This window comes from Thalassospira sp. TSL5-1, assembly GCF_001907695.1.
Classification (GTDB): Bacteria; Pseudomonadota; Alphaproteobacteria; order Rhodospirillales; family Thalassospiraceae; genus Thalassospira.
This window is the reverse complement of record NZ_KV880638.1, coordinates 1,149,169-1,206,839: the sequence shown is the minus strand read 5'-3', so window position 1 is coordinate 1,206,839 and position 57,671 is coordinate 1,149,169. Positions and strand designations below refer to the sequence as shown.

Below are 57,671 nucleotides of genomic sequence, written 5' to 3'. Positions count from 1 at the left end.
ATTGGAAAACATCTCAGGTCCTCGTTTTGTTTACAGCATCGCCCTGATCCGCCGATAGTGCCGCTTCGGGATGCCAATAAAGCGGAAATCCCGGATCAAATACCGTTAGCGAACCTTCGTCCGTATCGATTTTAGCCGATACCTCAAAGGGCGTTTGCCTTTTAACCAGCCTGATGCGCGCCTCGTTGGGCACCAGACGATAAAAGGCTGGGCCATTCAATGACGCAAAAGCCTCCAGATGGTCAAGCGCGCCTTCTTCTTCAAACACATGTGCCAGGCAGGAAAGGGTGTTTGGCGCGGTAAACATCCCCGCACAGCCACAGGCACTTTCCTTGCGCGCATCGAGATGCGGGGCGGAATCCGTGCCCAGGAAAAACTTTCCATTGCCCGATGTTGCAGCACGGCGCAGGGCCAAGCGGTGCTTTTCGCGTTTTGCCACCGGCAAACAGTAATAATGCGGGCGAATACCGCCCACCAGCATGGCATTGCGGTTAATGATCAAATGGTGCGTGGTGATGGTTGCCGCAATATTGGCCCCACTTTCCCACACATATTGCACACCTTCTTCGGTAGTGATGTGCTCCATGATGATGCGCAGTTCAGGCACCCGGTCAACAATGCGGCGCAGCACCTTGTCGATAAAAACCGCCTCGCGGTCAAAAATATCAATCGCCGGGTCGGTGACTTCACCATGTACACATAACGGAATTCCCAGCAGGGCCATGCGTTCCAAAACCGGCATGACGTGGTCAATATCGCGCACACCGGAATCGGAATTGGTGGTCGCCCCTGCCGGATAAAGTTTAAGGGCCGAAATCAACCCCGCCTCATAGGATGCTGCCACCTCATCGGCATTGGTGGTTTCGGTCAGATACAGCGTCATCAGCGGGGTAAAATCATGCCCGGCGGGCACGGCGGCCAAAATGCGGTCGCGATAGGCCCGGGCATCATCCCCGCTCACCACGGGCGGCACCAGATTGGGCATAATAATCGCACGGGCAAAGTTTGCACTGCTATAGGGCAGCACCGCCCGCATCGTCGTCCCATCGCGCAAGTGCAAATGCCAGTCATCCGGGCGGCGCAACGTCAATTCTGTTGCGGTCATGCGGCCTCCGAATGGATCAGATATTCATACAAAACCGAGCTTGCCGCCATGAAGTCATCAATCTCCATTGCTTCGCGCGGGTTGTGTGATCCGTTCCGGTTACGAATAAAGATCATGCCGGTCGGAACCCCGTTATTGGCAAAAACGGCGGCATCATGCCCCGCCCCGCTGGGCATGACATAATCCTCAAACCCAAGGCGGCGCATGGCAGCCGAAATACCCGCCACCACATCGCCATCGCACAGGGCCGGGGCCACGCCCAGTTCGTCGTCCAGTTCAAACCGGACTTTGCGGTTGCGTTCAACAATGCGCATATGGGCACGCAGCAAATCGCGCATCGCGTCCAGCGTTGAAGCATCCTGGCTGCGCACATCCAGACTAAAGGATATGCTATCGGGAATACGGGCAATGGCGTGCTTTTGCGGATCGGTACCGACAACACCACTGGTTAAAACCAGGTCATCGCCCTTTTGCAAAATGGTGTCCCAGTCGTCATCCAGGCGGGTGAACAGGTCCGCTGCGGCCAGCACCGGGTCCCGGCGATAGGCACGCGGCACCGCACCGGAATGGCCCGCTTCGCCAATGCACGTAATCGCCTTGTGGCGGAAATTACCGCGAATGCCCGACACATTGGCGACTGGCAAATCCTTGTTCACCAGCAGCGGACCCTGTTCGATATGCAGTTCGACATAGGCCAGCAGGCGCGACGGATCAAACAGCTTTTCCCCTGCCTTCACCGGGGCCATATCAATGCCAATCTCGGCCATATGATCGGCCAGCGGGCGATTATCACCCTTGTGGCGAGCCGAAAGCTCCGTTGAACCCAAAAGGCCAAACAGCGCCTTGGAGCCAATATAACACGGGCCGTACCAAGCACTTTCCTCGCCGCGCAGGGCAATCACCTTGACCGGGCGGGAAAAGCGGCGGCCTTCGTTTTTGGCACGCACCAGGCACATCAACCCGGCGAGAATACCGGCCAACCCATCAAAATTGCCGCCATTGGGCACGCTATCGGCGTGTGACCCAACCAGCACAAATTTCTCCGCCGCCTTGTCTTCGGGCAGGGAAAACAGCGCATTGCAGGCGGCATCAAATTCAACTTCAAGCCCGTGTTTGCGGGCGAATTCCACCAGATAATCAATCGTGGCCGTTTCAATGGCCGAATAAGCCGGGCGGCTAACCCCTTCGGTATCGGCGGTTTGTGCACCAATATCGGCAAACAGGCTGGCAACAAGGTCACGGTCCTGCTGCGAAAAGGTTGATCGCGGAACGATAGTGTTCATGGTGCGGCCTCCATAAAGACAACGGTGTCGGCGGCTTCCTCGTCACGGACGCTGCCAATCAGATCCCGGACCGAAGCGATATTGTGCGTGCGCAGATAGGCTTCCAATTCGCCAATCATTTGCACCATCACAGTCGGATGAATGAAGGTCGCCGTCCCCACCTGCACGGCAGATGCCCCGGCAATCAAATATTCCAGCACATCATCAATGGTGGAAATGCCGCCACAGCCAATAACGGGAATATCCACCGCCTTGGCGCACTGATAGGCCATGCGCAGGCTGATCGGTTTTAGCGACGGGCCAGAAAGCCCGCCCATCAAATTCCCCAAACGCGGTTTGCGCGAGTGCACGTCAATCGACATGGACAGCATGGTGTTTGAAACCACCAGGGCATCGGCCCCGCCTTCCTCGGCGGCACGGGCGACGTCCGATGTTTCGCCGGTATTGGGGGTTAATTTCGCCCATAACGGCAAGTCGGTCGCAGCACGCAATTTGCGCATCACATCCAGCGTCGATGCCGGGCGCATGGCAAAGGCCTTGCCGTCTTCCTCGATATTGGGGCAGGAAATATTGACCTCGATCGCCGCCACACCCGGCACACTGATTTCTTCGCACAGGCGAGCAAATTCATCGGCGGTGTTGCCAGAAATGCTAACCACCAGCGGGCTGTTATAGGCCTGATAAAACGGCACCATATTGGCAATAAACTGCCCAACACCCTTGCTGGGAATGCCAATGGAATTCAGCATCGATCCCGACACTTCGCACACACGCGGCGTTGGGTTGCCCTGACGAATGCCGCGCGTGATGGTTTTTGTTACCAGCGCGCCCAGCAAATTCAGGTCAAACACCGTCACCAGATCCTCGGAGAATGTCCCCGAGGCGGGCATAATCGGATTTTTCAGGCACAAATCGCCGATTTGAACGGAAAGATCTACCATCCCATTGCCTCCTGAAGGTCAAATACAGGGCCTTCCTTGCACACCCGTTTATGCACAATGCCGCTTTCCGCCCGGAAAGAGCGCACACAGCACTGGCACATGCCCAGCCCGCAGGCCATTTGCTGTTCCAGGGCAATTTCGCCAGGAATGCCATGTTTGGCGCCGATTTCCTGAAGCAGCTTCAACAATCGGTTGGACCCACAGGTATAAAAGGCGTCAATCCCCTGATCGGCAATCAGGCCTTCAATCACGCCCTGCAAATGGGCCAGATCAGACGTCCCTTCGCTATCGGTGACGGTAATAATCTCCGCGCCCAAATCACGGAAATAATCAATCGACATCAGCAATTCAGGCGAACGGGCACTACAAATCGCGGTTAGTTTTTTGCCCAGGCGCTGTGCTTCCAACGCCAGCGGTGCCAGCGTTGCCAGCCCCACACCACGGGCTAACAACAACAGGTTTTGCCAGTTATCAGCAATATGAAAGCCCTGGCCTAACGGCCCCACAACATTCAGGCTTTCGCCGGTTTTAAGCTCCGCTAACGCAGCGGTCCCCTCGCCTGCGATTTTATAGAGAAACTGCAATTCGCCCTTTTCCGGGAAATAGCCATAGATGCTCATGGGGCGGCGCAGATAGGGATGATGGCCCCCGCGCACCGGGCACTGGATGTGGAAAAACTGGCCCGGCGTGCAGTTCAGGATCTCGGCCGGGGCATCGAGGATCAGCAGCCGATAGTCGTTATTTACCGGCGTATTGCTTTTGACCAGGCATTCACTTTCAAATACCCGTTCGTTCGCCGGAATGGAATCCGGCGTTACATGTAGGACAGCGGCAGTCATTGGACGTTTCCTTACCTAAATAACAGGTTGGGAATAAACAGCGAAATCTGCGGAATGTAGGTGACGATCAGCAACGCAATCAGGTTCGCCACCACAAAGGGCCAAACCCCGGCAATGATCTTGGTCACGGGCTTATCCAGCGTCGATGACGCCACAAACAGATCGAGACCAAAGGGCGGTGTGATCATGCCCAGGCTGATATTGAGCGTGACAATCATGCCCAGATGTACCGGATCAATGCCTAGGCTGGTCGCAACCGGAAACAGTGGCGGCACCAAAATCAGCAGGGCTGAATTGGGATCAATGAACATGCCGGCAATCAAGAAGCAGACATTCAGGATCAGCAAAAACAGGATCGGTCCGGCATCAATTGCGGCCAGAAAAGACGAAATGGCGGTCGGAACATGCGCCAGGGTCACAAAGAACGACAGCACACCACCAAAAGCCAGCAGGATAAAAATCACAGCTGTCGAGATGGCACTGGCTTCGCAAGTATCAACCAGCTTGCGAAAGCCAAGTTCGCGATACACCGCCGCCTCAACAAAAATGGCGTAAACCACGCTGACGGCGGCGGCTTCGGTCGGGGTGAATGTCCCCGAATAAATACCACCCAGAATAATCAACGGCATGCCCAGCGCCCAGCCAGCCGCGACCAGAGCATCAATGCGCTGTTTCCAGGGCACACGCGGGCGGGCAGTTACATTTTGGCGGGAGGCATGAAACATTACCAGGGCGGCAAAAATCAGCGCCAGCACAACCCCAATGGCAAGGCCACCGGCAAATAGCTGTGCGACCGACGTGCCCGTCATCCAGCCATACACAATGAAGGTGATCGAGGGCGGAATCAAAAGCGCGGTTTCGGCACTTGAAACAATCAGGCCCAGGCTGAATTTTTCCGAATAGCCGCTTTTGCGCAATTCCGGGTAAACCATACCACCAAGGGCCGCCACCGTTGCCGGAGCCGAACCGGACACCGACCCAAATGCCATCGACCCGCCAATAACAGTGTGGCCGATACCACCGCGTGTATGCCCCAGCATCGCGCTGACCAACCCCATCAAACGACGGGTGATCTGGCCCGATGCCATCAACTGGGCGGCAAACAGGAAAAATGGAATGGCAAGCAGGGTTGAATGGTTAATACCGCCCAGCAGTTTTTGAACAAACACCACATCGGGAAGGCGCCCGTAAAAAACTTCCTTGATGGCCAGCGTGGGCAGGCCAAGCACCAGCAGCATTTCAAAGCCAAGCGCCATCAGAACGACAGTCGCGGCAATAATCGCAATCAGCATCATGCGGCTCCTTTTTCGGGCGTGGCGGAGCTACTGGCATTATCCGGGGTGAAACGGTCGATCACGCCAAACAGGCTCAGGGCATAACGCAGGCCCAAAAGGGCAAACCCGATGGTTGGTGCCAGATAAATCCAGCCCATTGGAATATTCAATGTCGGGCTGTGCTGGCCGGATGCAAACACAAACTGCACCATTTCGATGCCAAGACGGGTGGTATAAATCGAAAATAAAACACCGGTCAGATCGATCAGGGCAAAAACGACTTTGCGTTTGCCAGGGGAAAGGGAATCGCGAAACGTGGTGACACCCACATGCCGTTTGCGTTCAAGCGCCAAACCCAGCGCACAGAAAACCAGAAACAGATTAAGCATCTGTACAGCTTCGTCGATCCAGGAAAAATCGCTGGAATATTGCGGGGCAACCTCGCGCACCACAACGCCAAGGGTAAAAAGCCCGACCATCAACAAAAAGATGGTAACAAGAAAAATACGCTCGGTCGTTCTAAGAACCTTTAAAAGCGTCGTCATGTGCTGTCTCCCCGGCATCGTTTATGATTATTGCTAGTGCCGATGATTGGAAAATTTAAAAACAAAAATGGCGGCACAATGCGAAAAACCGCACCATGCCGCCACGGGATGATTACTTACCAACGACGTCGGCGTAAGCCTTCTCGTAAAGGTCGATCAGCTTTTTGCCTTCATCACCGGCACGCTCGACATAAGCAGCCTTGGTCGCGGGATAAACTTCCTCACGCAGGGCTTTACGCTCTTCCGGGGTCGCAACACGCACATTCATGCCGTTCTGTTTAACCACTTCCAAGGCGGCTGCGACCTTGTCAGCCTTGTCCTTGACCAGGTCAGGGATCACTTCGTGGAAGGTCTCAACAATGACCTTGCGATAGTTTTCCGGCAGCGAATTCCAGAAAGCGTCGTTAAACAGGATCACGTCTTCCATTGCACCGTGGTCGGAAACAACAAGGTTCTTCTGAACTTCGTAATATTTCATGCGTTCGATGGTATCGAGCGGGTTTTCTTCCCCATCGACAACACCCATCTGAAGCGAGGTGTAAAGTTCACCAAACGGCAGGGCAATTGCCGAAGCATCCATTGCCTTGAACTGTTCGATCAGGATGTTGGAATCCATCACGCGGAATTTCTGACCGGCAAATTCTTTCCAGTTTTCAATCGGCTTGTTCGAGGTGAACTGCTTAAAGCCGTTCGGCCACAGGCCAATGGCAACCACACCCTTTGACGAGAAAGAGGCCAGCAGTTCCTTGCCAAACGCGCTGTCACGAATCGCCTGTGCCTGCTTGAAATCCTGCGGCATCAGATAGGGAATATCGAGAACCGAAACCGCCGGGTTAAACCCGCCCAGGAAAGCCGCCGGGGAAACCGTCGCCTCAAGCACGCCAAGCTGGGTGCCTTCGGTCATCTGGCGCTGATTGCCAAGCTGACCCTGCGGGTAGATTTCAAACTCAACATTGCCGTCGGTGCGTTCATTCACCAGCTTGGCAACTTTTTCCAAATAGATGTTACGGCTTTGCTGCGCCGATTCCAGATGGCCGATCTTTGCAACAAACTCTGCGGCCTGCGCGGAAAACGCGGTCAGCCCCGAAATGCACAACGCGGCAGCAAAAACTTTTGCCGGTGTTGAAAACGTCATTCTTAGATGCCCCCTGATTAGGTTATCGACAGATCGAAAAGGAATGACCATCTTCCCAGCTTCATCAAACAAGTCAATAATTTTCTCAAAAAAGAGATTTATGAAAAAAATCTTAATAATTGAGACTTTTTGAGATTTTGCGCTATAGTCGGATATTCTGATTTACCAAAACAACATGCGACACAAAGACATGAGTGCAGAAATCGCGGGAGAAGATATCGGCCAGCGGATCAAGGCGTTTCGCATGGGCAAAGGCATGTCGCCCGAGGAACTGGCAGAACGGATCGGCGTTTCGCGTGCTGCCATTTACCGCTATGAAGGCGGCCATCCTCCCAAGCTTGATACCCTGGGCAAAATTGCAGACGGCCTGAATGTCACCCTGCCCAACCTGTTGGGTGTCGGGGTGGAATATATTGGGTCTGCCGTCAGTTTTTTTGAACGAATGCGTCAGCTTGAAGAACAGGCCGACCAGATCAGCATGTTGTTTGACCCGGTATCCTATCTTTTGACCACGGACCGGTTTGACGAAATATTACCCACCGTTCTGACCGAAAGCATCCCCGAGGACGCATCGGACCGGGCGACGGCACTGCGCGATGTCGATGCACTGATGAAGATCCTGAAACAGCGCAAAAAATCGTTTCGCGAACGCACGCCCAATACCGTCAGCCTGGTGTGCGCGGCCGAACTGTCGCAATTCCTGCGCACCGGCTTTGTCGGCACCTTTGAGCCCAGCCGCGCCGATCTGGAATTTCGCCGCGACATTGCGCGCAATGAAATCAAAAACATCGCCCGCCTGTTGCGCGATCAGCCGATTGGCACCCAGGTTGGCGTCATTGTCGATTCCATGCCCGGTGCCACCTTCCAGCTTTTTAAACAGGGCACGGAAACCCGCGTGGTGGTCAGCCCATTCCGTTTGGGCACCTTCGCCAATATCCGCCTGGGTGTCGCCACCGTCAGTGCCGCGCCCGAAGCCATCGAGCTTTATACCGAAATGACCAACCGCCTGTGGCGGCGCAGCCTAAAGGGCGAAGAAGGGGCCGATTACATCGAACGCGAAATTCTGGGCTGCGACCTTTAAAGGCATAAGGTTTTAGGGACCTGTTTCCAATTCGCGGAAACAAGCCCCATCAGAAAACCAGCATTCTTCGTTGCAATCACAAATTTGCAACCATCGGCTGCCTGTCGGTTTTGCCAACACGAGCCGGATTTACATAGCCTTTAGGCCAGGCCGGAAGAATGGCGTCCTGCAACTGTTTGCTTGCAGGATGTTCTAAACGTACCCGCCCATAAACAGCCGTTTCCTCAACAATCCTGCCACCGTCCATCACCATGACACGCGAACAGAACCGTTCCACAAGGCGCAAATCATGGGTAATAAACAGAAATGACACGCCGGATTTTTCCTGTAGCCCGCGCAACAGATCCAGGGTTTGTATCTGCAACAAAAGATCAAGGTTGGACACGGCCTCGTCCAAAATAACAAGCGACGGTTTCGGGGCCAGCGCACGGGCAATACAAACACGCTGGAGCTGCCCGCCGCTCATCGCGGCGGGGTGTTTTTGTGCATCCCCGGCCGATAACTCAACCGATTCCAGTAACGCCGCAACCCGCCTGTTTTGCTGTTCCGCCGTCATATCGGTTAAATGGCGCAGCGGTTCGGCAATAATTTCGCCCACTGTTTTTCGCGGGTTTACGGCCGAAATGGAATCCTGAAACACCATTTGCACGGCACAACGCAGTGCCCGTTGGTCGGCCTGCGACAGGCTGTTTAACGGTTTCCCCTCAAACCGGACCTCGCCACGGGTTGGGTTTTCCAGGCCAATCAACAACCGGGCGAGCGTGCTTTTGCCGCATCCGCTGCGCCCCAAAAGGGCAAGGGTTTCACCCCTTTCAATGTTCATCGACACATCATTCAACACCGGTTGATAATGCGACGGCCCCAGCAATGAAAAACGGCGATAACCATGCGAAACAGTGTGGGCAGATAACAGGGACATCAGGAAACCTCCAGCCCGTAGAGTGACAAATGGGCCGCAACCAGATTGCGCGTGACCCGATGGGATGGCCGTTCAAACACCTGATGGACCGGTGCCTGTTCAACGATTTTTCCGGCATCAATCACGGCCACGTCATCGGCCAGCCGCGCAACCACGCCCATATCGTGGGTCACAAGCAAAATGCCCGTCCCGCGACGCGTCACCACCCGTTCCAGCAAATCAAGGATATGTTTTTGCACCACAAGGTCGAGGTCGGTTGTCGGTTCATCGGCGAACAGAAACGGCGGGTCCCCCAAAAGCGCCATTGCGATCATCACCCGTTGCAACATGCCGCCGCTCATCTCGAAGGGATGCAGGTTAAGGATACGTTCGGGCTCTTCCAGCCCCACATCGCGGAAGGCCTCAATAATACGTGCATTCCCGGCTTCCCGAGGCAGGCCAAGTGCCTTTAGGGTTTCGCGCGCATGGGCCTTCATGGTCATGACCGGGTTAAAGGCGCTGCGCGGATTTTGCATGATCGAACTGACGATCCTTCCACGCAGGGCGGCGAAATCAATGCCCTGGCCATCCAGCCTCACCTGGCCTGATTGCCGCGTCACCCCTGCTGGCAACACATCCAGACATGCTGCACAGCTTAGCGATTTTCCCGACCCGCTGGCCCCCACCAGCGCCAAAACCCGGCCCGATGTAATATCCAGTGACAGGTCATCAACCAGTTTGCAGGTTGTGCCATGCTTTTGTGTTGTGACCGTTAAATCCGAAATCGAAAGAATTGTCGGCGCCATCAATGGATATGCTCCTCGCGCAGGTGGGGATCAAGCCGGTCCCGCACCGCATCACCAATAACGTTAAACGCCATGACGCTTGCAAACAGGGCCAGGCCGGGCCAGAGCATCAAAAGCGGCTGGGTCCAGATGAATTGCCGGGCATCGTTGATCATCACCCCCCATTCCGGCGTGGGGGGCATCACGCCCAGCCCCAAAAACGACAGCCCCGCCACATGCAACATAATATGCCCGATATCCAGCGTTGCCAGCACCAGCAACTGCGACAGGGTGGCGGGCAAAAGATGTTCGATGAAAATCCGAACCCGCCCCGCGCCGGCCAGCCGGGAGGCCAGAATATATTCCCGATGCCGCAGCGACATGACGATGCTGCGCACGATGCGCGCATACCAGGCCCAGTGCGACAGGGCGATTGCGACAATCACATTGACAAGCCCGGTTCCCAACATGCCAATCATGAACAGGGACAGCACCAGGGTGGGAAAAGTCATAAAAATGTCGGTCACACGCATGATCAACTGATCCGCACGCCCACCCAGAAAACCCGCGGCCCCACCCACCAGAATGCCCAGCGTCATGATCACGACAAGAGAGATTGCGACCGAGCCCAGCGATACCCGCGTTCCAGCCATCAGGCGTGATAAAATATCGCGGCCAAGATGATCCGTACCCAGCCAATGCGCCGCATCCGGTGCCAGCAAGCGATTGGTTAAATCAACCTCGTTGGGATCAAACGGCATGATCCAGGGACCAAATACCGCCAGCACCGCCAGGGCCAGCACCAGAAAAGCCGAAACCTTGACCAGCCCGCTTGCATTGCCCAAAAAGGTGAATGTTGCCGCCAGCGTGCGGTTACGTTGTTGTGCGATGCTGATCATGCCTTTTCCTCCACACCCAGACGGATCCGGGGATCAAGCCACGCATACACAATATCAACCATCAGGTTGCATAGAACGAACACCAGCAGCATCATCAGGGTAAAGCACTGAATCACCGGATAATCGCGATTGAAAATCGCCGAAACAGCATAACGGCCCACACCCGGCCAGCCAAAAATGCTTTCAATAATCAGGGTGCCACCAATCAATTCGCCTACATGCATGCCGGTTGCCGTCACAATCGGCAAAAGGGCGTTGCGCAATATGTGCGACCGTTCAACACGTCCCGCGCCCAGCCCGCGCAGGCGCGCATAATAAACATGCCGCTGCCCCGCCACTTCGAGCATGCTGGCCCGCAACAGCCGGGCATTGATGGACAGGGACATAAAGGCAATCGCAAGGGCAGGCATGATCAATTGGCTGGCGCTACCGCGCCCCATTGGCGGCAACCAGCCCAGTTCGATGGACAGTAACCATACCAGCAGGAAGCCAAGCCAGAAATTTGGCATCGATACCCCCAAAAACGCCACCAGCCGCACAAACTGATCGGGCAGACCATCGCGATGGCGCGCCGCCCACATGCCAAGCGGGATCGACACCGCCAGCGTTAACAGCAGCGCGACACCGGCAAGCTCCAGGGTTGCGGGCAGGTAATGCAGAATATCAGCCAAAACCGGGCGCTGAAGTGCATAGGATACGCCGAAATCAAGATGCAGGGCATTACCCAGCCAGGTAAAATACTGAACCGTAATTGGCAAATCGAGGCCCAGCATCTGCCGCGCATTTTCCAGCGCCTGGGGCGTTGGCGGCACGCGGGATAAGCGCAGATAATCCATCGCCGGGTCGCTTGGTCCCAAACGCAACATCAAAAAGATCGCCACCGAAGCCACAAACAGCATCGGAATCAAAAACAAAAGGCGCTTGAGGGTAAAACGAATCATTGTCATGGCGCGGCGGGAACCAGTTTTTCAAAGGGAATTTCGCTGGCCATCGCCCCGAAAGGGATGTGGCCCAGTTCCGGTTTGGCAACAGCCACCGCCGTCACATAGGTCAGTGGCAAATAAACCGCTTCGTCATGCAGGCGCGTTAAAATATCGCGATACAGCGCACGGCGTTTTTGCGCGTCCGTCTCGATCAAAACCTGCGAAATTTCGGCATCAATCTTTGCCTTGTCCGGCAGGCCAAGCTGGGCCTGATAATCGGCATGGGAAGGCACACGCATGGAACTGACAAAGGCATGTGGATCATAGGGTGCGCCCCATGTGCGGTTAAAGATCATGCCAAACCGGCCATCACGCTGGCGGGCATAGATGCTGCTTTCTTCCTCGCCAATCAAGGCAACATCAATGCCGACCTTGCGCAAATCCGCCTGCACAATTTCGGCAATGGATTTGGCAACCGCATCGGTACCGACAAAGGACAGATCAATCTGAAGCGGCTTGCCATCCTTGATCCGGATTTTCCCACCTTCAGGCAGGACCCAGCCGCCCTGGTCCAGCAACGCCGAAGCCTGCTTGGGATCGAATTCATAAGGTTTCAAGCCAATATCGGCATAAGGCACATTGGGGGCAAACAGGGTATCGGCCCGTTTCTGCGTGCCATACAGAACCTTGTCGATGATCAAATCCTTGTTCACCGCATGATTAATGGCAAGGCGCACCGCCCGGTCGCGGGTTGGTCCACGGTTGGTGTTTAGTGCCAGCATCTGGCTTTCAAACGGGGCGGATAATTCGGCAAAGTAGCGCCCTGATGTGCGAAACCGTTCAAAGGTATCGGGCGAAATCGGGCCATCCGTACCGTAAATCAGGTCGATCTGACCGGTTTCAAAGGCAACCGCCCGGCTATTTGGATCAGGAATAACCTTGACCGTGATTTGTTGATACGATGGCTTTGGGCCCCAATAATGGTCATTACGGACAAAAACATCGTCCTCCCCCAAACGGGTTTCGTGCAATATCCACGGCCCGGTACCTATCGGCTGTTTGATACCGTTCTTCGTGCCACCATCAATGAATTGCGACGGGGCAATGAAGCGAAACGGACGCGGCAAGGCCAGTTCCTGCAAGACCGGATAATACGGGTCCTTTAAAGTCAGGGTAACGTCATATGCGTCACTAGCGGTGACATCGACAATCTGGTTGGCCAGCTCCAGCCACGCATGGCGCGCGCGATTGGCCAGCACAGCGTCAAAATTAGCAACCACGGCTACCGCATCAAACGCCTCCCCATTCGAGAAGGTGACATCCTGGCGCAGCCTGAAATGATAGGAACGGCCATCATCCGATACCTGCCAGCTTTGCGCCAGCCACGGGCCCACCGTTCCATCGGCACGATATTTTACCAATGGTTCGTAGACCATGTTTTGGGCGAACATCTGATTGGGCGAATAAAGATGCGGGTTCAGCGGCCCCACATTTTGCGGCCAGGAAAAATTCAGGACTGGCCCGGCAAAACCCGGCTGTACCCCCACCATCGAAACGGCAAGCACCGAACAGAACAGACAGACCCGTCTTGCGATACGATCCCACATTAATCACGCGCCCCAATCGTATAAAATTGTATGAAACTTTACGCAAAGTTCATACAATCGCAACTGGGACAAAGTCAAGCAACTGAACCGAAATCTTTTTTCAGGAAAACCGGCAAGGCCGCGCCATAAAGTCAGGTTAAAACCAGCGGTGTGATAAAGCCATTTTCCGTCATTTTGACCAGCCATAAGTACGGGTAGGCAGCTATCAAAATCGTCTTGCCGATACAAAAAATCCCTCCGGCTGCATCAAACAGACCGGAGGGATTTAGAACATGCTGTCTGACGCACAGATCGAGACACGCCGAAATCAAGCCCTCGAACCATGATCAGGCACGGACTATTATTTGGCAATCAGATTAATCGGCACCTGCCCTTGGGCAATCAGGTTGATATTGTTTGCCATCGCCTTTTTACGGCGTTCAATCGTGCCGTGCGTCCAGCCCGACATATGCGGCGTCATGGTAATATTCGCGAGATCCGAAAAAGGATGTTTCGACGGCTGGGTAACAGCCGTTGGCGCATTGGGGTAGATATACCAGGTATCGATAAAAGCATGTGCGATCTGGTTATTTTTCAGGGCCGTATACAGGGCATCTTCGTCAACAACGCCGCCCCGGCCAACATTCATGAAAACAGCATGTGCCTGCATATGTGCAAAGGCACCGGCGTCAATCAGCCCAACCGTACCTGTTGCCAATGGCAAGGTATTTACCACAACATCCACATGCGGCAGCATTTTGCCAAAGTCGCGCAGTGCATAACACTGATCAACCACCGCCGGGTCATTAATTTCTGAACGGTTGGCCGCATGCACCGTCATGCCAAAGCCCTTGGCGCGCCGGGCAATTTCTTTGCCGATATGCCCGTAACCAAGAATGCCAATCGTGGTGTCACCAAGCTCCGTTCTAACGCCAGACGGTCCACCGGCCCAATATTTCCAGTCCCCCTTGCGCAAACGCTGGTCGGCATCGGCAAGCGGCACATGGCGCGACAACAAGGCGGCCATTGCATATTCCGCAATCGCGATTTCATGACCAAAACAGTTACAAAGATGGGTATCTTCCGATAGCTCCGCCGTCGCGATCCCGTCATATCCGGCACCGGGTACCTGATAAAGCTTCAGCTTGGCCGGTTTGGGCATGTCGCCGTTGAATTTGATGCCAATAATAACATCGGCATTCTCATAGGCCTGCTGATCTGCCGGGTCTGTCAGAGCATCATCCAACAGGATCAGATCATGTTGATCATCCAGCAGCTCAGCAAAGCCGGGGTAGAAAGTGGACGCATTCGCGCCATGAAAAACAACTTTCACGATTCCTCCCATATTTGGTTATCATTAATTTCATTTTGATATTTTCTGATATTTCACAAAACATCAAACCAAATTGCAAAACCCATTTCGGGTTAGCTCAGGCCTGCCCTCTCCGATCAGAACGGGTCGAAGTCCTGTGTAACATCAAAGATGCTGGGCGCAATGCCGGCTTCAAGAATGGGGAACATGGCATCGACAAAATCAATCAACCTGTCAGACGCGATTAACGCCGCATCCTTTTGCCCGCCAACAACCGCATTTAGCACGTCAAGGTGACTGTCTATCGTCAGATCCAAAGACGCCCCTTGATCAGTCTGGGTATGATAGATCCAGCCAAGACGGCGGAAAATCGTATGTAACGGACGCAGGGTATATTCCAGGAAAGGCTCGCCGCAGGCCCCGAGCATGATCTGGTCAATACGCCGGTCAAATTCGTTAAATTCCACAATTGTCATATCGTCGCGGTGCCGTGACAAAAGCCCGATCAAATGGCGCATCTGGCTTCTATGAGACGTACTGGCACGCTCGCTGGCCAGGGAAACCACGAATCGCTCCATATCGCGTCGAAGACGAAGCAACAAATGGGTGCGGGTTAAATCAATCGGCGCAATCTGGATGCCCTGACGCGGCTGAATGATCATCAGCGTATCCGCGGCCAGGCGCGTAACGGCCTGGTGCACAGGCGTTCGGCTAATGCCGGTTGCAGTTTGCAAATCCTGAATCCGCAAAAAACTGCCCGGCTGTAATTCACAGGTCACGATGAGTTCTTCAAGCGTATTATAGGCAACCTCGTTCAGGTTTTTGCCCCCTGCCGCACCGGCCTTGCCAAGGTCGGAACCACCGCCTGAAAACACCTTATCTTCCTGTTTCAGCGCCATTATTTCTCTCTGCAATTTCAAAAAATTCACAATATTTTTGTTGTTATTCAATAAGGTATATACATTTTACCCCAACTGGGAAAGCAAAACCTGTTGAAGCCTTTTGGCAAGTCATGGTACTGATGTTCCGTGAAATATCACAAAATATCAAATAAGGGAGGAACCAAAGATATGAAAAAACTAACAAAAATTCTGGCCACACTGACAGCAACAAGTTTCATGGCCTTATCGGCAACCCATGCTTTCGCAGATGAAACCATGCAGTTGCAATTCCAGACCCATCATGCCGCCACATCCTTGCAGGGCAAGGCCCTGTTGCGCTTTGCAGAACTGGCAAAGGAATATTCCAACAATACCATCCAGATCGAAATGCACACCAGCTCGTCGGTTGTGAATGCCAGCGAAGCATTTGAAGCCGCAAGCATGGGCATCATTGACGGGGATGCGACCGGAGCGGGTTACATCACGGGCAAGAACCCCGCCTTTCAGTTTTACGGCGACATCATGGGCGGATACAGCAAGCCCGAACAGCTTTTGGGCTGGTATGCCGATGGCGGCCTCAAGCTGGCAAATACACTTTACGAAAAATACAACATGCACCTGATCGGTGTTTTTGTAGCCACGCCAGAGGCCTTAAGCTCGACCACGCCGCTTAAGGGCATCGCGGACCTGAAGGGCTGGAAATTCCGTTCACCGCCCGGCATGGAATCTGAAATTTTTGAAAAACTGGGTGCGGGCCCGGTTGTGATGCCATTTGGCGAAGTGTTCACCGCCATGTCGGCGGGTACGGTTTCGGGGGCAGATGCCTCGACCCTTGCGGTAAACAAGGGACTGGGCCTGTATGACATTGCCAAATACGCGACCTATCCCGGTTTCCATTCGATGCCGATCGAACATATCACGGTCAATCTCGATAAATGGAAAGCCATGAGCGACGCACAGCACGCTGCATTGGAAAAAGCCATTGCCACCATTGACCCCGAAGTCATCAAGGAGTCAACCGAGGCCGACCAGAAAGCCGCTGCTGAACTGACCAAACAGGGCATCGTTCTTGAAGACTGGAGCACGGAAGACCGGAAAAAATTCCGCGAGGCCGCACGCAAAGTCTGGGCTGAATGGGCAACCAGAAGCCCCGAAGCCAAAGAAGCCTATGATTCCCATGTCGCTTACATGAAGAAAATCGGCATCCTCGACTGACCTTTAGTTGGAAAAACACCCCGGGAGGATCGTCCTCCCGGGGAGACAAACTGGAGGTCAAAATGCAAGCAACCCCCAAAAGTGTGTACAGCTTCCAATTCATTGTCGCACTGTTTTCAATTCTTCTATTGGTCATTGTCGGCGTGACTTTCTACGAGGTCGTCGCCCGGTATATCTTCAAATCGCCCACCATCTGGGCAAACGAACTCGCCTTGTGGCTTTCGGCCATCGTGTTTTTGGCAGCCGGTCTTTATGCCATGCAGCGCCAACAGCATTTGCGCATCACCGTGCTCTACGATGCCTCGCCTTCCTGGTTACAAAGAATATTCGATCTCATCACGCTGATCTGCACCCTGACCTTTTGTCTGGGCGTTGCGTGGTTTGGCGCACCCAGTTCCTGGAATGCCCTGATCAACTGGGAACCCTATGGGTCAGCCTGGAATCCGCCCATTCCGGCAACAGTCAAACCGGCCATTGTCATAACAGCCGCCCTGATGGCCATTTACGCCGTCATTCACTGCGTTAAAAAATTCCTTGGCTCCCAACCGGCAAATGCCGAGACCGTCGCGGAGGACAACCGTGTCGATTGAACTTGTCTCCATCATTCTTGTCGGGGGCGTGTTCCTGCTGATGGCAATTGGCGTTCCGCTGTCATTCGCCGCAGGGTCACTGGCCGTCCTTGTCAGTTATTTCAAATTCGGCCCCAATGTCATCGCGCTCGCCCATAAAACCATTTACGGGCTGGCAACGGAATATTCCCTGCTGTCGGTGCCATTATTCATTCTGATGGCGACCCTGCTGGAACGTTCCAGCCTGGCCCAGGACCTTTATGACGCGCTGTTCAAGATATTTGGTCATCTCAAAGGCGGTGTTGCCACCGTCACCCTGATCATTTCGGTCTTTATGGCCGCCATCAGCGGCATTATCGGCGGGGAAATTGTCCTGCTCGGTCTGATTGCATTGCCGCAAATGATGCGCCTGCAATATGACCGCAAACTCTCGATTGGCATCATTTGTGCCGGCGGCTCGCTTGGTACGATGGTCCCGCCCTCAATCGTGCTGATCATCTATGGCCTAACGGCCGATGTCTCGGTGCAGAAACTGTTTCTGGCCTCTTTCATTCCCGGCTTTGCGCTGGCAAGTGCCTATTTTGCCTATATCTTTATCCGTTGCACGCTCAATCCCAATCTGACCCCCAAACCAGCTGAAAAAACCGCCCCGTTCTCCCGCCGGGATTTCCTGCGTGGCATTCTGCCTTTGTTTGCGCTGATCATGATTGTGTTTGGCTGTATTTACGGGGGCATTACCTCGATCACCGAGGCGGCCGGGATTGCCGTGGGCATGACGTTGGTCATCATTACGCTGCGCGGTGAGCTGGATATCAAAATGCTGTGGCAATCGCTGACGCGCACACTGCAATCCTGCGGGATCATTCTGTGGGTGACATTTGGTGCCGCCACCCTGATTGCGGTTTATAACCTGTCGGGCGGCCAGCGTTATGTCACCGGCATGATCACCGGGCTGGATGTGGCCCCGGTTGTAACCATCATGCTGATGATGGCGATCTTTATCATCCTGGGACTTTTCATGGACTGGATCGGCATTTTGCTGCTGACCATTCCCATCTTTGTCCCGATTGTCGTACAGCTTGGCTATGACCCGATCTGGTTCGGGGTCCTGTTCTCGCTGACCATGCAGGTTGCCTTCCTGTCGCCGCCTTTTGGGCCTGCCGCCTTTTATTTAAAAAGCGTCGCCCCGCCCGAAATCACCCTGCAAACGATATTTGCCTCGCTCTGGCCGTTCATGCTGATTCAGATCGCCTTCCTGGTGGTGATGCTGGCCTTCCCGAACGTCGCGCTCTGGCTGCCTGAAATTCTCAAATAACCTGAATTCGGATCAAATAATGAAAATTACATCCATCAAAACCTACCGCGTGGCCGAATTTGCCAACGTTCTTTGGGTCCATGTCGAAACCGATGCCGGAATTACAGGACTTGGGGAAACATTTTATGGGGCCGGTGCGGTTGAAGCCCACATCCACGAAACCCTGGCCGGGCGCCTGATCGGGCAAAATCCGCTGCATATCGAAGCCCTGCACAAGGAAATGGTCAATCTGCCAATGGCGCAGTCCTCCACCGGGGCGGAATATCGCGCGGCATCGGCCATCGACATTGCCCTGTGGGACATCTTTGGCAAGGTGTGCGGCCTGCCGGTTCATCAAATGCTGGGCGGCCAGTGCTGGGATAAAATCCGGATTTACAATACCTGTGCCGGGTATCGTTATGTGCGCACCAACAATATCAAGCCGGTATCAAACTGGAATTTGGGTGATGCCGAAGGCCCCTACGAGGACCTGGATGGCTTTATGAACCGCCCGGCGGAACTGGCCGAAAACCTGCTGGAATCCGGTATTACGGCCATGAAAATCTGGCCGTTTGACCCGATGGCAGCCGAAACACGCGGCCAATACATCACCGCCGAACAAATGAAAAAGGCGGTCCGCCCGTTCGAGGAAATCCGCAAGGCTGTTGGCGATAAAATGGAAATCATGGTGGAATTCCATTCACAATGGAACCTGCCGACCGCCAAGAAAATCGCCCGTACCCTCGAACAGTTCAATCCCACCTGGTACGAAGACCCGATCCGCATGAATTCGCCCCAGGCGCTGGCGGAATTTGCAGCTTCCACCGACGTTTGGACCTGTGCCAGCGAAACGCTGGGGTCACGCTGGCCTTACAAGGACATGCTTGACCGTGATGCCACCCATGTGGTCATGGTCGATTTGTGCTGGACCGGCGGTTTGACCGAAGGCAAGAAAATTGCCGCCCTTGCCGAAACCTGGCATCGGCCCTTTGCCCCGCATGACTGCATCGGCCCTGTCGGCTTTGCGGCCGCCATTCATATGTCTTTCAGCCAGCCCAACACCCTGATCCAGGAAAGTGTCCGGGCCTTTTATAAAGGCTGGTACACCGAACTTGTCACCGAAGTCCCCAAAATCGAAAATGGCTATGTTTATCCGATGGAAGGACCAGGCCTTGGCCTTGAACTGCAAAAATCCTTCTTTGAACGCCGCGACCTGAGCGTGCGCGAAAGCAAAGCCTGAAAAACCGATTATCGCAGGAGGAACCATGTCTCTTGAACTGTTCTCGCTCGCCGGAAAAACGGCCCTGATCACCGGGTCATCCCGTGGTCTTGGGCGCGCCTTTGCCGAAGGGCTGGCCGCTGCTGGTGCATCCGTCATTCTGAACGGCACCAATGCCGAGCGCCTTAAAACCGCACAGGATGAAATGTCGGCTGCCGGGATGAAGGTAAAAACATCTCTGTTTGATGTCACCGATGAAGCCGCCATCAAGGCCGCCTTTGACACATTTGACCAGACCGGGACCGAAATTGACATCCTGATCAACAATGCCGGCATCCAGTTTCGCAAACCGATGCTGGAACTTGAAACCGCCGACTGGCAACGGGTGATCGACACAAACCTGACATCGGCCTTCATGATCGGCCGTGAAGCCGCCAAGCGCATGGTCAAACGCGGTCATGGCAAAATCGTCAATATCGGATCACTGACCAGCGAACTGGCCCGCGCCACCGTTGCGCCTTACACCGTTGCCAAGGGCGGCATTAAAATGCTGACCAAGGCAATGGCCGCCGAATGGGCCGAACAGGGCCTTCAGGCCAATGCCATCGGCCCGGGTTACATGCTGACCGATATGAACGAAGCCCTGACATCGGACCCGAAATTTGACGCCTGGGTCAAGGGACGCACACCGGCACGCCGCTGGGGCAAACCGGAAGAACTGATCGGCACCGCCATCTATCTGTGTTCCGATGCGTCAAATTATGTCAACGGCCAGATCATCTATGCCGATGGCGGCATGATCTCGGTTTTGTAAGGGGAAAAAATTGCATTCCGTTATCATACATGCCCCGCATGATCTCAGGCTGGGTCAACTCGACGACCCGGCCAGCCCCGACGACAATGCCGTCACCGTGCAAATCGACAAGGGCGGCATTTGCGGCTCCGATTTGCATTATTATCACAATGGCGGGTTTGGCACGGTCAAAATACGCGAACCCATGATTTTGGGCCACGAAGTGGCGGGCACTATTATTGCCACGGGCAAAACCGTCAGTGATTTTGCCGTTGGCGACAAGGTTGCCGTTAACCCGTCCATGCCGTGTAACGAATGCGTCTATTGCCGGGCGAATATGCGCAACCAGTGCCTGGATATGCGGTTTTTTGGCAGTGCCATGCGCTTTCCGCATCAACAGGGCCTGTTTCGCCAAAAAATCAACCTCCCTTGCGAACAGCTTGTCAAACTCGCGCCAGAAACCAGCCTGGAACATGCCGCCTGCGCGGAACCTTTGGCTGTTTGCCTGCATGCCGTGCGCCAGGCAGGGTCCCTTTCGGGCAAACGGGTGCTGGTCTCGGGCTGTGGGCCGATTGGCTGTTTAACAGTGATGGCCGCCGCACATTCCGGCGCACACTGGATTACGGCGACGGATCTGTCGAATGCCGCACTCGATATTGCCGCGCGTGCCGGGGCCAATAGCTGCATCAATGTTGCCAGTGACAGCGATTCATTTAAACAGTTGGGAACCAACAAAGGCACCCAGGATGTTGTTTTTGAATGTTCCGGCAGTCCGCAGGCTCTTGCCGGGGCACTGGAAATTGTCAAACCCGGCGGCACCGTCATTACCGTTGGTCTGGGGGGAAATGGCGAACTGCCGCTTAGCCTTGCTGTGACCAAGGAAGTCCGAATGATCGGCAGTTTCCGCTTTGATGCCGAATTTGCCCAGGCCGCCGAACTGATTGACCGCGGGGTGATTGATGTTTCCCCCCTGATCAGTTCCGTCCTGCCATTTGGCGATGCCAGGGCCGCCTTTGACCTTGCCTCTGACCGCAGCAAATCCATGAAAGTGCAACTGGATTTCGCCTCGTAACGATCAGGCAAAACGCCTGCCCTTCATGCCGAAGATACCGAAAACAAGGCTTGGTATCTTCGGCAATTTTGCAGATATCTTGCCATATCGCCACAAGCAGCCTTATCATTTGTGTTGAAACATATGGCCTATGATGATGCACAAGGGAACAGGGCGGGAATGCAGTTTCAGATTGAGGCATGGGAGCACGCTTTTCACAATGCGACCGGAATTTCCGATAGCATTGATTGCTGCTTTGACTTTGCCCGGGATCTGGGATTTGACGCCATCGCCTATGATTTCTCGCCCGTTCCGGCCACGCCAGAAGGCGAAATGCTGATCCCCAATGTGGTTCAGATGCGCAACATCCCCGATGAAATGCCCGACCTTTGGTGCAATCAGGGCTATTACCGCGATGATCCGGTGCAAAATCTGGCCCTGAAGGTTTCGCGCCCGTTTTTCTGGTCCTACCGCCGTGAAGAACCGTCTTTCATCATTGATATGCTTGATGGCGAAGCCAAACGTGTGACCGGTGCGCTTAATGACTGGCATTTAACGCGCGGTATTACTGTGCCCATGCACTTGCCTGGCAACCGTTTTGCCACATTAACCGGCTTTTGGGACGATTACGGCTTCAAGGCGACCGGACCTGACCGCAGCGTTAATACCAGCGGGCTCACCTTGCTGGCCCAGGTGCTGCATCATCACCTCTTCCCACGCTTTGAGCGCAAGGACATGCTGCCACATGGGGCAAAACTGACCCCGCGCGAGGAGGAATGTATTGTCCTGGCCGCCGAGGGCCTGGCCAGCAAACAAATTGCCTGGCGGCTGAAACGCTCGGAATCAACCGTGGTCATGCACCTGGCATCCGCCACCCGCAAACTGGGGGCACGCAACCGAGCCCAGGCCATTGCCCGGGCCGCGCATTACGGTTATCTCTAGGATCGCACGGCGGCTTTCGCGGCCTGAACCAAAAGGCCGGTATCACTGGCGGCCGTAACAAATCCATACCCCCGCGCGAACATGGCAGGCACATCATCGGCCGCAATCGCAGCCCCGCCCAACAGACACCCTGATGCTATAATGCGCTGTTCTGCCTGTGCAATGGCGTCTTTTATCTCCGGCGAGGCTAGATCACCATAGGGCCCATAACCCGATGTCAAATCCAGCGGACCGATAAACAGCATATCGATCCCGGCGACAGCGGCGATCTCGGCAATGGCATCCACGCCTTCGCGGGATTCTATCATCGCCACCACCAGCGTCTCGCGCCGGGCTTTTTCCACGTAATCATCACGCTGCTGCCCGTAACCTGCCGCCCGCGATACCGTAAACTGCGCCCCGCGCCTGCCCAGCGGGGGATAATGCGCAGCCTCAACAATTTGCTGCGCCTGCCGGGCACTGCGCACATCGGCAACCACAATGCCGTCAAAACCGGCATCCAGCAGGGGTTTGATCGCGGTTGGTGCGGCATCCCCCACCCTTACAAGAACCGGAACATCACTGACCGCGCGAATGGCACGAAGCTCTGCCAATGCCCCGGCAAGGTCGGATGCGGCATGTTCACGATCCACAATCAGGGCACCAAAACCCGCAAGGGCCATGATCTCGTCCACATCGGGGGATGCCAGAAACAGAAAGGCACCCTGCACCTGTTCGTGCGAGAGCAAACGTTCCCGCAGGCTTCTTGATAAGGGGATCGCGCTGGTCATGATGTCTCCCGAAGTGGTCTGATTAAAGACAAATCGCTTTAAGAAGCAGCATCGGCAGCACAGCGAAACAACCTGTCATTTCTTACAGGTATGCGAAGCCGGAACGATCGCCCATAATTTTAGAACAATTAACAAAAACGTTGAAAGAATGGGATGTCTGATCAGCCTGTTATCAGGGAAGGCTATGCGCCGTTTGGCGACCATCAAACATGGTTTCGCATCACAGGCGAGCTGTCTTCCGGCAAAGTTCCCCTCGTCATTGCCCACGGTGGCCCCGGATGCACCCATGACTATGTGGATTCATTCAGGGACCTGGCGTTAAACGGTCGTGCGGTTATCCATTACGACCAGATCGGCAATGGCAAATCAACGCATTTGCCCGATGCGCCCACGGATTTCTGGACCATCGATCTTTTCCTTGACGAATTGAACAACTTAACACGCCACCTGGGCATTGATCAGCGTTACAACCTTCTGGGGCAATCCTGGGGCGGCATGATGGGTTCTGAACATGCCGTCAGGCAGCCCTCCGGCCTCAATGCCCTGGTGCTGGCATCTTCGCCCTCATCCATGCCGGTTTGGGTTGCAGAGGCCCTTCGGCTGCGATCTGCCCTGCCGCAAGACGTGCAAGATACCCTCGCCCACCACGAAGCCAATGGCGACTATGATCATCCCGATTATAAAGCCGCCAGCGATGTGTTTTATCGTCATCATGTCTGCCGGTTGCCGGTGTGGCCCGACGAAGTAAACCGCACCTTTGACGCCCTTGACGCCGACCCGACCGTCTATCATGCCATGAACGGCCCCACCGAATTTCATGTCATCGGGTCACTTAAAGACTGGAGTGTCGTGGAACGCCTGCATCTGATTGCGGTTCCAACCCTTGTGATTTCAGGCCGATATGACGAAGCAACAGAAGCCTGTGTTGAACCGTTTGTCCGGCTGATCCCCAATTCAAGGCAGGTCGTTATGGAGAATTCGGCACATATGTGCCATGTCGAGGAACGGGAACAAACAATGGCTGCCGTAGAGACGTTCCTTGCGGATCAGGATTAAGGACAAACCAATGACAACGACCCGTTTTGCCGCCATTCAGCTTTGCAGTACCGCCAGCGTTGCTGACAACAATGCCCAGATCGAAGATCTGGTGCGCCAGGCCGCCGATCAGGGCGCGTCTGTCATAAGCCTGCCGGAAGCAGCAAACATTTTGCTGCGCGACAACATGCAATATCCGGCAACATGTGTTCCCGAAGCACGGGATACAACACTGGCCCTGTGCCAGAAACTGGCACGCGAACGAGGCATCTGGCTACATGACGGATCATTGCTGGTTCTGTGTGACGATGGCAAACGGGTCTGGAACCGCACCCATCTGATTTCGCCTTTGGGCGAGGTTGTTGCCCGCTATGACAAGTTGCACACCTTTGATGTCAAACTTGGCGGCGCAGGCGATTTTCAGGAATCACTTGCAGTGCGCCCCGGTGAAACCGGGCCTGTTGTGGCCCAACTGGGCGAGAATGGCCTCAATCTCGGTTTCAGCATTTGTTATGACTTGCGCTTTGCCTATCTGTTTCGTGCCCTGGCACAGGCCAATGCCAATGTCCTCATGATCCCGGCATCCTTTTCGCCCGTCACCGGCCCCCTGCATTGGGAAACTTTGCTTAAGGCACGCGCCATTGAAACCGGCAGCTATGTTGTTGCAGCGGCCCAATGTGGCACGCGCGATGGCGTTAAGACCTTTGGCCACACCATGATCGTATCTCCCTTTGGCGAAGTCATCACTGCCCTGGGTGACGAGCCGGGCTTTGTTTTGGCCGATATTGACCCGGCCGTTGTCGAAACAACCCGTGGCCGCCTGCCCTGCCTGATGCAGGACCGGGAAATTGGCCCTGTCACCACCCTCAAACCCGGCGCGGGGAACAGCTGACATGACCCAATCGCTTTACGATATTCATCCGCCGCGCCCGCAACTGGCACCCGCCTTAATCGACATGATGAGCAAAACGGAAACCGCCACCATTGGTCATATCCTGCATGACGGATTTTGTGATCCGGCCATTGCCCCGGTTGTGCCGGGCTGCCACATTGCCGGCACGGCCTTTACCATCCGTATCCCTGGGGCGGATTCCGCCACCCTTCACTATGCACTTGGCATGGTGCGGCCCGGTGATATTTTGGTGATTGATCGCGCCGGCGATGACAGCCACGCCTGCTGGGGTGGGGTGGTCACCGTTGCGGCAAAACTGGCGGGTGTCCGTGGTGCCATTATAGACGGTCGTGCCACCGATTTTGCCGAAATTCGCAAACACGAAATGCCGGTCTGGTGCCGGGGAACATCATCAAAAACAACAAAATTTGTGGGTCTGGGCGGCGCCATTAACGTGCCAGTCAGCATCGGCGGCGTTGCGGTTCATCCCGGCGACGGCATCATTGCCGATGAAAACGGGGTTGTCGTTCTTAAACCCGATATCATTGACCCCCTGTGCCAACAGGCCATCTCCATGCAGGAAAACGAAGCCTCCGTTCTCGCACGGCTTCGGGCAGGTGAACAATTGGCCGATATTTCAGGTGCCCGTGCAATGGTCGAGGGGCGGTAAAATTCCCCTTACGCCATATCCGGTCTTTCCATCATTCGAGACGAAACAGCCATCAGCTGTCTTTTTTAACTGACAAAATTGGCGCCAATTTTGTCATCAGCATTTTTACCAAACTCAGTTGCCCGAAAATTGCAGGAGCATATCGACCGTGTCATCCACCTTTCCTCCGTCAAACTACCAATCGCTACAGGCGGACCCGCGCTTTGGCTTTGTCTTTTCACAAGCCCCTGGCGCAACCACCTGCAAGACGCTGGTCATTGCAATTCACGGGTCTGACCGCGACGTAGACGGCATGATCGCAGCTTTGCGCGAAGGATTTGGCGACCGGGATATTGCCATTCTGGCACCGTTCTTTCCCTACCAGATCGACAATGCCGACCATTCGGACGGGTATAAATTTCTGGTTTCTGCCGGGTTCGACTATGCCGCCATCCTCGAAAGCATGATTGCGGAATGCCAAAACCTTCAGGGCGATTTTGACACGGCCTATCTTTATGGTTTTTCCGGCGGGGCCCAATTTGCCGAACGGTATGGTCTGTTTTGTGCCGCCAACCTTTCGGGCCTGGTCATTGCCGCACCGGGCAATGTCACCCTGATCGACGACACCCTGGAATGGTGGCCCGGCCTTGACGGGGCCAAAGCCCAAACCCACCGGACACCCGACCTTCAGTCACTCCGGCAAATTCCGGTTGCCATCATGGTTGGTGCACAGGATTGCAACAAGGGGCTGGTGGCCCGCCCGGCGGGAACACCGCATGGCTCTGCCTATGAGGCCGTCGCAGGCGACAGCCGACTGGCACGGGCACACACCCTGCATCGCAGTTTTCAAAATGCCGGAATTTCAAGCTCGCTTCGGGAAATTGCCGATGTCGCACATGATCTTCGTCCCATGACGCTGAATGCTGCCAACCAGATCGCGCAATGGATCGATGCACCAGACACATCCATAACATCATCAACAAACGGGGAATGACACTATGAAATTTCAAACTCTTCTGACTGTCGGCCTGATCATCTCGGCAGGTGCGGCAAGCGCGCAGGACCTGCCCGCAGGCTACCCCGCTGACTATTCATCCCTGATTGACAAGGCAAATGCCGAAGGCAGCCTGCTGATTTACACCAATCTCAGCGAAGACAACATTCGTCCGGTGGTAAAGGCTTTCAACGAAACCTACCCCGATATCAAGGTTGAAAGCCTTGAAATGGGCCCGTCCGAAGCCTTCACCCGATATCGCGCCGAAGAAGGCACCAATGTTTCGTCTGCCGATATTCTGATTGCCAACACGATTGTTGACTGGACAAGCGCGCTCAAGCAGGGACTGGTCATGGATTATCAGTCGCCGGAAAAAGCAAATTTGCCTGATTGGAGCCATCCCTTCCCCGGTCTGTACACATTTTCAACCGACCCGATGGTCACAATTTATAACAAAATGACCGTTCCAGAAGACCTGCGGGCCGACACAATGGAAGGCCTGTTAACCAACATCACCACACACGCCGATGTTTTTGCCGGAAAAGTTGGCACCTATGACGGGCGCTATGCCTTTGGCGGTGCACTGAACTATGCCTTTATTCAAAAACACGGCGACCAGGCGTGGAAATGGTTTGACGCGGCAGGCCCGTCGATCAAACCGGGCGGCGGTGCTGGTGCCATGATCGAACGCACACTCAGCGGTGAACTTTCCGCCTCCTACTTTGTTTCGGCCCCTGTCGTCTGGAGCAAAATGGGCGATGGCCTTGATGCGATCATTGACTGGAACTTCCCCAAAGACGGCACTGTTGTTTTCCCGCGTGGCATCGGCATCACGGGCAAGGCCAACCACCCGGCAGCAGCCAAAGTGTTTCTTGATTTTATCCTGTCGCAAAAAGGACAGGAAGCCGTTGGTGAAGGCAACCTGACGCCCTATCGTCCGGGTCTCGAAGTCAAACGCGAGCTTTCCTATTCCCTTGACGAAGTTGCCAAGGCCGTGGGCGGTGAAGAAAACCTGATCATCATCAATTACGACCACAAAATGATTGATGACAACGCCGCCTTCACCGCGCGCTGGAGCAAAGCCTTCAACATGTAAGTAACGCCATCCGGGCAGCAAAAATAATGCTGCCCGGAAAGCACAAAGGCTGCCCCGGTCCGACAGCAGCCTTCTTTAAAAACAGGGCACCCCATCATCATACGGTGAACAGCCATGAACAACAGCCAGACACTTCAGGCCTCACCGCCAGAGAGCACGGCCATTTCCAAAGACCATTCGCGTCTTATTCAATATCTGATTTTTACCATGACGGCGGTGCTGATGCTGGCACCCACTCTGCCGATCGCCTTGCAGGTTTTTGTTGATCGTCCGCTCTATGCCGACGGCTGGCATTTAACCCTGGCGAACCTTGCCAAACTGTTTGGCGCAGCCGAAACCTATTCAGTGCTTAAAACCACCGCCATTTTCGCCCTCCTAACCGTCCTCATTGCCCAGATCGGCGGGATTGCGGCGGCTTTGCTGATTGGGCGGACAGACCTTCCGGGACGCCAGGCCATTGGCGGGGTTTTGATGTGGCCGCTTTATCTGTCGCATTTAATCTTCGCGATGGGCTTTGTCATCATTTATGGCCCATCGGGTTTCTTTACCCAATGGGTGACCCAACAGTTTGGTGGTATGCCCTGGAACCTTTATTCCGTTCTTGGCATGAGCATCGTTGCCGGCATCTCGCAAATTCCGCTGGCCTATTTATATTGCCTGTATGGTGCCGTTCGCTCGGTTGACCCGGCCCTTGAAAATGCCGCGCGCACCGTGGGGGCAAAACCGATCAGCGTGCTTTTGCGCATCACCCTGCCCCTGATGATCCCGTCTATTATTGCCTCAACTGCACTTAACCTTGTGATCGCGGTTGAAACGCTGTCCATTCCGCTTTTCCTGGGTGGACCTTCGCGGATCGAAACATTATCGACCTATCTTTATCACCAGGGTATTGCCGCCAGCAGCCCTGACCACGGGCTGATTGCAGCATCATCATTGTTGCTCGTCGTCCTGGTTGGCTCAACGCTGATGATCCAGCGCCTGCTGTTAAAACAGGGTCATCGCTATGAAACAGTTAAGGGCAAAGGCGCGCGCACATCACAATTGCGTCTTGGCGCACTACGCTGGCCCCTGAGCATCCTTATCGGTCTGGCCCTGTTTTTTCTGATCGTGGTGCCGATTCTTGGTGTTGTCTTGCGGGCTTTTACAACTTTCCTCTCACCGCTTGTCGCCCCCTGGAAGATGCTGACCCTCAAGAACTTCATGTCCCTGTTTTCGTCAGACGTTTACGTGCGCGCGATTGAAAACACCTTTGTCATTTCGTTCTTTTCGGCCACCATCGGCACCATTCTTGCTGCCTTGGTCGCGCTTACAATCCAGCGGTCCAATTTCCGGTTTGCCAAAACACTGGAAGTCTTTGCCTATCTGCCGCGCGTTATACCCGGCATGATCACGGGCCTTGGCATTTTTTATGCCGCGATTGTCTTTCCGCCGATGGCATTATTACGCGGCAATATCTGGATCATTGTTGTGGCCTATGTCATGGCGACACTTCCGCTGGCCCTTGGGGCCATTCAGCCCGCCGTTGTGCAAATCAGCGCCGACCTGGACAAGGCTGCCCGCACCGTCGGGGCGAACTGGTTTACCTCAATGCGGATCATTGTCCTGCCCTTGCTGCGCTCGTCAATGATCGGGGCCTTCACGCTGTTATTCATCTTCCATCTGAAATCCTACATCATTGCCATTTTTCTGATTGCGCCGGGGCTGGAGGTGATGGGCGTTTCCATGCTGGGCCTGTGGACCAATGGCGATGTCGGAATGACAGCCGCCTTCGCGACCCTCCAGATGGTTCTCATCGCGCTTTTCCTTATCGCCACACGGCTGTTTTTTCGGGTAAAACTCTATGACTGATCTTGTTCTGACCGACGTCACCCGCCGCTATGGCGAGTTCAATGCCATCGACCACATTAACCTAACGGTTGCCGCCGGAGAATTCCTGACCCTGCTGGGCCCGTCAGGCTGTGGTAAATCAACCACTCTTGCCACAATCGCCGGGCTGGATCAGCCGACCGAAGGCAGCATTCGCTTTGGCGACAAACAGCTTTTTGACAAAACATCAGGCGTTTATCTTTCGCCAGAGCAACGCGGCTTTGGCGTTGTGTTTCAGTCATATGCCCTTTGGCCGCATATGACGGTGGAACGCAATGTGGCCCTGTCGCTGACATTGCGCAAAGTTGAAAAAACCGAACGCAAACGCCGGGTGGCAGAGGCCCTGGATCTTGTCGGCCTGACCGCTTATGCAAAACGCTATCCTGGCGAATTATCCGGTGGACAGCAGCAGCGTGTGGCACTGGCCCGTGCCATCGTCTTTCGCCCGCCGCTTTTATTGCTTGATGAACCGCTGTCCAACCTGGATGCCCAATTGCGCCAGGAAGCCCGTGTCTGGCTAAAGGAAATCCAGCGTGAACTGGGCCTTACCGCCATTTACGTCACCCACGACCAGGAAGAAGCCCTGGCAATGAGCGACCGTATCGTGGTCATGCGCGGCGGACATGTCATTCAAATGGGCACACCGGAAGACATATATGAACGACCGGTACACCCCTTTGCCGCCAGCTTCATTGGCAGCGCCAACCTACTTGCCGGTGCGACACTTTCTGGTGGGACAACCGACAGGCCCGTCGTCACCACCGCCAATGGCGATACAATAACAGGTGTGGCCCCGCGCCCATTACCGGCAGGCAGTGACATTTTGCTGGCCATTCGTCCGCAAAATCTGCATCTCGATGAACAGCCCGGTGCGTGCCGCCTGTCAATCCGTTTTGGTGCGGCCAGTTATCTTGGCGACCGTTACGAACAAGAAGCCTTTATCGGCCATGAAAGATTGCGCATTCAGGCCCCGAAAAAGGCTGAAGCAGGCCCCGGAGCGCTCTGGATTGCCCCTGAAGATGTGCTTGTCTTTGCAGAAGATATCCATGCAGGGGCCAAAACGTAATGCACATGACCAACAACATGACCATGACAAAACCGGATCAGCCCGATCCACATAGCAGTACGCCACAAAACCTGACCGAACGCATCCGCGCCGACATTCTGATCGGCGCCTATCGACCGGGGGAATGGCTGCGGCAAATGGACCTTCAGGAAACCTATCAGGCAACACGGTTTCAAATTCGGCGTGCGCTGGATGACCTTGTGCTGATGGGACTGGCTGAACATGTTCCCAATCGCGGTATCCGGCTTGTGTCCCCCAGCACCGAAGAACGTCATCAAATGACGGAAGTCAGGGTCATTCTTGAACGTGAAGCCGCCCTAAGCCTGGTTGAAAACGTCAGGGATGCCGATATCACCCTGATTTCTAATGCCGCCGAGGCATTTGATCGTGCCATCGAGGGGGGCTCATATGCCACGTTGCGCCAGCTCAACCATCATTTTCACCGCGCCATGAACAGGCCGCTGCCCAATACCATTATGGCAAATCTGCTCAATGACCTGCGTGAACGTGATCTGCCTGGTAGCTGGACCGGCTGGGCCGGTGCCAGCGGGCTTAAGGCCTCGTCGCAACAGCATCTTGACATGGTTGACGCCTTGCGCGCCCGCGACGGCGAGCGTCTGAGCAACATCATCACCCTCCATATCAATCGCTGGAAAACACAACCCTAAACCCACCCCTAAACAGGGCTTACCTGTAGGGGCCTGGTGCCCTCAGGTAAGCCCATCCACATTTCACATATCCGCTGCCAATTTATCAAAAACCCGATGCAAACAACTGCGACATCACCGGGTTGGGGAAGCGGCGGCGCATTGTGACGGCGTAAAATGTTTCGACAATTTCGGGCAGGACCTGGGCTTCAACCAGGTCGCCCGTTTCAATTTCGTCTTTCACAACAATGGGGGGAATAACGGCGATACCCGCCCCTTCACGCGCCAAAAGGCGCATCATCGCCATATCATCGACCTCTGCGGCAATTTGCGGAATCACCCCCAGACGGTCACACAGCGCGTCGAACCCCATGCGCATTCCGCTGGAAAAGGACGGCAAAATCAACGGGGCAGCTTGCAACAATTGCTGAAGGTCATCCCCCTCTGCACACAGTTCGGGCACCCCGATCAACCCGACAGGCTGTGTATCCACGGTTTTCACCACAAAGCCAGACAGGGCATCGGCATCGGGGGGCTGATTGGTTAAAACCACGTCAAGCTGTAACGCCTTTAAGGCACTGAGCAATTCAGCCGAGCTTCCCGAACGCAAAATTAATTCAATATCCGGGTTGCCCATCACGGGCCGCAAGAATGACAGCTGAAAGTTGCGTGATAATGTTGCAATGGCCCCAATTCGCAGGGGACGACGCGCCACACCAGCCTGTTTTAGCGTGTTGACCAGTTCCCGCCCGGTGGCAAAAATCGCGTCCGCATGATCCAGCGCGATCCGGCCTGCCTCGGTCAAAACAAGGGACCGGCCCCGGCGCTCGAACAGGTTTTGCCCCAGGCGTTCTTCCAATTGTTTGATCTGGCTTGATAACGCCGATTGCGACACATGCAGCTTTTCAGCGGCGCGCGTTAAATGCCCTTCATGGGCCACCACATGGAAATAACGCAAATGATGGTAATTGAACTCGGCCATATCGTTCACTTAAACAGAACAAAAAGATAAGAACTATATATTTTAAGTTAGCACGCCTTTGCCCCTATTGTCTGCGCAATTCGAGCAGAAAGGGGTCTTCCGTGATTGCAGTATCATACCTGCCAATTTTAACCGTCATCAGCCTGGCACTTGCAGGGCTGGCTGGTTTCCTTGGCGGCCATCATTTGACCAAGCGCACTGAACGGCTGATCAAATGCCTGGCTTTGGCCGCTCTGGTCTTTGCCGTTGGCAGTGCACTTGTTCTAGGTGTGAACGGACAGGCCCATTTTGCCCTGCCAATATACGGCGTACTGGCGTTTCACGGTCTGATCGACCCGGTCAGCATCACCATGCTGTGTCTGGTCGCGTTCCTGGCCTGGGTGATTTTGAGCTACGCCCTGTCCTATTTGCGCAGCGAAGCCCGCCAGGGCATTTTCATCGGCTATCTCGGGCTGACCCTTGCCAGTGTATCAGCACTGGTTCAGTCCGCCAATCTGGCCCAGTTCGCCTTTTTCTGGATATTTACCAGTTTAATGCTGCACCGCTTGCTGCTGTTTTATGGCAATCGGCCTGCCGCAAAACGGGCGCAGCGCAAAAAATTTGTCATCGCCCGGCTGGGGGATGCCGCCCTTCTGGGGGCGTTCTGGCTGATCTATCAGCATTTTGGCACCCTCGATATTTCAACCATCGCCGCAAACGCCCATACCCTTGCGCTGAATGGAAAGGCAGGCTGGATTGTCGGGCTGCTTGCCATTGCCGCCATGATGAAATCGGCACAATTCCCGACCCACGGCTGGATTATCGAGGTGATGGAAACCCCAACCCCGGTATCGGCCCTGCTGCATGCCGGTATTGTCAATGCAGGTGGTTTTCTTTTGATCCGCCTGTCGGACGTGGTGGTGATGGCGCCATCCATGATGGTGTGGATCGCCCTGCTGGGTTTATTCACCGCCATCTTTGGCAGCATCGTCATGATCACGCAACCGGCCGTCAAAACCCGGCTGGCATGGTCCACCATCTCGCAAATGGGTTTCATGATCCTGCAATGCGGACTGGGTCTGTTTGCGCTGGCGCTGCTGCATATCGTTGCGCATTCGCTTTATAAGGCCAATGCCTTTCTTTCTTCCGGCAGCATGATCGAAAAGCTGCATAAAATCCGCCAGTGCGGGCCACAAAGAACCGCCAGCAAGCGTCAGCTTGTTACCGCATTTGCCGCAAGCCTTCTAATCTGCGCCGTTGCCAGTGTGATTTTTGGGGCAGCCCACGACCCGGCTGTCATCGCGCTAAGTGTGGTGGTTGTCTTTGCCATTTCGCAGTTTGTGATATCGGTGCTGGGTGAAAATGGCATTTCGCGCAAATTTGTGGTGGCTGTTCTTGGTGCGCTGGGCGTGTGCGTCACCTATTTCGGTTTTCACACGGCGGCAACTTATGGCACCGCCGCAATGTTCCCGGTCTGGCAAGGCAGCCCTGCCGCCATCTGGGCGCTAAGCATCACGGTTATCATCAGCTTTGTCCTGCTTGGTTTGATGCAAACCTGGCTGCTCACGGCCCGTCATCGGGCTGGCCGATCAGCCCGCCTCTATATCCATATCAGCAACGGTTTTTACATTAACGCCTATATCGACCGGATTGCAGGCACCTGGCGCAGCCAGGGCACAAGCGCACCGCAGAGCGGAGAAAAAGCATGAATATAACCGTTACCCCCCAAACCTTTGCACCGGACACAATCATGCCTGTCGCAATCCAGAACGCCATTGACCATGCCGTGTCACAAATCGCCCCGGCCTGGCCACTGGAAAACACGGTGGCCGTCAATCCGTTTGTTGGCCAGGCCAATATGCGCCTGGCACAGGTTGCAAATCTGCATCAACGGCTTGCCGGAACCGACATTTTGATGCCAGTCAATTGGTATCAAACCAAAATCAGCACGGGCGAGATCACAACCGAAGCCCTGCAACAGGCCCTGAAGGCAGCGCCCTATCCGGACAAACCGGCATCTGTCGCCAACCTTATCGACAGCCTTGCCAACACACAGGCCGCACCGACCAAAATCAAAACCCTGGCCGAAAGTGCCGCCCTGGCAACCCGGACAGACTGGCCGACCATTATCAATGACTGCATTGGCCGCTGGGCCGCCTGCCATTTTGATCAGGGGGGTGCGTTATGGAAAGGCGGGTTCACCACGCAATCTGCCTGGAAATCGTGGCAGGCCTGGGCCAGCAATGACAAAACAGCCGAAATTCTGGGCCTGATCGACTTTTGTGCCACCATCGGCGACCTGCCCGAAGACGGGCGCGCAGCCATTGACCTGATCGTTGGCATCCTCAATCCATCGCACGCGGGGTTGGCAAACCAGTTCCATCAGGCGCTACTATCGATCAATGGCTGGGCACAGCATGCCCGGCATCTGCGCTGGACGGCAGAGCTTGACGGACGTTCCGACGACACGATTGTGGATTTGCTTGCCATGCGGTTAAGCTGGGATCTGGCCCTGCATCAGGCGTTTCAATCCCACCTCGATACAGTGTGGCAGGAAACCCTGGATGCACTTGCGCAGCCGGCCTCTCCTTCGATGTTGAATATTGTGCGGGAAATTGCGCAAACCGCCTATGAAAACAGCCTTCAGCACAGTCTGGCGGAACATATCGCAACAAATGCGTCCGCCAAACCGGCACAACAAGCGCCCTTCATTCAGGCGGCATTTTGCATTGATGTGCGTTCCGAAGTATTCCGGCGCGCCTTTGAATCCCTCTCGCCGGATATTCAAACCCTGGGCTTTGCCGGTTTCTTTGGCCTGCCCGTCGCCCATCAGGGGGTGCACTCCGCCCTGTGTGAACACCGCCTGCCGGTTTTGCTGGCCCCAGGTCTTGAGGCGACAACAGGTAAGGCTGCAAAATCCGATGCCGTGATGAACGAGCTGACCGACAAAACCATCCGGCCCCGTCATCAGTTCAAAACAGCGGCCCTCACCTCGTTTGCCTATGTTGATGCCATCGGCCCGGCTTATTTGTGGAAACTGGCAAAACAGACGCTTGGCTTTGGCAGCGGTAAAAAGACATCCGCCAAATCACTGAAACCGGCCTTTAAAACGTCGCTCGATGAAAACAGCAAATGTGACATTGCCGAGAAAGTCCTTCGTGCAATGTCCTTTACCAAGAATTTTGCCCGGATTGTTCTGCTTGCCGGGCATGGGGCGAATGTCACCAATAACCCGCACAAAAGTGCCCTGCATTGTGGCGCGTGTGGCGGCCATGCGGGCGACGTCAATGCCCGTTTGCTGGCAGGTTTGCTCAATGAACAAGGGGTGCGTGACGGGCTTGAACAGCGCGGCATTTCCATTCCGGGCAATACCGTTTTTATCGCCGGTCTGCATGATACAACAACCGATGCCATGACCCTGTTTGATCAGGACATTGACCGGCCCACAGACAATGCCGCCCTGGCAAAACTGCGCGACCTGCTCGCCCAGGCTGGTTCCCTGGCCCGCAGCGAACGGGCCGCACGTTTGCCCGGTGCCGATAATGCAAAAGACGTTATGGCCCGTGCCACCAACTGGTCGGAAACACGGCCGGAATGGGGACTGGCGGGGTGTAAATATTTTATCGCCGCCCCCCGGTCGATCAGTGCAAGCGCCAACCTTAAAGGCGAGAGCTTCCTGCATGATTACGATTACAGGGCCGACGCACAAAATGGCTTTACCGTTCTGGAATTGATCCTGACGGCGCCAGTTGTCGTGGCAAGCTGGATCAGCCTGCAATATTATGCCTCAACGGTCGCCCCGGAGCTTTATGGTGCAGGCAACAAGCTGTTGCACAACGTGGTTGGCGGCATCGGCGTTTACGAGGGCAATGGCGGCCAGCTCAGAACCGGCCTGCCGATCCAGTCCGTGCATAACGGCAACACATTCATGCACGATCCGGCAAGGCTGACGGTGTGCATTGATGCCCCCATCGATGCCATCAACACAGTACTGGAAAAACATCCCGCTGTCCGCGCCCTGTTTGACAATGGCTGGCTGCACCTTCTTGCCTTCAATAGCAGGGGTAAACTTGCACACCGTTATCTCGGCGCTTGCGCATGGCAAGATATCTCTGCCCCTGATCCGAGTACGCCTAATGGCTGAAGACGCGACAGGTGTGCTTGGGTCATTGCATTGATAAACGAACGTGGATGTTGTCTTAGAAATTGCTGTCACACAGAAGCATACCAATCGCGCGCCGGAGGAATGCAGCAGCAGTTTCTCCGGGTTCTCTGCAACGTTCTCCGATAGCGCCGACAAATTTATTGGACGACACCTCGTGCTATATCACCTAAACTTCAATACGGCGTACGTTCCGACATTTCCCAACCAAATAAACACCCCAAATATCCCAGCTTTTGTTTCTGGCCCTCTTTTTTGCCTGGGCATCAATCAGCTTATGGAAACGCCATAATCAGAACGGCGATATCGAACTGCGATTTTTTTCAGAAAAATCATCAAATACATGTTCCTTCGACATAAATATCAAGCGCCCTGCAATAGATCCGCATAAACACCGTTCAAAGCCACCAACTGTTCATGGTTTCCGTTTTCCACAATGCGGCCTGCCTTCATGACAATAATCTGGTCCGCATGACGTATGGTTGACAACCGATGTGCGATGGTAATGGTTGTCCGACCTTTCGACATGCTTTCCAACGCCAAGGTCATCGCACGTTCAGTGCGCGTATCCAGGGCACTGGTCGCCTCGTCAAGCAGCAGTACGGGTGGATCGCGCAAGATGGTTCTTGCCAATACCAAACGTTGTTTCTCGCCTCCGGAAAAACGGTATCCACTTTCTCCAACAATCGTCTCGTAACCGTTGGGCAACGAAACAATATAGTCGTGGATTTGAGCAATCCTTGCGGCTGCGAATAACTCTTCATCGCTCGCATCCGGTTTTGCAAAACGTAGATTCTCTGAAACCGTGGCATGCAATAAATGGGGCTCTTGCGACACAACGCCCAACATTTCAGACAGGGATTGAAAGCTGAGATCACGCAGGTCCACCCCGTCGAAGCGAATGGCTCCGTCATCCACATCATAAAGCCGCGCCAGCAGATATCCCAGTGTCGTCTTACCCGACCCCGTCGGCCCCACAATCGCAATGTTGCTCCCTGCCGGGATTTTCAAACTTATGTCATACAGGGCAGCGGGCCCATCCTCATGATAGGAAAAGCTGACACGGTCCAGTTCCACATCACCCCGCATATCACTGCGTCTGATTACAACCGGATCTGCGCATTCGCTGATTTCTACAGGCAGGTCCAGATATTCGAAAACCCGTGCAAACAATGCGCGTGTTTTTCGGGTATCACGGGCTATTTCCAACAGTTGCTCGAATGGCCACAATAACTGTTCCTGCAATGCGATCATCGCAACCAACGTTCCGATAGTTGACGGATTATCGGTCTGCATCAAAAGCCCACCTGCCAATAATGTCATCGCTGGCAGGACGGCCAGTGCAAAACTGATCAATGTCCACTGCCATTCACCGGCAGTATGTGATTTCACTTCAAGTTTCGCCAGATCGCCTGAAATACGGACAAACCGCCGGACAAAATGAGGCCCTCTTCCCATCGTACGGGCAAGAATAACCCCAGAGGCCGACAGTGTTTCCTGCACTGCCGCAGACATATCGGCGGCACGAGCCTGCTGCTGATAAGTCAGTGCCTCACGCATTCGAGCCACCCGGTTGCTGATCAGGATCGTTCCCGGCACCACAAACAACACAAAAAGTGCCAACCGCCAGTCAAGAATCACGATGGCAATAGCCGTCATGACAACTGCACTGAGTGAACGACCAAGTTCGCTCGCGGTTTCAGTCACCAAGGATTGTAATCCATCAATATCACTGGCCATGCGCGACTGCACTTCGCCCACTCGTGTTCCGATAAAAAACCGTAACGAAAGACTTTGGAGATGGGTATAAAGCCGCACCCGCAAGGCATGCAGAACCGCCTGCCCGATGCGTGACATAAGGATTACCTGATAGGCACCAGCCGCCGCCGAAAGCAAAGCGACGAGAACCATGCCCCCTACCAGGCCGACAAGCAGTTTAAGATCATGTGCGGGCAATGCTTCGTCAATAACCGCACGCAACAGAAACGGCCCTACCAGACCAACCGCTGACGCCGTAATCATCAAAATGATGACGGCAGCAATCCCATTCCGGTAAGGCGTAAATAGCGACATTATCCGCCGCGCGGAAACATGCTTCTCGGCAAGACCGACATAATCGTCAGAATAATCAAGATGTTTGGGCATTGGTACGATCAGACTAAATGTGACGGCTCGTGCGGCAAACGTATTTCAACGGCGAGGCCAGCATTTGTGGAAGGGAATATTAACGCATCACCGCCATGCGCCTGCGCGATTGCCTTGACAATCGGCAGGCCCAAACCAGAGCCGCCTCCGCTACGTCCCCGTGAATCTTCCGCACGCCAAAACCGCTCAAAGGCGCGCGCACGGCTTTCTTCGGGAAGGCCGGGTCCGGTATCGGCACAACGAAAGAAGACATACTGTTCGACCATCCCAGTCTCGATATGCACCGTGCTTTGCGGCGCGTATCGACAACAGTTTTCAAGAACCGCGACAAAAGCCTGCCGCAATCGCGAGCGATCAGCATTCACGACCGCACTGGATAACTGCCGCGTTATCGTAATTCCGGCCCCGTTCAAATGCCCCTCAAGCGAGGCCAATGCGGCCTCTGCTTCCATCGCAAGATCAAAATGGGAATATTCCAGATCCAACTGCCCGGCATTGCTCAGCGCCAGGGTGCGCAATTCCTCTACAATCGCCGACAGATCATCCACATGATTGATCAATCGACCGTACAGTTCCGGACTGGGAGTAAAGGCACCGTCCAGCAACCCCTGCAATCGCCCGCGCAGGATGGTCAAAGGCGTTCGCAATTCATGGGCAATGGCCGAATTCGAATATTTCAACTCAGCCTCGGCACGCTGCAATCGCCCTGCCATCTGATTGAAATCATCCACAAGATCGGTCGCTTCGCCAAAACTGCCCCGAGTTAATGACGCGCGTGCCGAAAAATCCCCCTTGGCAACCTTGCGGGCCGCCGCCGCAACAGATTTCAAAGGGTCAGCAATTCGCCGCGCAAGAATCCAGCCCAAAAATGAAGCGGTTAATATACCGGTCCCCAATAAAAGGCTCAATGTTACGATATCACCGGTTCGCAGGAATTCGTCGTCGGTAAATTCCGGATAGAGCCAATCGTAAATGAAGAAAAAATACGCGATTAGTCCGAAATAAACGATGGCGAAAGCAAGCAGGGTAAGCGCAATCATGGCGCGAACGATGCGGGAATTCAGATTATTTGCCATATGTGTTATCCAATCGATACCCGACACCCCGGACACCGACGAGTACGCCATCAGCCCCGGCAGCAGCCAGTTTACGACGTAAATTACTCACATGGCTGTCCACTGTACGGTCCAGCGCCTCCCCTTCGGGCAAACAGGCGTCGACCAGTTCCGAACGCTCGAACACTCTGCCGATCCTCAAAGCCATGTAAGCCAAAATACGAAATTCGGTTCTGGTCAGACCCAGTGCAACCTTGCCTTTGGCACTTTCGACTTCCACCCGATATGCCTGTGGATCGATGGTCAGTGGCCCGACGCGCAACATCTGATCGCTATCGCGGGCAATGGTTCGCCGCAATACCGCCTTTACACGCGCAACAACCTCAAGCGGATTAAACGGTTTAACAACATAATCGTCCGCCCCGATGCGTAGCGCCTGCAACTTGTCGAGATCTTCCGCCAGGGCCGTGACCATGATGACCGGTGTATCACCCCGGTGACGTATCGTCGTTAACACCTCGTAACCGTCTTTTCCCGGCAGCTTGATGTCCAACACCACAAGGTCGGGCCGCAAGCGCTGATGATGGGCAAGCCCGACGGCTCCATCTCCTGCGGTAACAATCCGAAAACCTTCACGAGACAGATAAGCCGCGATGATTTCGGCAATCTCGGGCTCGTCTTCAATAATAAGGATCAAAGCATTGTTCGTCGTCATGGTCTCGCTCTTTGATACAATTTATTCATCTTGTGCTTGCGCGGGACTACTTTTTTGCAGGGCTTTTCCCCATGACGTCGGGCGCGTCAATCGACTAACTGCAACATAAAGAACCGGCACAAAGAAAACTGCCAGCACAGTGGCGGACAGCATACCGCCAAACACACCCGTCCCGATCGCATTCTGAATTTCGGAACCGGCACCGTGCGCAACCATGAGCGGCACCACCCCCAGAATAAAGGCAAGCGAGGTCATCAGGATTGGCCGAAGCCGCAATTTAGAGGCCTGGAGCACGGCACGATAAAGGCTCATTCCCTGATCGCGCAGGTGACGGGCATATTCCACCAACAGAATGGCGTTTTTTGCCGAAAGCCCGATAATGGTAATAAGGCCAACGTTAAAGAACACATCATTCTCCATCCCGCGTGCCAGTACCGCAACAACTGCCCCGAACACACCCAGCGGCACCACCAGCATGACAGCCAGCGGGATTGACCAACTTTCGTAAAGGGCCGCAAGCACGAGGAATACAATCAACATTGAAGCGGCCAAAAGCATCGGAGCCTGTGACGCAGAGTGTTTTTCCTGCAAGGATTGACCGGTCCACTCCAATGCAAATCCCTCGGGCAGCTGTTTTGCCAAACGTTCCATCTCTTCCATCGCCACCCCGCTCGATACGCCTGACGCAGCCGAACCTGTGATACGAGCAGCCAGATAGCCGTTATAACGCTCCAATTGCAAAGGCGTGGTTTCCCAAACGGGCCGAACAACTTCGGACAATGTAACCATGCCGCCCTGAATATTGCGCACCTGCAGACGCAAAACATCCTCGACATGCATCCGGGCGGGCGCATCGGCCTGCACAACCACTTGCTGGAGACGCCCCTTGTTGGGAAAGTCGTTGACGTAGCTTGATCCGATCGCCGTCGAGATCATATCACTTATTTCCGCAAAAGAGACGCCAAGCGCCAGCGCCTTCTGGCGATCAATTTTAAGGGCGATGCTCTGCCCGTCCGGCAGGCCCTCCGACATCACGCCCGTCAGCAAGTTGCTTTCTGATGCCAGTGCAATCAGCTTGTTCTCTGCCGCTTTAAGTGCTTGTTGCCCCAAATTGCCGCGATCTTCCAACCGCAACGCAAATCCTGACGTCGTCCCAAGCGATTCAATCGCAGGCGGCTTCATGATCATTGCAATGCCTTCGGGAATATCGGCCATTGCCGCCTCCGCTGCAGCAATCTCTTCGTTCAGACTGGTCTTGCGTTCACTCCAGTCCTTCAGGCTGGTAAATGCTTGGGCCGCATTCGGACCGGAGCCCGAGAAACCAAAACCCAAAATCACGGTGTTATCGACAATATCGGGACGGGATGCCGTATGCGCTTCATATTTTGCAACAATCTCGCGCGTACGTTCGGCGGTAGCACCCGCCGGCAGCTCAAACATCGCCATAAAGCTTCCCTGATCTTCCTCGGGCACAAACGACGTTGCGATCCTGGAATAGCCAAGCCCAAGAACAACCAACAGCACCCCATAAATAAGCAACATCCGCCCACCGCGCCGCAACATCCAGCCCACAGCACCGGTATAGCGCGTGGTTAGGGCATCAAATTTCCGGTTAAACCAGGCAAAGAAACCCTTCCCTTTGCTATGATTGTTCCCAGGCTTCAAAATTGTGGCACAAAGTGCAGGTGTCAATGTCAGCGCAAGAAAAGCCGAGAACATGATGGAAACCGACATCGACAATGTGAACTGGCGATAAATCGCCCCCACAGAACCATCGACCATCGCCATCGGAATAAGAACAGCGGCCAAAACCAGTGTGATACCAACAATGGCTCCCGAAATCTCGCGCATGGCCTGGCGGGTCGCATCCCTTGGCGACAGGCCCTGACGGGACATGATGCGCTCAACATTTTCCACAACGACAATGGCATCATCAACGATGATACCAATCGCCAGTACCATGCCGAACATGGTTAGCACATTGATCGAGTACCCCGCCGCCATCATCACGGCGAAGGTTCCCAAAAGCGCGATTGGCGCAACAATTGTCGGGATCAACGTGTAGCGTATATTCTGCAAGAAAAGCAAAATAACCAGAAAGACCAGAACCATCGCTTCGGCCAGTGTCTGAACCACCTTGATGATCGACACTTTGACGAATGGTGCGGTATTATAAGAAATCGAAACCGCCATATCTTTTGGCATTCCGGTCTGCAGTTCAGCCAAACGCTTTTCGATTGCGGCGGCAGTGCTAACGGCATTGGCACCAGGCGTCATCTGGATCGCAGCAGCAGCAGCAGGCTTTCCATTACTGCTGACGCTAAAGGCAAGTGTTTGAGCACCGAGTTCAACCCGTGCAACATCCGATAGCAGCAACCTTGCACCGTCAGGCTGTGCGCGCAATGGTATTGCTTCAAATTCCTCTGGCGTGTTCAACTGGCCTTGCACAGTCAAAGGTGTCGATATTTTCGTCCCAGGTACAGTCGGTTCATCACCCACCCGTCCCGGCGAAACCTGCGCGTTTTCTCGTGTGATAGCGGCAGTTACATCCGCCATAGTTAGGTTATAACCGGCAAGCTTTGCGGGATCCACCCAGACACGCATTGCGCGTTCCGAGCCGAACTGCTGAACACGACCAACACCTGGCACACGTTTCAATTCTTCGCTGATGTTACGGGTCAAATAGTCACCAAGGGCCAGTTCTTCAGTCCCGCCACCAAGCGACTTTAGCGTTATGACCATCAAGAAACCCGACTCAGCGGCTTCGACATTGATCCCTCCACGCCGAACGGCCTCCGGGAGACGCGGTTCGGCGTTTTTAAGGCGATTTTGCACATCGACCTGCGCCAACTCCGGGTTGGTACCCGGCTTAAACGTTACAGTGATACTAGCCGAACCAACCGAATCAACCGTGGATTCGTAATACAGCACGTTCTTGACACTCGAGAGTTCCTTCTCGATAGGAGTAACGACACTATCATTAACGGTTTGAACCGTCGCACCGGTATAGGTGGCGTAAATACCAATGCTCGGCGGTGCAATAACTGGAAAGCGTTCTACAGGAAGCCGGGGAATAGCCACGATTCCTGCCAACGCTATGAAAATTGCTATAACCCAGGCAAAGACCGGGCGATCAATAAAAAATTGCGGCATTAGAATCTGACCTTTAAAAATTATTGGTCGCAGGCGCTGCATCTTGTGATGCAGAAGCCAGGTTAACGGTCGCCCCATCCTGTACGCGGTCCTGTCCGCGAATAACGATGATCTCGCCCGCCTTTAACCCCGACTTCACAACAAGGCGTCCTCCTATGGCGTCCCCCAAAACCACATCACGTCGTTCGGCTCGCCCGTCAGCAGCCACAACGACAATCTGTGCTCCGTTGGCACCTTTGCGAATGACGGCATCTTCCGGAACCAGAAGAGCATCGGGAAGGAGGCCGCGCGGTATTCTTGCCCGAACATACATTCCGGGCAGCAAGCGCAAGCCGGGGTTTTCGACCTCAATTCGCACAGTTGCATTACCAGTGCCTGTATCCACGGTAACGTCAGACAGCACCAGCCGGCCGGGGCGAGGATGAAGTTTGCCCTCTGCATCAATGATCTCAACCGGGCCTAATCCTTGCTCGGCAGCGGACTGCAATCCTTCAAGTCTGGTCGCACGCAAGCGCAGATCGACATACACGCGGTCCAGTTCCTGCACGACAGCAAGCTCTGTCTGACTTGACGTGGATGCCAGAGCCCCCTCGTCTGCCAGTGCGCGTCCGACATACCCTTTAATCGGCGAACTTATGGACGCAAAATCGAGATCAAGCTGACGTCGACGAAAAACTGCACGGGCTTCCGCAAGATTAGCCTGTGCCAATTTAAGCTCATTACTTGCGTCTTCGTAACTCTTACGGCTCGTCGCTTTGGACAAAATCAGGGTTTGAGAACGCTCAAACCCTTTCTGTGCATGCTCCAGCGCCGCCTTGGCCCGCGTCAAACCTGCCTGGGCCGTATCAAGATCGGCCAAAAGCACGGCCGGGTCTATTTCAAAAAGAATTTGACCGGCCTCAACCTGGGTTCCACCTTCTACCAGCCGCTTCTTGATGATACCGCCGACCTGCGGTCGTATTTCTACCCTTCGATATGCCGTGACACGCCCTGGCAGCTCATCAATCAGAACGACGCGCTCAGGCACAAGCGTGCTGGTAGTGACCTGGATGGCACCTTGTTGGTCAAGGGAAACCCCGTTTGTTTCCATATCCTCGCCATCCCGAAATATCAAAAATAACGAAAGGGAAGCGACACAAATGACAAAGGTAATAATCGAAAAGCGATATTGCATAAAACGTGTCCGTATTAGAGGTTTCATCCTCTTAGTGACACGCGCCCCTCAATATCGGGTCGAGAATTCATGGAGATTTGGTGGAGACGGAACCGCAATCAACACGAACCGGGTTCTTTCTGTCATAAATGATTGGATGCTTACCGATGCTTGAGGTTCGATTGTGGATCTGCAGTTCAACAGTTCGGCTCGGCGCGGTTGAATATCAAGAAATGCCTGCCCCTACACGCTGCGGAAGCAGGCTAACCCTTAATCGCAGCGTCTCCGCCAAGTGCCCGATAAAGAACGGATTCGTTAACGAATTGCGCCAGCCTGACATCAGCAAGAGCCGCTTCGGCAGAGCGTCGACGTTCCTGCGCTTCAAGCCAGATACGCAAAGTAATGGCACCAGCCCGATATCGCGCCTCGGTCAGTCGCTCTACTTCCTGCGCTGCCACATACGCATTATGCCGTCGCCGCGACTGCTCTGCATAACTGGCACGAGCACCGAGCGCATTCGCGACATCCGAAAACGCATTTAGTAAAGTGTTGCGAAACGAGGTAACGGCCTCTTCATATTGGGTCTGTGAAACCGCAATCGTCACATTCATATCCTTCCAGTTAAGGAACGAAAGAACTGCACCTGCCCCCAAGGTTGCGACCGGGTTGGAAACGAAAGAAACCAGTTTATCGCTGCTGGTCCCGACCCCGCTCGTCAGCGAAATTGCCGGATAGAAGCTGGTACGTGCCGCATCAACATTCTTCAAGGCAGCCTGCAACCGTGCTTCAGCCGCACGAAGATCGGGACGACGGGCAAGCAGATCAGCGGGCAAACCTGCGCCAAGCTGCGGAAACTTCTTTTGCGGCAAGCTCTGCGGTTCGGGAACTGGGCTTGCGTCACCATTCAAAAGGACCGTAAGCACATTACGCAGAACAAGACGTGCCTGATGCAACTCCGCTACTCTCGCGGCCTGAGTTTCGACAGTTTGCTCGCTTTCTCTAAGCTCAAGATCGGAAACATCGCCGATTTCCGCCTGCTTTCGGACGAGAACCTGAATTTGTTCGACATAATCAAGGCTGCTTTCTGCGGCTGCGATTGATTCATTTACATGGGCAATACGGAAATAGGTTTCGATCGTCATGCCAATGATAGCCAGACGCGCCGCTTCGTAATCTTGGGCTGTTGCCTCTGCCTCAAAGCTAGCACTGTCGCGCTGCGTTGCCAGTTTACCCCACAGGTCCACTTCATAGGAAACGCCAATTGTCGCAGACGAAGAGGACCTCAAATTAGCGCTGCCTTCGAGAGACCGGCTCCTCGAAGTGTTAAGGTTTCCGCTTAATTTCGGAAACAGGGCATTCCCGGCAAGGTCCGCTTGCAGTCGCGCCCGATGAGCACGAAGGGTGGCAGCAAAAATGTCGTTGTTCCGTTTTACCACTTCATTAATCAGTTTGGTCAACCCGGGGTCTCCGAATGCAACCCACCACTGATCTATACTGCCTTTTGTTGGGGCAGCAGAAACCGAAGTCGACCATGCCGGTCCTGCCGGCAAATCCGGACGCTGATAATTTGTCGACTGGCTGGCGCAACCGGCAAGAACGACAAACAGATACGGGGCAATCAATCTGGGGAAAATCATGATTATTCTCTTGAAAGCGCATCAACCGGGTCAAGGCGCGAGGCATTGCGGGCTGGCAGGAAACCAAATACCACACCAATGGCGAGTGCGGACAGACAGGCGAAAAAGATGGCATTGATCGAAATGATCATCGGAAATTGGCTATCCTGCCCACCAAAAGCAGTTGCCGCGACAAGAGCCAGTCCAATGCCAAGTAATGACCCGGCAATGCAGATCGTGACGGCTTCGATCAGGAACTGAAGCATGATGTCCATACGACGCGCCCCGACAGCCATGCGAAGGCCGATCTCGCGGGTACGCTCGGTGACAGAAACCAGCATGATGTTCATGACCCCGATGCCGCCAACAACCAGCGAAATAACTGCAACCGAAGAGATCAACAGCGTCATCGTTCCCGATGTTTTCTGCATGATTCGACGCAACTGATCACTGTTGAAAACAAAGAAATCCTGCGTCCCATGCCGACGGCTCATAAAACCGACGATCGCACGTTCGGCAACAACCGTATCAACATTATCCGAAATCCGAACAATCAGTCCGGCAAGGCTTGTTGCCGCGCCAAGGAGCCTTCCTGTCACAGCAGTATAAGGAAGATATATCTGAAGGGTTTTACCCGACATGCCTGAACGCTGGGCGACTGTGCCAATAATGACCACAGGAACCAGATCAACCATAATGACCTTGCCAATCGGAGACTCACCGCCAGGAAAAAGCCTGGAGGCAGCTCTATCGTCTATCACTGCCTCCTGACGGCGCCCTGCTATGCTGTCAGCCGAGAAGCCGGCTCCTCGCACGATACGCAGGCCGTTTACCCGAAAATAATCCTGACCCACACCGTCAATATTGGCCGACATGGAAGTACGACCGAAACGAATACGCGTACTCGTCGAGACCAGTGGCGTAACACTGTCGATATAATTTTGCGCTGCCAACGCCTCGGCATCGGAAACAACCAGCGTTGTGATGCTGTCGGCGCGCTCGTCATCCCACCCCCGCCCAGGATAAATGGATAATGTACTGGCCCCAAATTCACTGATTTCGGCAAGTACCTTCTGGCGCGTTCCTTCCCCCAGACCAACAACCGCAACAACGGCAGCAATACCAATGATGATCCCGAGCATGGTAAGGAATGTACGAACCCGATGAGCCGCCATTGAACGCAACGCCATCGGAAAGGCTTCAGCAAAACGTCGATGAAAACCGGACAGCAGGCCCACGGACCCCAAGCTTGCAAAAGAATATGAAGCAGCATCACACACAGATTCACGGCACCGTCTGTCCGTCAGAACCTGCCCGTCACGTATTTCGATGATGCGATCAGCATGAGCAGCAACCTCCATATCGTGGGTAACGATAATGACCGTATGACCATCCCGATGAAGCTCCTTAAGGATATCGAGAACGGTTTCACCACTTTTACTGTCAAGCGCACCGGTCGGCTCGTCGGCAAGGATGATACGCCCACCATTCATAAGCGCACGAGCAATCGAAACGCGCTGCTGCTGACCACCGGAAAGCTGGCCCGGACGGTGATCCATGCGATCACCAAGGCCCAGGCTCTCTAGCAGTGATCTCGCCCTTTCGCGCCGGGAAGCCGCATCAAGGCCCGCATACACGGCGGGCATCGCCACATTGTCAGCCGAATTGAGCGTGCCCAGCAAATGATAACGCTGAAAGATAAACCCGAAATGTTCCCTTCTCAGCGCCGCCAGTTCATCTGCACTCAATCCGGCAACGCTACGCCCTCCGACACGATAATCACCCGAAGTTGGCTGATCAAGGCATCCCAAAATGTTCATAAGCGTCGACTTGCCCGACCCACTTGCCCCTACAATTGCAACAAATTCACCACTGTCGATATGAAGGTTTATCCCCTCAAGTGCGGCAATCATCTCTTCACCGGTTTGAAACAGCCGCGAGACGTTCTCTATTTCCAGTAAAGCGCTCACATCATCCCCATATCGTTAGAGCCCGATGCCTGGCCATCGACCGGAATGACAACTTCATCGCCAACCTTCAAACCATCAATCACCTGCGCTTTGACCCGGTCAGTCAGTCCTATTGTGACAAGGCGCTCTGAAATTTCATCCGAAGGAGAGCGAACATTGACGCGATAGCGACCATCCTGATCGCGCTTAGTCAACGCAGACCACGGCATAAGCGGTACATTTTCGGCGCGCCCCACCACAATGGTTACAAGGGCGGTCATCATGGGCCGCAAGCGCCCTTCGGCATTTTGGGTTGTAAATATGCCATTAAAATAAACCGCCTGTGCCGCCTGTTTTCCGGCTGTAGCGGTCGTTGTCGCTTCCGTTGCAATTGATGCCGGGGCGGGCTCTATCAGCTCCAGTCTGCCAACCGTCGGAAGACGGGTACTCCCCATGATCGTAAAACGTACGATCTGGCCTGGTTTTACACGGCTAATATCGGCTTCCGATATCTTCACCTTAACCTGCATAACGTCAAGCTGGGCCAGCACGACAATTGTCGGCACAGCCAGGTTGGAATTTAGTGTTTGCCCAGCCTTGGTCACGACCGCAACCACAACACCATCCATGGGTGCGACAACTTTCGTATAGCCAAGATTGGCTTTCGCGCTCTCCACCTCCACCGTGGCTTGGGCGATCTGCGCATCCAATGCCTCGATATCCGCCGTCAGGACTTTGAATGCCGCCTCCGCCGTCTCAAGCTCGGCAACTGAAGCAGCATGCTGTCGCGCCATGCTCTTCTGTCTGTAATAAGTTTGTTTAGCGCGTTTGAGCTCAAAACCGCGCGCCTTGCGCTGCGCCTTGATATTGGCAAGTGCTGCCTCTGCGATACGAAGAGCATAGGACTGTGCCGTCGGGTCGATCTCTGCAATCAGATCTCCAGCATGAATTTTCTGCCCCAGTTCAACGTGCAAGGCCTTCAACTGACCAGAAACCTGCGCGCCAACACTAACAATCCGGGCGGGTTCAAGCTCGCCGTTGGCAAGAACCGTTTCCTCGACAGTGCCAAGCGCAACAAAATCGGTAAGCACAGCCGCCTGTGGCGTTTCATCCAGAACACCCGCGACGGATGCAAGTGCGGCGAACGCTGCAACGATCATGCCGGCGATGATCACAGTGCGGCCAATGTTCTTCGACGACAGTTTCATTATTGTTTTACCAACCGACGTTTTATGAATAGGGAAGATTCTCCTCGCCCCTGCCGGAACGACTGGTCGCGATCCCGCATGGCAACATCAAATAAATCAACCGCCGCCAGCAGGGGGGGGGGTAACGGGTTTTGAGGAAATTCTCTTGCGACATGATTGTTTCTTTCCAGCACCATTTCACGCGGCAATGAAAGTTAGGTGCAGGTTGTATGGAGATTGGATGAACGCATGTTTTCACAACCAGCCAACCTGAAATCGGACTGGGTGTCGGACGGTCAAAGGTCGCCGTTTGGAATGGATCCGGGCACAATTCAGGGGTCTTGTCGCGCAGGAATTACGCCTCAAACTTCCGGTCGGCCTGGTTCAAAGGAAAACCGGAGAATTTGTTCTCTGAAAGTCGTCAATCGCGGAAAATTGCCCCGATCTGCCCAAACAGCAAGAACTCACTCGGACGCACAGGTGCAAAAACATATGGGCGGTGATTCACGCCATTTCCGGGAAACTATATTCAGGATGATGCGCCCAGCTGCCGCCAGACATTTGATCTGCCGGTCAGTAGCCCGAATATCGAATATACCGTAATCGATACCGCCATCGCCACAGGCCACCGTCGGGCAATAACTGAGGAAAATGGTAGGCCCGGAGGGGCTATTAAAAACCCAAAAAACAGAATAAAATCAATGCTTAACCACCCACATCGATCACAATTTGTTCAAAATAAATCAATGAGTTAGATACTCGGTGTCCCACACAAATCAACTGAAGTTGAGACATACCTGACCATCCGAGAGTTCCTCAACTTTATTAATGAACTTCTTAATCGGAACTACGTGGGAGATGTCGGCGATGCTTCCAATCTCAAGCAAGAATGCGCTGCCATGCCAATTTCTAACCCTCAGAGCCAATCTAAATTCTTCCTGCCATGCGTAAATGTCTGCCTTGCGCAAAACACTCATCTGATGCTGGTTTTCTCCTGCCGGAACGTATTCAACCAAGCCTTTGAAAAGTTCAATATCCGTACCTTGCTGCTTGAGTTTTTCTACGGCCTTTTCAACACGTGCCATGAACGGAGCTGGTTTTATAATCAACATTGTGTCCCCAAAACCGCTCACTCTCGGGTCAAAAATCTTACCATCCTCTCTGATCTCCATACCGCTGTAGATCGATGTTACACAGAAGAGGTGTGTAGTCTGATACACGTCATCAGGCCCATTATAAACTACGATTGGCCCTACAATATTATTCAGCTTAGTACCATTGATCCTCAATTCTGATTTGCCTGGATGATAGAAGGCAGTGCAGTTCTCCAATGGATCTCCACGAAGATTCCCATCGCGGAGTCCTCGGAAATACTCAATCGTATTACAATAAATGATCCCTCGGCGACGCAATGCACCAATATGCGCCCGCTGACCTACCTTTGAAAACAACCACATTGATCTACTGTGCATGTTTAGCACTCCCCTACAGAAAGACTTTAAGTCTCGTCAAAATCCGAGGCCATCGGAAAAAGGTAACACAAGTTACAAACAGATAATTATCCATATAACTATCTATTAAATAAAGAAAAATTCAGTATCATGAAATGGTTGCAATTAAGTTGCAAAAGGTAATGTTGTTACCCTTCAACACAGTTACAAAATGAATAAAGAAAATCTTTTCAATTCAATGATGTAACCTTTTTCCGCCCAATCCGTTACCTGAAGTTACCATGCAAGGTAACAAAATAATTCAAATAAAATCAGATACTTAATTCCATTTTTCGCAGCGCGTAACGCTTGTTACCCTTTTCCGACACAAAAACCAAAAAGCCCCCCTGACTGAACGTCGGATCAATTCAACCAGACTAGCCACCGGTGCAAAACAGTGCCGAAAAATGCAGAACTTTGCCTGTTTGAAAATCTCTAAGAACCGCAGACAGCCGCTTGCTTTGCACCATGTTCGGCACTGCAGAATTTTCAATACATAAAGAGCGAAGGCGCGGCGGGGGATGACTGCGATTTTTTGGGCTTTTATCCTTGGGCACCTCTATTTACGAATTGCTATTTAAAGTTGCTTACTGTAATATAAATCATCTTTTGATTGCCATGAGGGGGACAGCTATAATGACGGTACGCAAGGGAGCGATTGCACTGGCTTTGATGATGGTATGCGGGTTGCCCCTGGGGGCATATGCCGCGCAATGCGAGGAAGGTAATGCCGCAACCGATTATCCTGGCTGGCAATATATTGAAAACAACGCCGCCCGAACGGCAGACAGTTATGCCGCCTCGCATAATCCCAAAGCGACCTATATTTTTGCGACCAGTGAAGTCGTCTATCAAAACGGGCTGGGGTATGTCGTGGTACTGACCAATAAGGGGCGTAGCGGCGATATCAGCACGGCAACGCTTACGACAAATTTTGATTTCTGTGGTGATCCCGCCAGACTTGACGATAGTCGCGAGGATCTGTTCACAGTGACAGGCGGATCATTCAACGGGCAACATTTTTAATCGGTTGGTTGCGCAGGGGACACGCAACCATTTAACGGTTATGTAAAAATATTTCTCTTTTAAGTTGTATTGACCGGGAAACCTCCCGGTCTTTTTTTATTCAACGAGGCCCCTGACATGACCGCCCTGTCCCGCAATGCTATTAAACTGCAGCCTGTAAAGGCTGTAAGCCCTGTCGCCCCTTATGTCGGCGGGAAACGCCTGCTTTCCAAACTGATTACTGAAATGATCAGCACTGTTCCACATTCCTTGTACGCCGAACCCTTTGTCGGCATGGGCGGCATTTTCCTGCGGCGCAAATCCGCCCCAGCTGCTGAAGTCATTAACGACATTTCACGCGACGTTTTCTGCCTATTCCGTGTGCTTCAGGAACATTACAGCTATTTTGTTGATTACCTGAAATACCAGATCGCCAGCCGGGCGGAATTTGAACGCCTCCGTTCGATCCCACCTGAAACACTGACGGACATCCAGCGCGCTGCGCGTTTCGTTTACCTGCAACGCCTGGCCTTCGGGGGTAAAGTATGCAACCGGAACTTTGGCATACAAACCGACGGCCCCGCACGCTTCAATCTATCGCGCCTGGTGCCCATGCTTGATGACCTGCATGAACGCCTTAACGGCGTGGTGATTGAATGCCTGCCCTATGCGGATTTCATCACCCGTTACGACCGCGAGGAAACCCTGTTTTACCTGGACCCGCCCTATTGGGGGGCGGAGGATTATTACGGCAAGGAAATTTTCATCCGGGAGGATTTTGAACGCTTGTCCGGGATCCTGTCGGACATAGACGGCCGCTTCATTCTTTCGCTTAATAACACCGCTGGCGTTCGCGAAACCTTTGCGGCTTTTAACATTCTTAATGTTAGTACCCGCTATAGCCTGTATGGCAAGAAACAGAATACCGCGAGTGAGGTGATCATCACCAATTTCGACGCAACCATAAGATAATTGACGTACCAGCCATATCGCGGGAATATTTCCGTCTCGACTGGTGAACCCCTCCCTGTTGCGCCCAGGCCCGTGCCATCCATCCCCAAGGCACGGGCCTTTTCTTTATGCGTATTTAATGAGCATATTAGGCGCTGCACAAAATTCATTAATGGAGGAAGGGCATGCAAGAAGATATCCGCAGTCGTGTTGAGGCTTCAGAAAATTGGCGCCGTCATACTTTCCAATCGGCAATTATGGTTGCAAATGACGGAATGAAGTCCCTGATAATTTTAAATGGTGGGACTTTTGTTGCACTTTCAGCATTGCAAGGGCTTGCAAAAAACATCGATATTGAGAAACTATTTCCCGCAATACTGTGCTTCATTGTTGGATTAGTATGTGCTGTGCTTGCGCAGATGTGCTCATATTTCTCTATTTCATTTTCCAGCTATCAGCATCTACACCAAGGGCAGGCATGGGAATGTGTTTGGCAAAAATATCAATTTCCTGACGACATACAAGAAATCGAGAAGCAACGCATACATCATGAATGTAAAGTTAAGAAATACGCTCTGCGAACCAACATCACTGAATATCTAGCTGTCATATTCTCGATATTCTCTCTGTTATTATTTATTGCAGGCGGTTACTTCGGACTACTCGTTTTTTATCCAAGATGATCCAATATCATTTGACATATCAACGCCAAAAAGCAGAAAATATCTCAATTTAATTTGCCCCTCACCTAATTCAAAAGAGCCAACCTAGATGTCAAATGTTGAAGTAATGAATTGCCCGAAATGCGGAAACCTGGTCTCCAAGGCATCCAAATCATGCCCCAATCCATTTGGCGGCATGATTTGCGAGTTCAATGTCAAAGCATACTTGGAGAAATTATATTTCAAAATGTCAATTGCGGCTTGTATAGTAGCCTTATTAGGCTGGGGAATCTATGAAGTTTGGTCATGGCTCTAGACGTCCGGCATAACTAGAAAACGAGATAACCTGTAACCCCAACAGGTCATTCAACCCCTCCAGCGCAGCCATCACAGGCCGGATTTCGTTATTGTGAAAAACCTCTGCCGCGTCCTGAATGCTGCCAAAGCCCCCGGCATTGACTGGAACAACACCCAATAACTGTGGTGGCACCCGATGTGCCGCCAGAATATCGTCGCGGGTGACGTTTTTCATCGATGAAAAGTCGTCCTTTGCCGTGACTTCCGACATCGGGATGACCTGAATGCCTTCCTTTTTGCCGTTTGGCGCGTAATAGAACAGGTTACGGAAATTGCCCGGACCTTTGGCGTTTTTCATCGCATCGCGCAGGGCGTCAATATCCTCGGCATTGGCCGCCGCATCATTCACATACAGGATAAAACCCGCGTGACTGCCATTCAGGTAATATTTGCGGCGAAACAGCGTTGCCGCCTCATTTAACCAGGCCGATTGCAGGGCCGATGTATAGGTGGGCAAACCATAGATTTCCTGATTGATATCGGGCTCTTGCAAGTGCGCAATGGTGCCCTGTTCAAATTCGTGTTCCTTGCCATCGATCAGCATCACATAGCGATTGTCTTTTTTGACACGGGTCCAGCGGGCAAGGGCGGTCGTTACGTCCAGGAGTGTGCCCATACGCGACCAGTGCAATTCGGCAAACAAATTGCCAAACACCAGATAGTCGGTCGCCATGCGGGTGAATTCGTGACGTTTCAGGTATTTTGACGGGATGAAATGCGCGGCCAACTGATTGACCTTGAACCGGATCGCACTTTCATGATGCGGGTTGGAGGGCAGCGACCTTGCCAGGCCGTCGAAGCTAATTGGCGGTTCGTAATACGAACCGTTAAACGCCGAATGGAAATAGGACATTATATCGCGTTTGTTCAGCACCGGTTCAGGATCACCAAAGGTGAACGCCTGGACTTTGGGGGCCGGTTTCTCGGTGCGCTTTTTTGCCTGCGCCATTTAGCAAATCTCCACAATGGATCGCCGCTGGCTATCTGCGCCAACGGAAACCCCGGTTTCGTTAAAATCAAGGAAATCGATACGGTCAATCGCGTGCATAATTGACCAGGCCACATCGGCGTGGCCGGTTTCTTTGGAACGGGACGCGGCAAAGGTCATTTGCCCGCCAGATGCGGTGCTGGTTTTGCGGATCGACATGAAAGCCATACACACATCGGACCAGCCAAGATCGAATTGCAGCATTCCCTTGCTGATCAGATGCTTTGCCTTCAGGACCAGGCGGGTTTTAACCTCGGCGGAATATTTGATTGGCACTGCCGCCGGGAAAAACGCTTGGACAAGCTGGAAAACACCACTGCCGATTTGCGTGGCATCGATGCCGATATGCTGAACGTTATACCGCTGGGTTAACCGGCGAATGATTTCGGCCTGCGCGGCCCAGTCCGAACCGGTGGCATTGATCTTTTCAACAACGCGATATTTGCCTTTGCTGTGTTGCGGCGGGGCCACCACCACAATCGATGCCTGGTCGCCGCCTTCGGATGGATCATAACCGATCCAGACGGGCAAATTACCCAGCGGGCGGTCGGCAAATGGGGCAAAGTCCTTTTCCCAGACTTCCCACGCATCGACCATGCACTTGCGCAATTCGTCAAACAGGAAGTAACTGGCGGTATCGTCCACCCATTCACACATGAACAGGTTGCGAAAATCCTGATCGTTGTATTCGCGCTTTAGCTGATCAATATCGAACAGATCGCAGCCGGATGCCACGGCATCCATGATCGTAACCATTTGACGGAACTGCCCGTCTGGCCCGACTGCCCCGTGTTTCAGGGCTTCATGCGAAACATCGAACGTGGCGCGATCTGCCTTGGTCCTGCCCTTGTTAAAGGCTTCGCCGGACCAGAAAGCATTGGCATCGTGATTAATGGTGGATGGTGTTGAAAAGTAGGTTTTCCGCCATTTCTTGTGCGTCGCCATTGCCGAGGCGACCTTGCGGAATTCCAGAAATTTACTGATCCACGCATATTCATCCAGATACACATGACCATGATAGGACTGCGCGGTTTTGCTGTTAGTACCAAGGAAATACAGCGTCGCGCCGTTCCAAAGGACAATCGGGTCGCCCTTCAGTTCGACGTCGGTCACTTCGCGCACAAAATCAAGGATATACTGCTTGAAAACGTGTGCCTGGGCCTTGGAGGCCGACAGGAAAATCTGATTATCGCCGGTCGTTATCGCATCAATTAACGCCTCGCGGGCAAAGTACCAGGTCGCCCCGATCTGGCGCGATTTCAGGATATTGCGTTCGCGGTATTTTCTCGCTGCTCCCCATTCGATCTGGTAGTCATACAAACCATCTTCAAAGGCATTAACCAGCTTTTGAACCTGTTCTTCTGACAGGAAGTTTTTCTGTTTGCCCTTGGCCTTTTGTTTTTTGGCCTCGTTCCGGTTTTCGATCTTGGGGTTTAAGTCGACCTCTTTGCCTGTGCGTTCGTATTTCTGAATGCGCGATGCGCGTTCCAACAGGATTCCGAGCTGGTCAATTTCCTTCAGGTCGGTTTCTGTTTTTTCTTCCTTCGCAATCAGGCGCAACAGGCGGACATCAACGGCACTTTCCATTTTCACGACAAGCGATGTTTCATCCCACTTGTCGCGCCGTTTCCACGCATCAACGGTGCCATAGGGCACGCCCAGCCGTTTGGCAATTTCGGCCACGCTGTATGCCTGATGGTAAAGATTACGCGCTTCTAGGCGCCTGCTTGCGTCGGTGTGTGTCATGCCCGCAGGTTACAGACACCGCGCCTTACAGCATTTGCAGGGTGGTTGTTTTGTCCGTTAACAACCACCGGGGATTTGATGTTTCCCCCCACTTGTCAGCAGCATTGGCGAACTTTGATGCCGTTCCCTGACAACAGAAGCTGAAGCGATGAAAACCAAATTTTTCCGTGTCGCGACTTCCGGCAAAACGATTGATGGCCGCGAAATCTCTCCCGAACAGATCAACCAGATGGCCGCAAACTATGACCCGGACAAATACGGGGCACGGATTAATTGCGAACACATCATGAGCCTGCGCCCCCAGGGTGAATTCCCCGCATATGGCGATGTTTTGGCCCTAAAAGCCGAAGATGACAAAGACGGCAACCGCGTTTTGCTGGCGCAAATCGATGCGACTGATGCTCTGGTCAAACTCAACAAGGCCCGCCAGAAAGTTTACTGGTCGATCGAGATGAACCCGAACTTTGCGGGCACTGGCGAAGCCTATTGCCAGGGACTTGCCATTACCGATAACCCGGCCTCGCTGGGTACGGAAATCATCAAGTTCACGACCGAAAACTCCGGCAAGCTGCCCGAAAACCTCAAATCGCAAGCCATCGAGGGCAACGCGATCGAGGCAGATGATGAACCCAAAGCCAAAGGCCTCGACCTGTTTGCCCGGGTAAAGCAGATCCTTGCAGGCAAGGCAAAAGCCGACGACGCCAATTTCAGCCAGATCGAACAATCCACCCTTGCGATTGCCGAACAGGTCACAGCACTGGGCACCGAGCTAACCGGCAAGGCCAACGCAA

At 53.8% G+C, this 57,671-nt stretch carries 50 protein-coding genes (2 of these 50 only partly in view); 22 read left to right on the top strand and 28 right to left on the bottom strand.

Annotation, left to right across the window (positions count from 1 at the left end; translation table 11 throughout):
• The 8 genes from LF95_RS15115 to LF95_RS15080 form a co-directional block, all read right to left on the bottom strand.
• On the bottom strand, positions 1–12 hold the 5' end (the start) of the coding sequence (locus tag LF95_RS15115; protein WP_073955853.1) for an orotate phosphoribosyltransferase. 684 nt of this gene lie to the left of the window's left edge; only the first 12 of its 696 coding nucleotides appear in the window; it begins with the start codon at positions 10–12; its stop codon lies off the left edge, out of view.
• Between the two features lies 1 nt (position 13).
• Entirely contained in the window at positions 14–1,105 is a 1,092-nt protein-coding gene (pyrC, locus tag LF95_RS15110) for a dihydroorotase (RefSeq protein WP_073955852.1), read from the bottom strand.
• Complete coding sequence (locus tag LF95_RS15105; protein WP_073955851.1) at positions 1,102–2,388, bottom strand: Zn-dependent hydrolase; 1,287 nt, start codon at positions 2,386–2,388, stop codon at positions 1,102–1,104. The genes pyrC and LF95_RS15105 overlap by 4 nt, the downstream gene beginning before the upstream one ends.
• Entirely contained in the window at positions 2,385–3,329 is a 945-nt protein-coding gene (locus LF95_RS15100; protein WP_073955850.1) for a dihydroorotate dehydrogenase, read from the bottom strand. The genes LF95_RS15105 and LF95_RS15100 overlap by 4 nt, the downstream gene beginning before the upstream one ends.
• The gene (locus tag LF95_RS15095; protein ID WP_073955849.1) at positions 3,323–4,168 is read right to left on the bottom strand and encodes a dihydroorotate dehydrogenase electron transfer subunit; all 846 of its coding nucleotides are present in this window, start codon (positions 4,166–4,168) and stop codon (positions 3,323–3,325) included. The genes LF95_RS15100 and LF95_RS15095 overlap by 7 nt, the downstream gene beginning before the upstream one ends.
• 11 nt (positions 4,169–4,179) lie before the next feature.
• Positions 4,180–5,463 carry a TRAP transporter large permease gene (locus LF95_RS15090; RefSeq protein WP_083607709.1) on the bottom strand — a complete coding sequence of 428 codons (1,284 nt, stop codon included), beginning with the start codon at positions 5,461–5,463 and terminating at the stop codon, positions 4,180–4,182.
• The gene (locus tag LF95_RS15085) at positions 5,460–5,987 is read right to left on the bottom strand and encodes a TRAP transporter small permease (RefSeq protein ID WP_215905688.1); all 528 of its coding nucleotides are present in this window, start codon (positions 5,985–5,987) and stop codon (positions 5,460–5,462) included. Before LF95_RS15085 ends, LF95_RS15090 begins: the two co-directional genes overlap by 4 nt.
• Before the next feature lie 112 nt (positions 5,988–6,099).
• The gene (locus tag LF95_RS15080; RefSeq protein ID WP_073955846.1) at positions 6,100–7,122 is read right to left on the bottom strand and encodes a TRAP transporter substrate-binding protein; all 1,023 of its coding nucleotides are present in this window, start codon (positions 7,120–7,122) and stop codon (positions 6,100–6,102) included.
• Positions 7,123–7,312: 190 nt separating this feature from the next.
• On the opposite strand from LF95_RS15080, the gene LF95_RS15075 reads away from it, so the two are divergent.
• On the top strand, positions 7,313–8,203 hold the full coding sequence (locus tag LF95_RS15075; RefSeq protein ID WP_073955845.1) for a helix-turn-helix domain-containing protein: 891 nt from the start codon (positions 7,313–7,315) through the stop codon (positions 8,201–8,203).
• Positions 8,204–8,279: 76 nt separating this feature from the next.
• On the opposite strand, the gene nikE is transcribed toward LF95_RS15075, so the two are convergent.
• The 7 genes from nikE to LF95_RS15040 form a co-directional block, all read right to left on the bottom strand.
• The gene (gene nikE, locus LF95_RS15070; protein WP_215905699.1) at positions 8,280–9,125 is read right to left on the bottom strand and encodes a nickel import ATP-binding protein NikE; all 846 of its coding nucleotides are present in this window, start codon (positions 9,123–9,125) and stop codon (positions 8,280–8,282) included.
• Positions 9,122–9,907, bottom strand: a complete 786-nt coding sequence (nikD, locus tag LF95_RS15065; protein WP_073955843.1) for a nickel import ATP-binding protein NikD — start codon at positions 9,905–9,907, stop codon at positions 9,122–9,124. The genes nikE and nikD overlap by 4 nt, the downstream gene beginning before the upstream one ends.
• Positions 9,907–10,785, bottom strand: coding sequence for a nickel ABC transporter permease subunit NikC (gene nikC / locus LF95_RS15060; RefSeq protein ID WP_083607708.1), 879 nt, complete (start codon positions 10,783–10,785; stop codon positions 9,907–9,909). Before nikC ends, nikD begins: the two co-directional genes overlap by 1 nt.
• Positions 10,782–11,732, bottom strand: a complete 951-nt coding sequence (gene nikB / locus LF95_RS15055; protein WP_252509777.1) for a nickel ABC transporter permease subunit NikB — start codon at positions 11,730–11,732, stop codon at positions 10,782–10,784. The genes nikC and nikB overlap by 4 nt, the downstream gene beginning before the upstream one ends.
• Positions 11,729–13,315 carry a nickel ABC transporter substrate-binding protein gene (nikA, locus tag LF95_RS15050; protein WP_073955841.1) on the bottom strand — a complete coding sequence of 529 codons (1,587 nt, stop codon included), beginning with the start codon at positions 13,313–13,315 and terminating at the stop codon, positions 11,729–11,731. The genes nikB and nikA overlap by 4 nt, the downstream gene beginning before the upstream one ends.
• Before the next feature lie 340 nt (positions 13,316–13,655).
• Positions 13,656–14,627 carry a 2-hydroxyacid dehydrogenase gene (locus tag LF95_RS15045; protein WP_083607707.1) on the bottom strand — a complete coding sequence of 324 codons (972 nt, stop codon included), beginning with the start codon at positions 14,625–14,627 and terminating at the stop codon, positions 13,656–13,658.
• Between the two features lie 116 nt (positions 14,628–14,743).
• Positions 14,744–15,505 (bottom strand): GntR family transcriptional regulator, encoded by a 762-nt coding sequence (locus tag LF95_RS15040; RefSeq protein WP_073955839.1) that lies wholly within the window; start codon positions 15,503–15,505, stop codon positions 14,744–14,746.
• 171 nt (positions 15,506–15,676) lie between these two features.
• Between LF95_RS15040 and dctP the strand changes: the two genes are divergently transcribed.
• The 7 genes from dctP to LF95_RS15005 all read left to right on the top strand — a co-directional run bounded on the left by dctP (position 15,677) and on the right by LF95_RS15005 (position 22,570).
• Entirely contained in the window at positions 15,677–16,702 is a 1,026-nt protein-coding gene (gene dctP, locus LF95_RS15035) for a TRAP transporter substrate-binding protein DctP (protein WP_073955838.1), read from the top strand.
• Positions 16,703–16,764: 62 nt separating this feature from the next.
• Positions 16,765–17,292 (top strand): TRAP transporter small permease subunit, encoded by a 528-nt coding sequence (locus tag LF95_RS15030; RefSeq protein ID WP_073955837.1) that lies wholly within the window; start codon positions 16,765–16,767, stop codon positions 17,290–17,292.
• On the top strand, positions 17,282–18,586 hold the full coding sequence (locus LF95_RS15025; protein ID WP_083607706.1) for a TRAP transporter large permease: 1,305 nt from the start codon (positions 17,282–17,284) through the stop codon (positions 18,584–18,586). The genes LF95_RS15030 and LF95_RS15025 overlap by 11 nt, the downstream gene beginning before the upstream one ends.
• Before the next feature lie 19 nt (positions 18,587–18,605).
• Positions 18,606–19,805, top strand: coding sequence for a mandelate racemase/muconate lactonizing enzyme family protein (locus tag LF95_RS15020; protein ID WP_073955835.1), 1,200 nt, complete (start codon positions 18,606–18,608; stop codon positions 19,803–19,805).
• 25 nt (positions 19,806–19,830) lie between these two features.
• On the top strand, positions 19,831–20,598 hold the full coding sequence (locus LF95_RS15015) for an SDR family oxidoreductase (protein WP_073955834.1): 768 nt from the start codon (positions 19,831–19,833) through the stop codon (positions 20,596–20,598).
• 10 nt (positions 20,599–20,608) lie between these two features.
• Positions 20,609–21,649 carry an L-idonate 5-dehydrogenase gene (locus tag LF95_RS15010; protein WP_073955833.1) on the top strand — a complete coding sequence of 347 codons (1,041 nt, stop codon included), beginning with the start codon at positions 20,609–20,611 and terminating at the stop codon, positions 21,647–21,649.
• Between the two features lie 159 nt (positions 21,650–21,808).
• A complete protein-coding gene (locus tag LF95_RS15005; protein WP_073955832.1) occupies positions 21,809–22,570 on the top strand; it encodes a LuxR family transcriptional regulator in 762 nt (253 codons plus the stop codon).
• Here the strand turns inward: LF95_RS15005 and LF95_RS15000 are convergent.
• Positions 22,567–23,340 carry an HpcH/HpaI aldolase family protein gene (locus tag LF95_RS15000; protein ID WP_083607705.1) on the bottom strand — a complete coding sequence of 258 codons (774 nt, stop codon included), beginning with the start codon at positions 23,338–23,340 and terminating at the stop codon, positions 22,567–22,569. The two genes, LF95_RS15005 and LF95_RS15000, sit on opposite strands and share 4 nt — an antisense overlap.
• Before the next feature lie 153 nt (positions 23,341–23,493).
• On the opposite strand from LF95_RS15000, the gene LF95_RS14995 reads away from it, so the two are divergent.
• The 8 genes from LF95_RS14995 (at position 23,494) to LF95_RS14960 (ending at position 31,606) form a co-directional block, all read left to right on the top strand.
• On the top strand, positions 23,494–24,396 hold the full coding sequence (locus LF95_RS14995; protein WP_073955831.1) for a proline iminopeptidase-family hydrolase: 903 nt from the start codon (positions 23,494–23,496) through the stop codon (positions 24,394–24,396).
• 10 nt (positions 24,397–24,406) lie between these two features.
• Positions 24,407–25,267, top strand: a complete 861-nt coding sequence (locus LF95_RS14990; protein WP_073955830.1) for a carbon-nitrogen hydrolase family protein — start codon at positions 24,407–24,409, stop codon at positions 25,265–25,267.
• 1 nt (position 25,268) lies between these two features.
• Positions 25,269–25,937, top strand: a complete 669-nt coding sequence (locus LF95_RS14985; protein WP_073955829.1) for an RraA family protein — start codon at positions 25,269–25,271, stop codon at positions 25,935–25,937.
• Positions 25,938–26,085: 148 nt separating this feature from the next.
• Entirely contained in the window at positions 26,086–26,910 is an 825-nt protein-coding gene (locus tag LF95_RS14980; protein WP_083607704.1) for a hypothetical protein, read from the top strand.
• Between the two features lie 4 nt (positions 26,911–26,914).
• Positions 26,915–28,006 (top strand): ABC transporter substrate-binding protein, encoded by a 1,092-nt coding sequence (locus tag LF95_RS14975; protein ID WP_073955828.1) that lies wholly within the window; start codon positions 26,915–26,917, stop codon positions 28,004–28,006.
• Positions 28,007–28,120: 114 nt separating this feature from the next.
• Positions 28,121–29,854, top strand: coding sequence for an ABC transporter permease (locus tag LF95_RS14970; RefSeq protein ID WP_073955827.1), 1,734 nt, complete (start codon positions 28,121–28,123; stop codon positions 29,852–29,854).
• Positions 29,847–30,938 (top strand): ABC transporter ATP-binding protein, encoded by a 1,092-nt coding sequence (locus tag LF95_RS14965; RefSeq protein ID WP_073955826.1) that lies wholly within the window; start codon positions 29,847–29,849, stop codon positions 30,936–30,938. Before LF95_RS14970 ends, LF95_RS14965 begins: the two co-directional genes overlap by 8 nt.
• Positions 30,939–30,943: 5 nt before the next feature.
• The gene (locus LF95_RS14960; RefSeq protein ID WP_168173710.1) at positions 30,944–31,606 is read left to right on the top strand and encodes a GntR family transcriptional regulator; all 663 of its coding nucleotides are present in this window, start codon (positions 30,944–30,946) and stop codon (positions 31,604–31,606) included.
• An 85-nt stretch (positions 31,607–31,691) separates the two neighbouring features.
• Here LF95_RS14960 and LF95_RS14955 read toward each other — a convergent pair whose 3' ends face one another.
• Entirely contained in the window at positions 31,692–32,567 is an 876-nt protein-coding gene (locus tag LF95_RS14955; protein WP_073955825.1) for a LysR family transcriptional regulator, read from the bottom strand.
• 101 nt (positions 32,568–32,668) lie between these two features.
• On the opposite strand from LF95_RS14955, the gene LF95_RS14950 reads away from it, so the two are divergent.
• Both LF95_RS14950 and LF95_RS14945 read left to right on the top strand, forming a co-directional pair.
• Positions 32,669–34,255, top strand: a complete 1,587-nt coding sequence (locus LF95_RS14950; RefSeq protein ID WP_143182057.1) for a proton-conducting transporter transmembrane domain-containing protein — start codon at positions 32,669–32,671, stop codon at positions 34,253–34,255.
• Positions 34,252–36,690 carry a YbcC family protein gene (locus LF95_RS14945; RefSeq protein WP_083607702.1) on the top strand — a complete coding sequence of 813 codons (2,439 nt, stop codon included), beginning with the start codon at positions 34,252–34,254 and terminating at the stop codon, positions 36,688–36,690. Before LF95_RS14950 ends, LF95_RS14945 begins: the two co-directional genes overlap by 4 nt.
• Before the next feature lie 381 nt (positions 36,691–37,071).
• On the opposite strand, the gene LF95_RS14940 is transcribed toward LF95_RS14945, so the two are convergent.
• From LF95_RS14940 to LF95_RS14900, 9 genes are all read right to left on the bottom strand, one after another.
• Positions 37,072–38,781 (bottom strand): ABC transporter ATP-binding protein, encoded by a 1,710-nt coding sequence (locus LF95_RS14940; RefSeq protein ID WP_256359968.1) that lies wholly within the window; start codon positions 38,779–38,781, stop codon positions 37,072–37,074.
• An 80-nt stretch (positions 38,782–38,861) separates the two neighbouring features.
• Positions 38,862–39,929 (bottom strand): ATP-binding protein, encoded by a 1,068-nt coding sequence (locus LF95_RS14935; RefSeq protein WP_215905687.1) that lies wholly within the window; start codon positions 39,927–39,929, stop codon positions 38,862–38,864.
• On the bottom strand, positions 39,919–40,623 hold the full coding sequence (locus LF95_RS14930; RefSeq protein ID WP_073955823.1) for a response regulator: 705 nt from the start codon (positions 40,621–40,623) through the stop codon (positions 39,919–39,921). The genes LF95_RS14935 and LF95_RS14930 overlap by 11 nt, the downstream gene beginning before the upstream one ends.
• Before the next feature lie 21 nt (positions 40,624–40,644).
• The gene (locus tag LF95_RS14925; RefSeq protein WP_371440827.1) at positions 40,645–43,818 is read right to left on the bottom strand and encodes a multidrug efflux RND transporter permease subunit; all 3,174 of its coding nucleotides are present in this window, start codon (positions 43,816–43,818) and stop codon (positions 40,645–40,647) included.
• Positions 43,790–44,950, bottom strand: coding sequence for an efflux RND transporter periplasmic adaptor subunit (locus LF95_RS14920; RefSeq protein WP_073955821.1), 1,161 nt, complete (start codon positions 44,948–44,950; stop codon positions 43,790–43,792). The genes LF95_RS14925 and LF95_RS14920 overlap by 29 nt, the downstream gene beginning before the upstream one ends.
• Positions 44,951–45,192: 242 nt before the next feature.
• A complete protein-coding gene (locus LF95_RS14915) occupies positions 45,193–46,566 on the bottom strand; it encodes an efflux transporter outer membrane subunit (protein ID WP_073955820.1) in 1,374 nt (457 codons plus the stop codon).
• Positions 46,567–46,568: 2 nt separating this feature from the next.
• The gene (locus LF95_RS14910; protein ID WP_073955819.1) at positions 46,569–48,515 is read right to left on the bottom strand and encodes a MacB family efflux pump subunit; all 1,947 of its coding nucleotides are present in this window, start codon (positions 48,513–48,515) and stop codon (positions 46,569–46,571) included.
• Entirely contained in the window at positions 48,512–49,702 is a 1,191-nt protein-coding gene (locus LF95_RS14905) for an efflux RND transporter periplasmic adaptor subunit (protein ID WP_073955818.1), read from the bottom strand. The genes LF95_RS14910 and LF95_RS14905 overlap by 4 nt, the downstream gene beginning before the upstream one ends.
• 755 nt (positions 49,703–50,457) lie before the next feature.
• A complete protein-coding gene (locus LF95_RS14900; RefSeq protein WP_143182056.1) occupies positions 50,458–51,153 on the bottom strand; it encodes a hypothetical protein in 696 nt (231 codons plus the stop codon).
• Positions 51,154–51,807: 654 nt separating this feature from the next.
• On the opposite strand from LF95_RS14900, the gene LF95_RS14895 reads away from it, so the two are divergent.
• The 3 genes from LF95_RS14895 (at position 51,808) to LF95_RS14885 (ending at position 53,810) form a co-directional block, all read left to right on the top strand.
• Positions 51,808–52,197, top strand: a complete 390-nt coding sequence (locus LF95_RS14895) for a hypothetical protein (protein ID WP_073955816.1) — start codon at positions 51,808–51,810, stop codon at positions 52,195–52,197.
• A gap of 117 nt (positions 52,198–52,314) precedes the next feature.
• Complete coding sequence (locus tag LF95_RS14890; protein WP_073955815.1) at positions 52,315–53,148, top strand: DNA adenine methylase; 834 nt, start codon at positions 52,315–52,317, stop codon at positions 53,146–53,148.
• 164 nt (positions 53,149–53,312) lie between these two features.
• The gene (locus LF95_RS14885; protein ID WP_073955814.1) at positions 53,313–53,810 is read left to right on the top strand and encodes a hypothetical protein; all 498 of its coding nucleotides are present in this window, start codon (positions 53,313–53,315) and stop codon (positions 53,808–53,810) included.
• Positions 53,811–54,093: 283 nt separating this feature from the next.
• Here LF95_RS14885 and LF95_RS14880 read toward each other — a convergent pair whose 3' ends face one another.
• Positions 54,094–55,095: a phage portal protein gene (locus tag LF95_RS14880; RefSeq protein ID WP_073955813.1), complete on the bottom strand. Its 1,002-nt coding sequence runs from the start codon at positions 55,093–55,095 to the stop codon at positions 54,094–54,096.
• Positions 55,096–56,880: a terminase large subunit domain-containing protein gene (locus tag LF95_RS14875; protein ID WP_073955812.1), complete on the bottom strand. Its 1,785-nt coding sequence runs from the start codon at positions 56,878–56,880 to the stop codon at positions 55,096–55,098.
• A gap of 148 nt (positions 56,881–57,028) precedes the next feature.
• On the opposite strand from LF95_RS14875, the gene LF95_RS14870 reads away from it, so the two are divergent.
• Positions 57,029–57,671: the 5' portion of a GPO family capsid scaffolding protein gene (locus LF95_RS14870; protein WP_073955811.1), read on the top strand. 143 nt of this gene lie beyond the right edge of the window; only the first 643 of its 786 coding nucleotides appear in the window; its start codon is at positions 57,029–57,031; its stop codon lies off the right edge, out of view.

Excerpts from the sequence above, each read along its gene's own strand:
- LF95_RS15100 (WP_073955850.1), bottom strand. The coding sequence starts at position 3,329 with ATGGTAGATCTTTCCGTTCAAATCGGCGATTTGTGCCTGAAAAATCCG.
- LF95_RS14875 (WP_073955812.1), bottom strand. The coding sequence starts at position 56,880 with ATGACACACACCGACGCAAGCAGGCGCCTAGAAGCGCGTAATCTTTAC.
- LF95_RS15015 (WP_073955834.1), top strand. The coding sequence starts at position 19,831 with ATGTCTCTTGAACTGTTCTCGCTCGCCGGAAAAACGGCCCTGATCACC.
- LF95_RS14885 (WP_073955814.1), top strand. The coding sequence starts at position 53,313 with ATGCAAGAAGATATCCGCAGTCGTGTTGAGGCTTCAGAAAATTGGCGC.
- LF95_RS14945 (WP_083607702.1), top strand. The coding sequence starts at position 34,252 with ATGAATATAACCGTTACCCCCCAAACCTTTGCACCGGACACAATCATG.
- LF95_RS14920 (WP_073955821.1), bottom strand. The coding sequence starts at position 44,950 with ATGCAATATCGCTTTTCGATTATTACCTTTGTCATTTGTGTCGCTTCC.
- LF95_RS15080 (WP_073955846.1), bottom strand. The coding sequence starts at position 7,122 with ATGACGTTTTCAACACCGGCAAAAGTTTTTGCTGCCGCGTTGTGCATT.
- LF95_RS14985 (WP_073955829.1), top strand. The coding sequence starts at position 25,269 with ATGACCCAATCGCTTTACGATATTCATCCGCCGCGCCCGCAACTGGCA.
- nikC (WP_083607708.1), bottom strand. The coding sequence starts at position 10,785 with ATGATCAGCATCGCACAACAACGTAACCGCACGCTGGCGGCAACATTC.
- LF95_RS15005 (WP_073955832.1), top strand. The coding sequence starts at position 21,809 with ATGCAGTTTCAGATTGAGGCATGGGAGCACGCTTTTCACAATGCGACC.
- LF95_RS15075 (WP_073955845.1), top strand. The coding sequence starts at position 7,313 with ATGAGTGCAGAAATCGCGGGAGAAGATATCGGCCAGCGGATCAAGGCG.
- LF95_RS14970 (WP_073955827.1), top strand. The coding sequence starts at position 28,121 with ATGAACAACAGCCAGACACTTCAGGCCTCACCGCCAGAGAGCACGGCC.
- LF95_RS15095 (WP_073955849.1), bottom strand. The coding sequence starts at position 4,168 with ATGACTGCCGCTGTCCTACATGTAACGCCGGATTCCATTCCGGCGAAC.
- LF95_RS15090 (WP_083607709.1), bottom strand. The coding sequence starts at position 5,463 with ATGATGCTGATTGCGATTATTGCCGCGACTGTCGTTCTGATGGCGCTT.
- nikA (WP_073955841.1), bottom strand. The coding sequence starts at position 13,315 with ATGTGGGATCGTATCGCAAGACGGGTCTGTCTGTTCTGTTCGGTGCTT.
- nikD (WP_073955843.1), bottom strand. The coding sequence starts at position 9,907 with ATGGCGCCGACAATTCTTTCGATTTCGGATTTAACGGTCACAACACAA.
- LF95_RS14905 (WP_073955818.1), bottom strand. The coding sequence starts at position 49,702 with ATGAAACTGTCGTCGAAGAACATTGGCCGCACTGTGATCATCGCCGGC.
- LF95_RS14990 (WP_073955830.1), top strand. The coding sequence starts at position 24,407 with ATGACAACGACCCGTTTTGCCGCCATTCAGCTTTGCAGTACCGCCAGC.
- LF95_RS14955 (WP_073955825.1), bottom strand. The coding sequence starts at position 32,567 with ATGGCCGAGTTCAATTACCATCATTTGCGTTATTTCCATGTGGTGGCC.
- LF95_RS15105 (WP_073955851.1), bottom strand. The coding sequence starts at position 2,388 with ATGAACACTATCGTTCCGCGATCAACCTTTTCGCAGCAGGACCGTGAC.
- LF95_RS14975 (WP_073955828.1), top strand. The coding sequence starts at position 26,915 with ATGAAATTTCAAACTCTTCTGACTGTCGGCCTGATCATCTCGGCAGGT.
- LF95_RS14930 (WP_073955823.1), bottom strand. The coding sequence starts at position 40,623 with ATGACGACGAACAATGCTTTGATCCTTATTATTGAAGACGAGCCCGAG.
- LF95_RS14880 (WP_073955813.1), bottom strand. The coding sequence starts at position 55,095 with ATGGCGCAGGCAAAAAAGCGCACCGAGAAACCGGCCCCCAAAGTCCAG.
- LF95_RS14995 (WP_073955831.1), top strand. The coding sequence starts at position 23,494 with ATGTCTGATCAGCCTGTTATCAGGGAAGGCTATGCGCCGTTTGGCGAC.
- LF95_RS15000 (WP_083607705.1), bottom strand. The coding sequence starts at position 23,340 with ATGACCAGCGCGATCCCCTTATCAAGAAGCCTGCGGGAACGTTTGCTC.
- LF95_RS15040 (WP_073955839.1), bottom strand. The coding sequence starts at position 15,505 with ATGGCGCTGAAACAGGAAGATAAGGTGTTTTCAGGCGGTGGTTCCGAC.
- dctP (WP_073955838.1), top strand. The coding sequence starts at position 15,677 with ATGAAAAAACTAACAAAAATTCTGGCCACACTGACAGCAACAAGTTTC.
- LF95_RS14960 (WP_168173710.1), top strand. The coding sequence starts at position 30,944 with ATGACCAACAACATGACCATGACAAAACCGGATCAGCCCGATCCACAT.
- LF95_RS15030 (WP_073955837.1), top strand. The coding sequence starts at position 16,765 with ATGCAAGCAACCCCCAAAAGTGTGTACAGCTTCCAATTCATTGTCGCA.
- LF95_RS14965 (WP_073955826.1), top strand. The coding sequence starts at position 29,847 with ATGACTGATCTTGTTCTGACCGACGTCACCCGCCGCTATGGCGAGTTC.
- LF95_RS14925 (WP_371440827.1), bottom strand. The coding sequence starts at position 43,818 with ATGCAGCGCCTGCGACCAATAATTTTTAAAGGTCAGATTCTAATGCCG.
- nikB (WP_252509777.1), bottom strand. The coding sequence starts at position 11,732 with ATGACAATGATTCGTTTTACCCTCAAGCGCCTTTTGTTTTTGATTCCG.
- pyrC (WP_073955852.1), bottom strand. The coding sequence starts at position 1,105 with ATGACCGCAACAGAATTGACGTTGCGCCGCCCGGATGACTGGCATTTG.
- LF95_RS15020 (WP_073955835.1), top strand. The coding sequence starts at position 18,606 with ATGAAAATTACATCCATCAAAACCTACCGCGTGGCCGAATTTGCCAAC.
- LF95_RS14895 (WP_073955816.1), top strand. The coding sequence starts at position 51,808 with ATGACGGTACGCAAGGGAGCGATTGCACTGGCTTTGATGATGGTATGC.
- LF95_RS14900 (WP_143182056.1), bottom strand. The coding sequence starts at position 51,153 with ATGCACAGTAGATCAATGTGGTTGTTTTCAAAGGTAGGTCAGCGGGCG.
- LF95_RS14915 (WP_073955820.1), bottom strand. The coding sequence starts at position 46,566 with ATGATTTTCCCCAGATTGATTGCCCCGTATCTGTTTGTCGTTCTTGCC.
- LF95_RS14935 (WP_215905687.1), bottom strand. The coding sequence starts at position 39,929 with ATGGCAAATAATCTGAATTCCCGCATCGTTCGCGCCATGATTGCGCTT.
- LF95_RS14940 (WP_256359968.1), bottom strand. The coding sequence starts at position 38,781 with ATGTCGCTATTTACGCCTTACCGGAATGGGATTGCTGCCGTCATCATT.
- LF95_RS14890 (WP_073955815.1), top strand. The coding sequence starts at position 52,315 with ATGACCGCCCTGTCCCGCAATGCTATTAAACTGCAGCCTGTAAAGGCT.
- LF95_RS15085 (WP_215905688.1), bottom strand. The coding sequence starts at position 5,987 with ATGACGACGCTTTTAAAGGTTCTTAGAACGACCGAGCGTATTTTTCTT.